This is a genomic window from Paenibacillus sp. XP01 (genome assembly GCF_057364885.1).
Map to the genome: position 1 here is coordinate 4138814 of NZ_CP139481.1, position 57671 is coordinate 4196484.

48 protein-coding genes and 1 riboswitch (2 of these 49 running past the window's edge) are annotated in these 57671 nt (G+C 48.9%); of the genes, 9 read left to right on the plus strand and 39 right to left on the minus strand.

Annotated features, from left to right (window positions below; all coding sequences use genetic code 11):
• Nucleotides 1-1128: the 5' portion of a glycoside hydrolase family 43 protein gene (locus SNR34_RS18585; protein ID WP_486179902.1), read on the minus strand. The gene continues 405 nt to the left of window position 1, outside the view; the window shows 1128 of its 1533 coding nt (coding positions 1-1128); it begins with the start codon at nucleotides 1126-1128; its stop codon lies beyond the left edge, outside the window.
• Nucleotides 1129-1410: 282 nt separating this feature from the next.
• On the opposite strand from SNR34_RS18585, the gene SNR34_RS18590 reads away from it, so the two are divergent.
• Entirely contained in the window at nucleotides 1411-2208 is a 798-nt protein-coding gene (locus SNR34_RS18590; RefSeq protein WP_486179903.1) for a helix-turn-helix transcriptional regulator, read from the plus strand.
• A 90-nt stretch (nucleotides 2209-2298) separates the two neighbouring features.
• On the opposite strand, the gene SNR34_RS18595 is transcribed toward SNR34_RS18590, so the two are convergent.
• Together SNR34_RS18595 and SNR34_RS18600 are read right to left on the minus strand one after the other, a co-directional pair.
• The gene (locus tag SNR34_RS18595; protein ID WP_236412300.1) at nucleotides 2299-2586 is read right to left on the minus strand and encodes a WGxxGxxG family protein; all 288 of its coding nucleotides are present in this window, start codon (nucleotides 2584-2586) and stop codon (nucleotides 2299-2301) included.
• 133 nt (nucleotides 2587-2719) lie between these two features.
• Entirely contained in the window at nucleotides 2720-3574 is an 855-nt protein-coding gene (locus SNR34_RS18600) for a manganese catalase family protein (RefSeq protein WP_236412297.1), read from the minus strand.
• Nucleotides 3575-3729: 155 nt separating this feature from the next.
• Here SNR34_RS18600 and SNR34_RS18605 point away from each other — a divergent pair, with 155 nt between their 5' ends.
• Nucleotides 3730-4248: a DUF3231 family protein gene (locus tag SNR34_RS18605; RefSeq protein WP_236412925.1), complete on the plus strand. Its 519-nt coding sequence runs from the start codon at nucleotides 3730-3732 to the stop codon at nucleotides 4246-4248.
• A gap of 209 nt (nucleotides 4249-4457) precedes the next feature.
• On the opposite strand, the gene SNR34_RS18610 is transcribed toward SNR34_RS18605, so the two are convergent.
• The 11 genes from SNR34_RS18610 to SNR34_RS18660 form a co-directional block, all read right to left on the minus strand.
• Nucleotides 4458-5420, minus strand: coding sequence for a glycosyl hydrolase (locus SNR34_RS18610; protein WP_236412296.1), 963 nt, complete (start codon nucleotides 5418-5420; stop codon nucleotides 4458-4460).
• A 36-nt stretch (nucleotides 5421-5456) separates the two neighbouring features.
• On the minus strand, nucleotides 5457-7139 hold the full coding sequence (locus SNR34_RS18615) for an ABC transporter substrate-binding protein (RefSeq protein ID WP_236412295.1): 1683 nt from the start codon (nucleotides 7137-7139) through the stop codon (nucleotides 5457-5459).
• A gap of 91 nt (nucleotides 7140-7230) precedes the next feature.
• Entirely contained in the window at nucleotides 7231-8169 is a 939-nt protein-coding gene (locus SNR34_RS18620) for a carbohydrate ABC transporter permease (RefSeq protein ID WP_236412294.1), read from the minus strand.
• A 15-nt stretch (nucleotides 8170-8184) separates the two neighbouring features.
• Nucleotides 8185-9144 carry an ABC transporter permease gene (locus SNR34_RS18625; RefSeq protein ID WP_339272828.1) on the minus strand — a complete coding sequence of 320 codons (960 nt, stop codon included), beginning with the start codon at nucleotides 9142-9144 and terminating at the stop codon, nucleotides 8185-8187.
• Nucleotides 9145-9358: 214 nt separating this feature from the next.
• Nucleotides 9359-11533, minus strand: a complete 2175-nt coding sequence (locus tag SNR34_RS18630; protein WP_486179904.1) for an alpha-galactosidase — start codon at nucleotides 11531-11533, stop codon at nucleotides 9359-9361.
• 82 nt (nucleotides 11534-11615) lie between these two features.
• Entirely contained in the window at nucleotides 11616-13166 is a 1551-nt protein-coding gene (locus tag SNR34_RS18635; protein WP_339272831.1) for a glycosyl hydrolase, read from the minus strand.
• A gap of 188 nt (nucleotides 13167-13354) precedes the next feature.
• On the minus strand, nucleotides 13355-14896 hold the full coding sequence (locus SNR34_RS18640) for a response regulator (RefSeq protein WP_486179905.1): 1542 nt from the start codon (nucleotides 14894-14896) through the stop codon (nucleotides 13355-13357).
• Nucleotides 14883-16685, minus strand: a complete 1803-nt coding sequence (locus SNR34_RS18645) for a sensor histidine kinase (protein WP_339272833.1) — start codon at nucleotides 16683-16685, stop codon at nucleotides 14883-14885. The genes SNR34_RS18640 and SNR34_RS18645 overlap by 14 nt, the downstream gene beginning before the upstream one ends.
• A gap of 285 nt (nucleotides 16686-16970) precedes the next feature.
• Nucleotides 16971-17996 carry a phosphotransferase enzyme family protein gene (locus SNR34_RS18650; protein ID WP_486179906.1) on the minus strand — a complete coding sequence of 342 codons (1026 nt, stop codon included), beginning with the start codon at nucleotides 17994-17996 and terminating at the stop codon, nucleotides 16971-16973.
• 512 nt (nucleotides 17997-18508) lie between these two features.
• Nucleotides 18509-19756 (minus strand): MDR family MFS transporter, encoded by a 1248-nt coding sequence (locus SNR34_RS18655; RefSeq protein WP_339272837.1) that lies wholly within the window; start codon nucleotides 19754-19756, stop codon nucleotides 18509-18511.
• 308 nt (nucleotides 19757-20064) lie between these two features.
• Complete coding sequence (locus tag SNR34_RS18660; protein ID WP_236412287.1) at nucleotides 20065-20550, minus strand: GNAT family N-acetyltransferase; 486 nt, start codon at nucleotides 20548-20550, stop codon at nucleotides 20065-20067.
• Between the two features lie 199 nt (nucleotides 20551-20749).
• Here SNR34_RS18660 and xerS point away from each other — a divergent pair, with 199 nt between their 5' ends.
• Nucleotides 20750-21838: a tyrosine recombinase XerS gene (gene xerS / locus SNR34_RS18665; RefSeq protein WP_236412285.1), complete on the plus strand. Its 1089-nt coding sequence runs from the start codon at nucleotides 20750-20752 to the stop codon at nucleotides 21836-21838.
• A 91-nt stretch (nucleotides 21839-21929) separates the two neighbouring features.
• Here the strand turns inward: xerS and mobB are convergent, their stop codons facing one another.
• From mobB to lpdD, 7 genes are all read right to left on the minus strand, one after another.
• On the minus strand, nucleotides 21930-22505 hold the full coding sequence (mobB, locus tag SNR34_RS18670; protein ID WP_486179907.1) for a molybdopterin-guanine dinucleotide biosynthesis protein B: 576 nt from the start codon (nucleotides 22503-22505) through the stop codon (nucleotides 21930-21932).
• Nucleotides 22506-22511: 6 nt separating this feature from the next.
• Nucleotides 22512-23789, minus strand: a complete 1278-nt coding sequence (locus tag SNR34_RS18675; RefSeq protein ID WP_445259802.1) for a molybdopterin molybdotransferase MoeA — start codon at nucleotides 23787-23789, stop codon at nucleotides 22512-22514.
• A gap of 207 nt (nucleotides 23790-23996) precedes the next feature.
• Nucleotides 23997-24734, minus strand: coding sequence for a DUF4247 domain-containing protein (locus SNR34_RS18680; protein WP_236412282.1), 738 nt, complete (start codon nucleotides 24732-24734; stop codon nucleotides 23997-23999).
• An 11-nt stretch (nucleotides 24735-24745) separates the two neighbouring features.
• A complete protein-coding gene (locus SNR34_RS18685; RefSeq protein ID WP_236412281.1) occupies nucleotides 24746-25252 on the minus strand; it encodes a DUF4178 domain-containing protein in 507 nt (168 codons plus the stop codon).
• Between the two features lie 24 nt (nucleotides 25253-25276).
• Entirely contained in the window at nucleotides 25277-25678 is a 402-nt protein-coding gene (locus SNR34_RS18690; protein ID WP_236412280.1) for a DUF350 domain-containing protein, read from the minus strand.
• Between the two features lie 103 nt (nucleotides 25679-25781).
• A complete protein-coding gene (locus tag SNR34_RS18695; RefSeq protein ID WP_236412279.1) occupies nucleotides 25782-26447 on the minus strand; it encodes a PspA/IM30 family protein in 666 nt (221 codons plus the stop codon).
• Between the two features lie 77 nt (nucleotides 26448-26524).
• The gene (gene lpdD, locus SNR34_RS18700) at nucleotides 26525-26941 is read right to left on the minus strand and encodes a prenylated flavin chaperone LpdD (RefSeq protein ID WP_486179908.1); all 417 of its coding nucleotides are present in this window, start codon (nucleotides 26939-26941) and stop codon (nucleotides 26525-26527) included.
• A gap of 130 nt (nucleotides 26942-27071) precedes the next feature.
• Here lpdD and SNR34_RS18705 point away from each other — a divergent pair, with 130 nt between their 5' ends.
• Nucleotides 27072-27887 (plus strand): polysaccharide deacetylase family protein, encoded by an 816-nt coding sequence (locus tag SNR34_RS18705; protein WP_486179909.1) that lies wholly within the window; start codon nucleotides 27072-27074, stop codon nucleotides 27885-27887.
• A 62-nt stretch (nucleotides 27888-27949) separates the two neighbouring features.
• Here the strand turns inward: SNR34_RS18705 and SNR34_RS18710 are convergent, their stop codons facing one another.
• The 3 genes from SNR34_RS18710 to SNR34_RS18720 form a co-directional block, all read right to left on the minus strand.
• Complete coding sequence (locus tag SNR34_RS18710) at nucleotides 27950-28612, minus strand: 3D domain-containing protein (protein WP_236412274.1); 663 nt, start codon at nucleotides 28610-28612, stop codon at nucleotides 27950-27952.
• Between the two features lie 9 nt (nucleotides 28613-28621).
• A riboswitch (cyclic di-AMP (ydaO/yuaA leader) is annotated at nucleotides 28622-28817 on the minus strand.
• Nucleotides 28818-29052: 235 nt separating this feature from the next.
• Nucleotides 29053-29775, minus strand: a complete 723-nt coding sequence (locus SNR34_RS18715) for an amino acid ABC transporter ATP-binding protein (RefSeq protein ID WP_486179910.1) — start codon at nucleotides 29773-29775, stop codon at nucleotides 29053-29055.
• Nucleotides 29762-31177 carry an ABC transporter substrate-binding protein/permease gene (locus SNR34_RS18720; RefSeq protein WP_438286791.1) on the minus strand — a complete coding sequence of 472 codons (1416 nt, stop codon included), beginning with the start codon at nucleotides 31175-31177 and terminating at the stop codon, nucleotides 29762-29764. Before SNR34_RS18720 ends, SNR34_RS18715 begins: the two co-directional genes overlap by 14 nt.
• A gap of 234 nt (nucleotides 31178-31411) precedes the next feature.
• On the opposite strand from SNR34_RS18720, the gene SNR34_RS18725 reads away from it, so the two are divergent.
• Nucleotides 31412-32587, plus strand: coding sequence for a M20 family metallopeptidase (locus tag SNR34_RS18725; protein WP_486179911.1), 1176 nt, complete (start codon nucleotides 31412-31414; stop codon nucleotides 32585-32587).
• Between the two features lie 202 nt (nucleotides 32588-32789).
• On the opposite strand, the gene glgA is transcribed toward SNR34_RS18725, so the two are convergent.
• Together glgA and glgB are read right to left on the minus strand one after the other, a co-directional pair.
• Nucleotides 32790-34223, minus strand: coding sequence for a glycogen synthase GlgA (gene glgA, locus SNR34_RS18730; protein ID WP_486179912.1), 1434 nt, complete (start codon nucleotides 34221-34223; stop codon nucleotides 32790-32792).
• Nucleotides 34220-36247 carry a 1,4-alpha-glucan branching protein GlgB gene (gene glgB, locus SNR34_RS18735; RefSeq protein WP_486179913.1) on the minus strand — a complete coding sequence of 676 codons (2028 nt, stop codon included), beginning with the start codon at nucleotides 36245-36247 and terminating at the stop codon, nucleotides 34220-34222. Before glgB ends, glgA begins: the two co-directional genes overlap by 4 nt.
• Before the next feature lie 196 nt (nucleotides 36248-36443).
• Here glgB and SNR34_RS18740 point away from each other — a divergent pair, with 196 nt between their 5' ends.
• The gene (locus tag SNR34_RS18740) at nucleotides 36444-37670 is read left to right on the plus strand and encodes a glucose-1-phosphate adenylyltransferase (RefSeq protein ID WP_486179914.1); all 1227 of its coding nucleotides are present in this window, start codon (nucleotides 36444-36446) and stop codon (nucleotides 37668-37670) included.
• A 224-nt stretch (nucleotides 37671-37894) separates the two neighbouring features.
• Here the strand turns inward: SNR34_RS18740 and SNR34_RS18745 are convergent, their stop codons facing one another.
• From SNR34_RS18745 to SNR34_RS18765, 5 genes are all read right to left on the minus strand, one after another.
• Nucleotides 37895-39355, minus strand: coding sequence for a sensor histidine kinase (locus SNR34_RS18745; RefSeq protein ID WP_486179915.1), 1461 nt, complete (start codon nucleotides 39353-39355; stop codon nucleotides 37895-37897).
• Nucleotides 39352-40050 carry a response regulator transcription factor gene (locus SNR34_RS18750; protein WP_339272859.1) on the minus strand — a complete coding sequence of 233 codons (699 nt, stop codon included), beginning with the start codon at nucleotides 40048-40050 and terminating at the stop codon, nucleotides 39352-39354. The genes SNR34_RS18745 and SNR34_RS18750 overlap by 4 nt, the downstream gene beginning before the upstream one ends.
• A complete protein-coding gene (locus SNR34_RS18755) occupies nucleotides 40043-41245 on the minus strand; it encodes a hypothetical protein (protein ID WP_339272861.1) in 1203 nt (400 codons plus the stop codon). Before SNR34_RS18755 ends, SNR34_RS18750 begins: the two co-directional genes overlap by 8 nt.
• 135 nt (nucleotides 41246-41380) lie before the next feature.
• Entirely contained in the window at nucleotides 41381-42106 is a 726-nt protein-coding gene (locus SNR34_RS18760) for a phosphonate ABC transporter ATP-binding protein (RefSeq protein WP_236412257.1), read from the minus strand.
• An 81-nt stretch (nucleotides 42107-42187) separates the two neighbouring features.
• Nucleotides 42188-43375, minus strand: coding sequence for an MFS transporter (locus SNR34_RS18765; RefSeq protein WP_486179916.1), 1188 nt, complete (start codon nucleotides 43373-43375; stop codon nucleotides 42188-42190).
• A gap of 214 nt (nucleotides 43376-43589) precedes the next feature.
• Between SNR34_RS18765 and SNR34_RS18770 the strand changes: the two genes are divergently transcribed.
• Together SNR34_RS18770 and SNR34_RS18775 are read left to right on the plus strand one after the other, a co-directional pair.
• Nucleotides 43590-44510: an ArsR/SmtB family transcription factor gene (locus tag SNR34_RS18770; protein WP_236412253.1), complete on the plus strand. Its 921-nt coding sequence runs from the start codon at nucleotides 43590-43592 to the stop codon at nucleotides 44508-44510.
• A 50-nt stretch (nucleotides 44511-44560) separates the two neighbouring features.
• On the plus strand, nucleotides 44561-45334 hold the full coding sequence (locus tag SNR34_RS18775) for an HAD family hydrolase (protein WP_236412920.1): 774 nt from the start codon (nucleotides 44561-44563) through the stop codon (nucleotides 45332-45334).
• A 166-nt stretch (nucleotides 45335-45500) separates the two neighbouring features.
• Here the strand turns inward: SNR34_RS18775 and SNR34_RS18780 are convergent, their stop codons facing one another.
• From SNR34_RS18780 to SNR34_RS18790, 3 genes are all read right to left on the minus strand, one after another.
• Nucleotides 45501-47813 carry a type IA DNA topoisomerase gene (locus SNR34_RS18780; protein ID WP_486179917.1) on the minus strand — a complete coding sequence of 771 codons (2313 nt, stop codon included), beginning with the start codon at nucleotides 47811-47813 and terminating at the stop codon, nucleotides 45501-45503.
• A 122-nt stretch (nucleotides 47814-47935) separates the two neighbouring features.
• Nucleotides 47936-48427: a ferric iron uptake transcriptional regulator gene (gene fur / locus SNR34_RS18785; RefSeq protein ID WP_290371401.1), complete on the minus strand. Its 492-nt coding sequence runs from the start codon at nucleotides 48425-48427 to the stop codon at nucleotides 47936-47938.
• Between the two features lie 290 nt (nucleotides 48428-48717).
• Complete coding sequence (locus SNR34_RS18790; protein WP_339272872.1) at nucleotides 48718-50205, minus strand: glutamate synthase subunit beta; 1488 nt, start codon at nucleotides 50203-50205, stop codon at nucleotides 48718-48720.
• Between the two features lie 653 nt (nucleotides 50206-50858).
• Here SNR34_RS18790 and SNR34_RS18795 point away from each other — a divergent pair.
• Nucleotides 50859-52187 carry an IS3 family transposase gene (locus SNR34_RS18795; protein ID WP_486179918.1) on the plus strand — a complete coding sequence of 443 codons (1329 nt, stop codon included), beginning with the start codon at nucleotides 50859-50861 and terminating at the stop codon, nucleotides 52185-52187.
• Between the two features lie 144 nt (nucleotides 52188-52331).
• Here the strand turns inward: SNR34_RS18795 and SNR34_RS18800 are convergent, their stop codons facing one another.
• The 5 genes from SNR34_RS18800 to SNR34_RS18820 all read right to left on the minus strand — a co-directional run.
• Nucleotides 52332-52820: a dihydrofolate reductase gene (locus SNR34_RS18800; protein ID WP_486179919.1), complete on the minus strand. Its 489-nt coding sequence runs from the start codon at nucleotides 52818-52820 to the stop codon at nucleotides 52332-52334.
• A gap of 28 nt (nucleotides 52821-52848) precedes the next feature.
• Nucleotides 52849-53643 (minus strand): thymidylate synthase, encoded by a 795-nt coding sequence (gene thyA / locus SNR34_RS18805; RefSeq protein ID WP_236412248.1) that lies wholly within the window; start codon nucleotides 53641-53643, stop codon nucleotides 52849-52851.
• 403 nt (nucleotides 53644-54046) lie between these two features.
• Nucleotides 54047-55462: a dihydrolipoyl dehydrogenase gene (lpdA, locus tag SNR34_RS18810; protein ID WP_236412247.1), complete on the minus strand. Its 1416-nt coding sequence runs from the start codon at nucleotides 55460-55462 to the stop codon at nucleotides 54047-54049.
• 3 nt (nucleotides 55463-55465) lie between these two features.
• Nucleotides 55466-56761: a dihydrolipoamide acetyltransferase family protein gene (locus SNR34_RS18815; protein ID WP_339272877.1), complete on the minus strand. Its 1296-nt coding sequence runs from the start codon at nucleotides 56759-56761 to the stop codon at nucleotides 55466-55468.
• Nucleotides 56762-56943: 182 nt separating this feature from the next.
• Nucleotides 56944-57671, minus strand: partial view of an alpha-ketoacid dehydrogenase subunit beta gene (locus SNR34_RS18820; protein WP_236412245.1) — the 3' portion only. The gene runs 250 nt beyond the window's last position; 728 of the gene's 978 nt are visible here — the last part of the coding sequence; the start codon falls outside the window, past its right edge; its stop codon occupies nucleotides 56944-56946.

A 57671-nucleotide genomic window follows, 5' to 3' on the forward strand; every position in this document is an offset into this window, starting at 1 on the left:
CAGGCCGCTTCCATCGAGCGTAACCGTTGCTTCGCACGCAGGCCCCATTGCACGCTGCGTCAGCGTATTCACCGCGAACGTCAGATTGGGGCGGATCTGCCCGGTCCGAATCCGGTACGCGCCCGGTTTCTCGGTTACGGACCAAAGTGCGTCGTCGGGAGTATGGTTCCATTGCCACACGTCCTTCAGCCGCACCCGGCCATCGTCCTGTTTTTCGTAGCGAAAATCGTCGCTATCCACCAAGGGTTTGTACACATACCCCGGACGGGTGCTCGGTATGTCGATTTCCTTCGGCGCTTCCGAGGCAAAGACCGGGGCGCCGTCTTCAAAGTGCAGCGGCACCAGAACGGGAATGCGGCCGACCGCGCCATGGTCCTGAAACAGCATCGCATACCAATCGCCGTCCGGGGTATCCACGATGCCTCCCTGCGCGATGCCTGAATTGAAATACCCCATGTCGTCGTTGAATACGTCCCCGCCGGCAAACTCTCCGTTCAGGTCATCGGCTATGTAACACGCCTGCGTCCTGCGTCCTGCCGCCTTGGTCAAATGAATGAGAAACACGTAATACCGGCCGCCGATTTTGTAAAAATGCGCTCCTTCATAGCCCAGATGATAAGGCTGACGGTCTTCGACGATGATGCGGTCCAATCCGCCGGGCTTCGGTCCGGACAAGTCCGCGTTCAGCTCGGTCAGGCGGATCTTGGCATTGCCGTACACCAGATAAGCCTTGTCGTCTTCATCAAAGAACAATGAACAGTCATGATAAAAACCGTCGATATGGCGTTTGCTCCAGGGTCCCGTCACCGACGCCGCCGTGTATAAATACGTTTTGCCCGTGTCGTTCGCCACGAAAACGACGTAAAACGTGCCTTTGTGGTAACGGAGCGAGGCAGCCCACATCCCTTTCCCGTAAATGTGCCTGCCGTCCTCCAGCCGCTGGGCAGGCGTATCGTCAAGCCTGTCGTACACATGGGTGGCCACTTCCCAGTTGATCAAGTCGTACGAACGAAGAATGACGCAGCCCGGCATCATGTGCATCGTCGTGCTGACCATATAATAGGTGTCCTCCACCCGGATCACGTCCAAGTCCGGATAGTCGGCCCATAGAATCGGATTTACATGCATATTACACTTTGCTCCCTTCCTTCGATGCTTCAATGTGATTTCAGCCGAAAGATGACGGCGCTTTCACTTCCGGCATTGTTTTCTGTTATGATGGATGCATGTCCAGTTTATTGATCAATTCACATACCGAATCAAGGATCGGGATGAATAACGAATTTAGGACTCCTTTGTCTCACTTGCTTTAATCCAAGCATATCCATTAAATAGTATAGAGCAGAATGCGCTTCCAAAGAATGATCTATGCTTACAAAAAATTGATCTATCCTGCGATAGGAGGAAACGATGACAACGATTTTCTACGCCGGCTATGATGCCGCCCATCCGTCCGATTTCGTCTACGACATTCCGAAAGGGCATGATTTCTGGCTGCTGATCCATGCGCACACGCCGGCCGAGTTCTGGGTGAACGGCGAAATCAAGGCCTATCCTGCCCACTGCGCCGTGCTCTATCCGCCCCACCGGAAAATTTTGTACCGCGCCAGTTCGGAACGATACGTCAATGATTGGGTTCGCTTTGATTCCCGCGAGCCTTATGTACTGGAAACGACGCTGCCGCTCGGCGTGCCGATTCCGCTGAAAGATCCGGCATACTGCCATCAGCTGTTCCAGCTGCTGGTGACCGAGCATTTCCTCAAAAGCGATTATCACGAATTGTCCATCGATTACCTGTTCCGGATTTTGTTCAACAAACTGCTCGAAGCCTCGCAGTCCAACGAATCTACGCCGCATTACCAGAACCTGCTGGACTTGCGGAAGGCGATTCATAACCAACCCGGCCGAGATTGGTCGGTAGCCGAAATGGCCAGACAGGTCCATCTTAGCCCAGGCTACCTGCAATCGTTATACAGGGCCACATTCGGCCTTTCCTGCATGGACGACGTCATTCAATCCCGAATTCGATTGGCGAAGGAACGGCTCGTTCACGGCCATTCCCGCATATCGGACATCAGCGAGCTCTGCGGTTACCGGAACGTCGAGCATTTCTCCAGGCAATTCAGGAAACTGGCGGGCTGCACGCCTCGCGCCTACCGCCGTTCCGCTCATGCCGGTTTGGCCGAGACGACAAGCAAATCATTCTGAATGCAAAAAAGTCGCTATAGTAGCGACTTAAATGACTTGAATATGGTAGTATCGTGTATCATCTTTGGCATTTAAAACACCACTTGCGGTTTATCGATTGGAACGGTCCGGATCCGATACTCTTTTTCTCATGCCTGCTAATCCAAACAATCCTAACAAGCCGAGCCAGCCCCAATCGATACCTCTGTTGTTGTCGGTGGTTGTAGCTGAGTTCGCTCTGACGTTGTTCGTATTATACCTTGCATCATGGGTATACACGGTATTTTGGTCATTCACTGTAGCCGTAGCAATTTGTGTTGCTTCTTGAGCAGATACCGGAAGTGCCAAAGCGAAAACAAAAAGAAATGTTGCAATAACAGCCGTTACTTTTTTCTTCAAGGTTAGCCCTCCTTATTGGTTATGGTTTTAGCATCTCCAACATGCCGATTCATATTCTTCATCATTTTTCCATCGTTTTATACATCGACGTTGCACGCATAAGGTGCATGATAAAGCAACATTTTTCAACGGTTTACGCGTTCAAATCATGCAAGCCGGGACTGTGCTCATTAGGAAGCTCCGGCATTTGTGGAAGCGGAAACCCCTGCGGAGGATCGGTCACACGAAGCTGTCCGCCATTTCGGCTTGGGGTTTGTCCATCGAATATTTCCGCAATGCGGGTCTGATCCAAGCGGAAGTTGAACTGGGCATTGTGAAAGCCGAGATCTACATACTTCCGGCATTCCGGATATTTGTTAATATCGTAATTGGGTACGGGGAACAGCTTGCCCCACTGAACGCCTAACGTCTCCAGCGCTTTTGCGAATGCATTCTGGTGCGCATTATCGCGAACGATGAGAAAAGCCAACGTTTCCCGGAACGCTTTATTGGTGCTCATTTCATAAATTCGCGATTTCTGAAGAACCCCCGTGGATTCCAACACCACGTTATCCAGCAGGTTGCTTACGAGGTTACCGTGATCATATACATAGTTCCCCAGCCAAGGATTGCCTGCAGCATCCACAGGCAGCGAGCTTTGGGCCCCCATAATGTAATGATGAGGATTGGCATGTTTAATCGCTTCGTCCAGCGGAGCGCCGTCAACGCCTGCATTGCCTGCACCCTCGGCACCTGCCCCGGTCAACAATTGATTGATCGTTTGTTGAACCAGTTCGACATGGCTTAGTTCCTCGAGAAAGATGCCGCGGATCAAATCCCGGAACTGCGTTGCTTTGCCCCGGAAATTGCTGCTTTGGAAGAAAAATTGCATCATGGTACGCATTTCCCCGAATTGCCCGCCAAGCGTTTCTTGCAGCACTTTCGCCGCTGCCGGATCAGGCTTGTCCGGGACAATCATGTTAATGAGATCTTCACGATAAAAAAACATGCTTTTCCTCCATTCAAGTGAATTACCGCTTTAGCTTCCGGCTGCATTTGTGATTTTATGTGAAATGGAGCCTAACCAATGTTTGGTTGTACGTGCATAGATCTCAAGATGATGGAAAGCATAAATCCGTAAAAAATCCGAGGAGGAATAATAAGATGGGTATTTTGAGCGGCAATCCGAAAAATGAACCGATGCATTACGGGGAGATTTTCAGCATATGGCAATGTTCCGTGGCAGCCAAGGGAGCGGTATCCTGTTATCAGGCCTATCTGAATCATGCCGGTGATCAGGATTTGAAAAAGATTTTGGATACTTTATTGGACCAAGCAAAACTGGAGATCAAAGAATGTGACACCTTGCTGACCGAAAACGGAATTGCTCCTGCTCCCGTTTTGCCGGAAAGGCCCCCTGTGAAATGGGAAGATATTCCGGTTGGAGCGAGATTCACGGATCCTGAAATAGCGGCAAAGATTGCAGCCGATAACGCATTAGGGTTGGTTGCGGCCAGCCAAGGCATGGGTCAATCCATCCGAGAGGACATCGGGGCATTGTTCGCCAAATATCATGTCACTAAAACGGCATTGGGCGTAAAGATTCTGCAAATGAATAAAGAAAAAGGGTGGCTTGTGCCACCACCTCTTCAAGTTAAACGACCTGATTCTGATGAAAAATAGGTTTCAATTCATGGTTCTCCAGCAGGATTTCGGTGGAACCGATGATATTCCGAAAGGCATTGTTTAAATGTCAGGAATAGGGGCCATACTTGTATGGACCCTCCCCCACAAGCATGGGCGATGAAGGCTCTACCGGCATGAAGCCAGTAGAGCCTTTTAGTTTGGTCACGACATCCGGGTCGGATTCCCTGCATATTGAAATCAACTCTTCAATAAAGCTGCGGCAGCTTGTCTAGCGTGATCGCATAGTCGCAGTGATACGCGCTGCGCAGCTCTTCATTGGTCGTGAACTTTTCCGTTCTGGCAAAATCCTGAGACCAAGTCATAAACCACAGCCACGGAATACGCGAGGCGGATAAGTCTCTGATACTCGGAATCGGACCGATCTCTCCGATCGCGGCAAGTTTTGGGGTTGGTGTAATGCCAACCAGTTCCTCGTATTCCTTGCGCAAATCGGTATGTTGGTGAGCCGGGGGATACATATCTCTCGAAATGATGTCAACCACGTCATCTCCAACATAACCTTCGGCCAACGGTGAGTTCCACACCCAAATCAAATTCGTCAGCGCATGATGATTCGTATACCTTTCATACATGATCCGGTATAACTGTTTCGCAATGGTTGGACCTTGGCTCCCCCACCAGAACCAGGTTCCTTCCGATTCATGAAAGGGTCTCCACAAGATCGGAATGCGTTTGTCGCAAAATTCCCGCAGAATTTCGGCCATGTGGTCCATATCGGACAGCAAGGCTTTGTATTCCGGCGTCCCTTCCACGATCGCTTTCTTCACGTTAAAGTCCGTATGTTCCGTATAGAAGCTTTTATCCCGCCCGCGAAGTGGAGAAAACCAATGCCATGTGAACGTAAGCAAGCCTTTGTTATTCTGCACCCATTCCCAAGCTTTTTGCAGCGTATCCTGATTTTCGGAAACTTCCAGCAAACAGTCTTCGCCACTGTCTTCATAATTGATGTTCGGAGAATAACCCAGAAGTTCGAATCCGCATAGCGCTGGCAGCTTTCCCGTTACTTGATGGATATAGTCCAATTCCTCTTGCGCCATCGTTTGTGTGTGCTGTCCAGTAATGATGCCTTTCCCCTGGATCTCGCTGAAATAGTTCAGTACGGACCTTACTTCATCCGAAGCTTTAGGATTGCAAGGTATCGATTTCATATTGTCCTGCCTTTCTGTCGATCATATATCGAGTGCTTATTGACCACTCCACAGCTTAACGCGGTCTTTGACGTATTGGCCAAAAGCCTCTTCCATTTCTTCTACACCTGCTTTGTCCAGCTCCGCCATGTACTCGTCCCAGACTTTATCGAAGTTTTCCGGTTTGGCCATAACGGCTTCCGGAATTCGTTTCCATGTGATATCCTTCATTTTGGCCATAAGAATGGTCGCCTTGCTATCGCTTGGCAGAGCAATATTGTACACTGCGCCGGCTTTTCTTTCAGGAAACTCTTCTTCTTTCGGGAAAAGATCTCTCCAGTGCTCGACGTTGTACGCAGCCAAGGCTTCTTTTTCGGGTGCGCTGTACGTAGCAGTCAGGAGATCACTGTTGGTTTTCGTAAAGTAATTTCCAGTAGAATCCTTGATTCCGTCGCCATAATGAACCGAAAGGTTCCAATACAGGCCGAGGCCCGATTCCTTCATGTAAGCACTGCCTTCTTGATCCATCTTTTCTTGCACGTCCTGCGGTACGACTCTTTTTCCATCCTGAACGATGTAATCTTGTCCTTCGATCCCCCAGTTCATAAGGATCTGTCCCTCTTCCGAAGCAAGATAGTCGAGAAATTTTATGGCGGCTACGGGATCCTTGCATTCGCTGGAAATCGCTATGCCGTATCCTCCGTCAAAACCGGCTGACCAAAAGTTGGTATCCTTATACTCCTTGGACAACGTTACCGGATAATGGCCGTAGGTTTGATCGAATTTACCGGCAGCCTTCAGAGCCTGCTGCGCATCACCATAGTCCCATGCGGGGTCGATCAGTCCAAGCACCCGCCCGGACGAAACTTTGGATTTGAACTGGTCCGTCTTTTGAACAAAGCTTTCTTTATCCAGCAAACCTATATCGTTCATGTGGTTCAGCCAACGGAAATATTCCCGTTCCTCCGGACGCCGGAAATGGTAGGTGACATCGAATGTTTCCTGATCCACATAGTACTCGCCGTCATCTGGCGCGCCTGTCGTGAAGAATCCCATGTTCGTTACTTGATACATATGCCAATCGTCCGCGTTAATGGTCAATCCGATATTTTTATTGCCGTTTTCATCGGTTGGATGTTTGGCCAAATAGTCCGTAATCACCTTTTCGTAGTCCTTCACCGTACGAATTTCGGGATAGCCTGCTTCTTTGACGACGCGATGCTGAAGCTGGAAGCCGCCGTCGGCTTTGAATTTTCGCTCATCGACCGCAGACCAGGTCGGAATGGCATAAATGGCCTGATCTTCCAAACTGTATTTGGCGCGAACAAGCTTGTCGCCCAGCATTTTTTTAATATTAGGAGCATGCTCCTCAATGAGGTCCGTCAGGTCAAGGACTGCACCGACATCCACCAGCTTGCCGAGGTCCGCTTTGGCGGCAATGAGATCAGGAACTTCACCGGTGGCAGCCATGATGGATACCTTTTGCACAGGGTCACCTACCGCGAATTCGGCATCCAGCACGACGCCGGTTTTCTCCGTGATGACCTTGCCTATACGGTCCTGCATATTATTCCAGTTCGGACTTCCGTCCTCGGAAAAATAAGTAAGGGTAATTGGCCCCGTGCCGTTTCCGCCCTTGGCGGATTCCCCATCCCCACTTCCTGAACAGGCTGCGAGCTGACTAAGCAAAAGACCAGCCGCCAGCAGTGAAACCGCTGTTTTTCGGGTACGCTTTTTCATAAAAACAAACACTCCCCATTTTAAATTAAACGAAGTTATACAGGTCAACAGGATACCGCGATGATCCAAGGGCATGCTCCCGCTCGCCCGATCAGCTCTTGACGGCACCCAGCGTCATGCCTTTCACGAAGTACTTCTGCAAGAAAGGATAAACGATGAGAATCGGAACCGTAGCTATGATGGTAATCGCCATTTTGACGGAGTCCGGAGATACTTGGGTTACCAGTTGAGACATGTTCTCCCCGCGGACGTCGTTAGCGTTGGTCGTCGTGCTCTGAAGCACTTTCATCAGCTCATACTGCAGCGTCGTCAGAGAGTCATTGGAACCATTATAAAGGTACGTATCGAACCATGAATTCCATTGTCCCACAGCGAGGAACAACGCCACCGTTGCGAGAGCAGGCTTGGTAAGCGGGAGAATGACACGCCAGTAAATGGTGAAATCGTTCGCCCCGTCAAGCTTGGCTGATTCTTGCAGAGCATAAGGAATGCCATCGATGAACGAACGGATGATAAAGATGTTGAAGGCGCTTACGAGTCCAGGCAAAATATAAACAGCGAACGTATTGATCAGATCCAGGTTTTTGATCAGAATAAAGCCCGGAATCAAGCCGCCGGATACATACATTGTGATCGCCAGAAATACGGATACAAAACGCCGTCCCTGAAATTCCTTGCGCGCCAGTGTATAAGCAACCATCGATCCGCTGACAAGACCTGCCAGCGTACCTATGACCGTTCGAAGCACCGAGATTTTAAATCCGGTGATCAACCCGTCGTAACTAAAGATGAGCTTATAATTTTCCAGAGTGAATTGTCTAGGGAAAATCGATATTCCACCCCGAACGGTATCTACGGAATCGTTAAAGGAAATAGCGAGCACGTTGAGAAACGGATATAGCGTCGCGATTGTAACGATTCCAATAAACACGTAGACAAAGGTATCAAAAATCCAGTCTTGGGGGGATTTGGCGGCAATCTTCGGTCGTTTGGGTTTGATGGAAGATGCTGTCGGCCCGGATGCGTCCATGTCTGTTCCTCCTCCTTACATAATGCTTTCGTTAGCGAATTTTTTGAAGATCCCATTCACGACGAACAGCAAAATCACGCTGATGACCGAATTGAAAATACTGATTGCGGTACCGAAAGAATATCTCCCCATGGATAAACCGTAATTCAAAGCATACAAATCCAATACTTCGGAATAGTCGCTGACCATATGGTTGCCGAGCAGGAACTGCTTTTCAAATCCGATACTCACAAGATGGCCGATCGACATAATAAAAAGCACGATGATCGTTGGCCTGATGCCCGGGAGCGTGATATGCCATATTTGTCTCAGACGGCTGGCACCGTCGACTTTCGCCGCCTCATACAGCTCAGGGCCGATTCCGGAAATGGCCGCCAAATAGATAATGGCATTCCAGCCTGTCTCCTTCCAAACGTCGGCTCCGGTCACGATTCCCCAAAACAGCTCTCCCTTCGCCATAAACTGAATCGGCTGGTCAATCAAATGCAGTCCAAGGAGCAAATCGTTGACCGCGCCTCCGTCGGTCGACAGCATTTTGATGACGATGCCTGCGGCGACGACCCAAGACACGAAGTGAGGCAGGTAAGATACGGTCTGCACAAAACGTTTCATCACCTGAGCACGTACCTCGTTTAGAAGCACTGCGAACAATACGGGAAACACGAAACCGGCCACAAGCCCCATCAAGCTCATGGCAAGCGTATTCCTTAACACCAGGTAGAAGTGCTCGTCTTGGAACAACGCTTGGAAATGTTCAAATCCGACCCATTTCTGATCGAAAAATCCTTTGCCGGGTCTGTAGTTTTGAAATGCCATCGTCCAGCCCCACAGGGGCAAGTACTGAAATATGAACACCCAAATTACAAACGGAAATGACATCAAATAGAGATACTTCTGGTTCTTAAACACTTTCCACTTTTGCGAATGCTTGTGTTTCCGTGTGCGGATGCTTTTCTTTTCTGTTATCGCTTTCATTTCATCCCCCCCTTTCCTCTCTCATCATAAAACAATGATGTTCATGGCGACATATCGGAGATTTATTATGAATTCATTCAAAAATCTTCGATCCTTTCAGAAAATTCAATCTTGTTTTCAATCGTTGTAAAATGAAATCCCCTGCGGTTAAAGAAGATTGCAGGGGACCCGATCCTTTAAATTTGAAATTCAACCATTGCAGAATAACGCTGAGCTATGCCCTTTCTTGCCGAGTAGCGCTTAATTTGAACCATACGCTATTAAAATCACCCGCAAGAGGCGGGATAATCAAGCCTGCTTGCATCAAGCGATCTCCGCCGTATGTTCCAACGTCCCCATCCGCCCCTTGAACGGTATAAACAAGCGAATGATCCAATCCCTTGAGCTGCAGCATATCCGTTGCAGGATTGGGCTTGGCCAGTACGCGAAAGAAAAATACGATCGCTTCGGATCGATCTTCCGACACGAACATCCAGGATGTTTCATTCCCTGTAAATGGACTGCGAAGCCGATACAGATTGCCTTGTTGAACGAGAGACCGGAGTTCCTTGTACATCGCGATCTGTTCTTTTGCCTGAGATTGTTCAGCATCGCTAAATTTCGTCAAATCAAGCTCATAGCCAAAATTCCCCGACATCGCAACGTCACCCCTGAATTTGAGCGAAGTTTCGCGGTGCACTTGATGATTCGGCACAGCGGACACATGAGCTCCGATCGTGCTTACCGGATACACCAGACTGGTGCCATACTGGATTTTCAGTCGTTCCACGGCGTCCGTATTGTCACTTGTCCAGGTTTGGGGCATGTAATATAACATCCCTGGATCAAACCGGCCGCCACCGCTGGAACAGCTTTCAAACAGAATTTCGGGAAAGGCTGTAGTCAGCTTGTCCAACAATTCATAGAGACCCAGCACGTAACGATGCGCTATCTCCTGCTGATGCTCCGGCAAAGCCGCTGCAGAGCAAATTTCGGTCAATGCGCGATTCATGTCCCATTTCACGTAAGAAACGGGCACGCCGGTGAAGATGTCAGCCAGTGCGTCATACAAATAATCCCGGACTTCCGGCCGCGAAAGATCCAACACCAGCTGCCACCGTGCTTCCGTCCGACGACGGCCCGCAACGTGCAGGCACCAGTCCGGATGCTTGCGGTACAGGTCGCTGTCCGGCGAAATCATTTCCGGCTCAAACCACAGCCCGAACTGCAATCCGTGACGTTCAATGCGCTCCGCCAAATCGCGCAGGCCATTCGGAAGCTTTCGGCGATCTTCGACCCAATCCCCAAGGGAGCTGTTGTCGCTGTCCCGCTTGCCGAACCAGCCGTCATCAAGCACCAGTAGCTCAATGCCTAGCTCAGATCCTGTTTTGGCGATCGCTTCAATCTTTTCGGCAGTAAAATTAAAATACGTTGCCTCCCAGTTATTCACGAGAATCGGGCGTTCTTTGTCCCGGTGCACCCCACGGCATAAGCGATTCCGATATAGTCGATGATAGATTCTGGACATGCCTCCAAGTCCTTCGTTGGAATAAACAAGCACTGCCTCGGGGGTTTGAAAGGATTCCCCAGGATGAAGCACCCAGGAAAAATCGAATGGATTCAGTCCAATGCCCAACCGGACGATTCCAAAAGCATCGACTTCCGCTTCAGCGTGAAAATTGCCGCTGTACACCAGATTTGCCGCAAACACCTCGCCATGATCCTCGTCTGTCCCCGGACTGACTACGGCCGCGAACGGATTGTGCTGGTGGCTGCTCATTCCCCGACGACTGCCGAGGCTGGTCCCTCCAGGACCAAGCGGCCTGCGTTGAATATGCGCCTCCCGTGCCCAATGACCAGCAAGGTACACCAAATCATAATGGCTCTTCCCGTACAAATCCACATTTGCACTTAGCGCGCGCAGCAGTTTAAGCGTTCCTTGACCATTATTCTTAAAATGAACTGATCTGGTAATAGCCCCATCGCCGAAAATGCTATATCGCAGACAAACAGTCATGCCTGTGTACGCATCCTCCAGTTTCAGTTCCAACGTATCGGCTTCATGATCCGATTCCGTATAAACATACGGCAAACCTTCAAGAGGGGGTTTGCCAACAGTGGTCCTATACCCTTTGTAGCGAAGCTCTGTAATCCGGCTCCCGTCTTCAAGCTGAACTTGATATGCAGGCGACCGGAAATCGCCTGTTCCGTATTGCGGATATTCTTGGGGCATGGAATCCAGGGCAGGCTTCTCCAAACCCGGGACTAGATTTTCCAAGTTTCCATCATGGGACAACGGTTGTCCCCAATATACCAGTAAAGGAAAGCCTTCTACGATTTGAACAACATAGCTGGTCACCCGGGATTGCAGATGAAATATTTGCCGTAACTCGTCAACGTATACTGCCACTACATCATTCACTCCTGTTCATCTAGATTTATGTTTAAGTTCCTGCAACCATAAACGAATTAAACGATCTGGCGTTCCAGAGCTAAGGATTGCCGTACAATCCTTCGGGAAGTTCGTCCAGGGTAATCACGGCGTCGTGATCATACACCTTTTTCAAATGGGCCTTTGTATTCGTTTTGCCGTCTCGAATATATTCACCGGTCCATGTATTGAAAAAGCTCCAATATGCGCCATAAGTCCGCAGCAAATCCGGATCCGGGATCGGCCCGTTTTCGGCCAGCGCGACAAGCTTCCTATGGTTGGACAGAAACAAAAGTTCATCATACTTGGCAATGTTCGGGCTGTAGTCACCTGACGGGTTGTAAACGTCAACGCTTACAATGTCGACCACATCATCTCCGGGGTACCATTCCTCCTTAACGGAGTTCCAAACCCAGATGAGATTGTTCAAATGATGGTGATCGGTCAAACGCTCATACATGAGCCTATATAGCTTTTTGGCAGGTTCGGGGCCTTTGGCTCCCCACCAAAACCAGCCGCCCTCCGCTTCGTGCAGCGGTCTCCAAAGTACGGGAACGTTATGCTCCTGCAATCGCTTCAATTGAACGGCAATGGCATCGATGTCCCGAATTAAAAGCTTGTAGTCTTCCGATTGCGGATGGCTAAGGGCATATTCTACATCGAAGGTCGTGAACTCGGTATTAAAACCTCGCCACCATTCGTGCCCGGGTTCATTGCCTCCGATCCCTTTCGGCGCATTCCAATGCCAACTCAGTGATACGATGCCTCCACGTTTATGCCACTCCATCATCTCCTCAACCTCATTCGAGGTGGCTCCGTTTTCGACACGGGATGGAGAATAGTCCATCAAATCACCGGAAACAAGCGCAGGGTACTTGCCCGTCTGCCGATTGACCCACTCCGCATCCTCCAGCGTTTGCTGTCCCGAAATGATCTTCTTTCCATACTGGCTGACCATGAAATCGAAGAGTGCTCTGGTTTGCGGCATCGCTTCGGAGTTGCTTAAGGCGTCGATCTGTACCTTGCTTTTGATTGCGGGGGAATGTATACGTTCAAGCTTTATATACTCGATACCATAGTAACCCCAGCCTCGAAAAATGTTGATGGAGTTGCTGCCGGCGTTAAGAAGCACTTTCGTCATCTTTTTTTCAGCCCGGACCGTTCCCGCTTTTGGAGCATCGAGCGTCAATTCACCAGCCCCTGAACCATTAACTTGAATAGACGTGGCCTTATCTCCATTGCCTTCAGGAATGTAGTATCCCAAGCTTAACTCATAAAGCCCGCCTTCCGGCACGTTAACGCTGAATGCAGCGCTTCCGTTCTTCACCGCAGCATCCGGATCCTCCTCGAAAAAAAATGAAAGATAGCCTTCGCCATCGTATGACTTGTCTTCTGCTTTGGCGATGGTCCCATACCGCTTCTTGATGCAGTACCCTTCTATGGAAGCATCTTCAAAGGTTACTTTCAGCACCTGGGTTGGATGGGGAAGCACCGCTTCAGCCCGATCAACGACAAATCCTGGTACCGTTATGGCTGCGTCCGCCCTGCAGCAGGCAAAACCCGACATGACGATGCATGAAAAGAGTATGGCTGGTCCTGTTATCGCTTTCATTTTGTGAATTTCCCTCCTTTCGTTTCAACTATATTGGTAAAGGGGACTTGCGGACATATCACAAATTTCAAATCATTTCATACGGATATTCACTGTTTTTTCAGAAAAACAGTTCGGTTTTCATTTAGAAATCAAAAAACTCCCCTACAATGTCGTTTACTGACTTTGCAGAGGAGTGATGCTGCAGATCATTCTTTTTTCTGATAAAAGGAAGGAGACTTCCCTTCCAGCTTCTTGAATTTCGTGTGGAAATAATTCACGTTGGAGTACCCTACCTTTTCAGCGACTTCGTACACCTTCATGTCCTGTGCCAGCATTTCTTTCGCTTTTTGGATCCGGATCCGATCAAGGTATGCGTTAAAATATTCCCCCGTGTAACTTTTGAAGAGCTGGCCCAGATAGGAACTGCTGTAATTGAACAACACGGCGAGCATTTCCAGTCTTAGATTATCCCCATAGTGCCGATCTATATAATCAAGCAATCGCTTCATCTCGTTGTCTTTGCTGTTATAATCGGAGCAGCGTGCCAGCTTTTCCATCACTACAGAAACGTGGCCGACGAGCTCCCGGATATAACGGGAATTATATATTTCGGCTAGAAATCGCGCCGGTTCTCCTGGATAACCTGATAAAGACCAAATACGGGGATGAATTTTTCGAACCGTTTCATTGGCGAGGTAAAAGAAATGGTCGCGAATGTCCTTTTCCTGCGCGTGATGAACCACCTGCTGCAATGCTATTTCATCCAGAAAGGAGGAGATCGTTTCCGCATGGCCAACATCTACCAAATAATGCAGCCTGAACGCCTCTTCCTCCTTGCTCGATCGAGATAAAGCTGGAGATGGGACGGTTTCTTTTGGATAGCTTTCCGGCGTTTCTTCAGTCAGAAGCCTCCCCTTATCGTAAAAAAAACTACGCTCCAACAGGGAGCGGGCCGTTCGAAAAGAATGAAGGATCTCATCCAACGATCGAACGGGTTGTCCAACCGCAACATCCATTTCAAAGCGAAGCTCTCCCGACAAGAGTTGGAGATTCTTATGCAGCTCTGCCCAACCATAGTCCCCGACAGGCGGGTCCCCGAGCAATAGGACGATATACGGAGCAAAATATAAAACGATTCCTTGACGCTCGAAAGTATACGTTCTGCTCAATACATCCTTGAAGCTATGAATCCGTTCGCTTTCTTCCGGATGCGAACCCGGGAAGCCGATTAGAAGGATTTGATATTTGGTCCACTTTGCCTGAAATGAGCCAGACCATTCCTCTAATAGGGAATCTTCTGAATCGTGTCTGCCGGACAGTAAAGAATAAAGGATCCATTCCGGCGAATTGGTCTTTTGTACCATGCTTTTTTCCTGCTTTTTTGCAGAAAGCTGGCCATGAATCTTTTGAAGCAATGCTGACAGCTCTTCCTTGTTTACAGGTTTAAGCAGGTATGCTTCAACGCCGAATTGAAGGGCTTGGCGCGCATACTCAAAATCCGCATAACCACTGAGTATAATGACGTGAATGTGCCAGCCGCGGAGGCGGATCTCCTGAAGGAGTTCCAGCCCGTCCATGCCGGGCATGCGGATATCGACTAACAAAACATCCGGAATCTTTTCTTCAAACATGCGGAGCGCCTCATTCCCGCCAGCTGCCGTCCCCATGACTTCGAACCCGAGATCTTTCCACGGGATTAACGTTTGCAATCCCAGACGCAGCTTCGGCTCATCATCAACGATTGTCACTGAAAACAACAGGTTCCACTCCCTTCTTCGGTATGCAAAATGTAATGCAGGTTCCTCGGCCCTCTTCGCTTTCGATGGAAAGCCTTGCACCTTGACCATAGGTAAGCTGCAGTCGATCGTTCACGTTGCGAAGGCCAATACGATTTCCAGGTTCCTCGGAGTCCATTAAACGCATCGTTAAATCCTTCATTTTCTTTGGAGGAATACCCGCACCATCATCCTGGATCTCGACGAATAACTCTCCGTGATCGTTCAGCCTGGTCCGAACGGTGATCAGTGTCGGTTCCTCTTTGCGATCTAACCCATGAAGAATCGAATTTTCAACCAAAGGTTGGATGATCAGCGGCGGAATCTCGATGCCTTCGGTTGCCGGATCGATATCCATTTTGTATTGCAGCCGATCCTCAAATCGGAATTTATGAAGTTCCAAGTAGCAGCGGACCATATTCAACTCTTCCGATAGCGGAATTTGGCGGCTCCCCACCTCCAGGCTGTTGCGAATCAAAATGCTAAGCTGCCATACGGCTTGGGCCAAGTCCTCTTCCCCTCGAAGGTGCGCTTCCATCCTAATCGACTCAAGGGTGTTGAACAGAAAGTGGGGATTCACCTGACTTGCTAACATTTTGAATTTGATGTCGTTTTGTTTTTGCAGAAGTAACTGTTTCTGCTGGTTACTCTCTTCCACCTCGAACATCAGCTGGCTTATTCGATGAACAAGGGCATTAAATTGTCTGGAAAGTTGTCCGATCTCATCCTTTCCGTCCAGGTCGAGATAAGAATCCCAAGACAATGTACCTACTTGGGACATATGTTTGCTAAGCCGGAGCAGCCTACCCGTAATTAATGATGCCGATGCATAAACGAGCAGGACGGCAATGACCAAACATCCGCCTACAACGAATGCAGATATACGGATGACAGCGTTTGCATCATGAACAATATCGGATATCGTAAAAATCGAAATGATCCGCAGCCCGTTCCAGCTATTCTGCGGGTTCAGGTTGGCAATAACCACCTTGGAATTTTTACCGTTCATGACCGCATCGAAACTGCCTTCGCTTTGCCATAACATATTGCTCTCCGCATGTACTGCCGAAAGGTTTTTGCCATAAAGATCCGGCCGGTTGGCTGCTACGATGTTATTGCTGTCATCGACGATCATGGTAGCAAACGACTCTTGGGAAAGAATCGAGTTCAGCAAATCAGAATTGACGTTGATCACCAGAACGCTTTCATTTTTCAAATCATCCAGATTAATTTTCCGAACCAGACTTAGGTAATGCTTCTGATCCCTCTCATCCTGAATATAACCCCAACCTGCCAGTCCTTTTTTATTCAGGGCAGACACATACCACGCTTCCTTCGTCGTTTGTTCATCTGGCTGCATAAATTCCCAGTTATTCAGCATCGTTGGGTTCGACGCATACAACCGAATTGCTTTTATTTCTTTATAGAGCCGCACATAATCCCGGATATCCGTATATTGGCGATAGGTTTGGATGACTTCGTTGTAGCTGTCATAACTGCGGCTTGCTATGGATTTCATGCGGTTATCGTTAGAGAGCTGATAGGAAATATCCAGCGCTACATTAATAACCTCCGCAGTCCTTTTCTGAACGCGCTCCACGTTATCGCTGGCCTGTTCGAAGGCATTCGAGACCATGACTTCGCGCAGCTTGTTCGTTAAGTAAATACCGCTTATTAAAAGCGGGAGCACGGCCACAGTGATAAAGATCAGGGAGAGCTTTCTTTTCAGCCTGATATCGTTGATGATTTGGATCAAACGCATCGCACAGTCCTCTTTCCTTCCATTCGTTCAGTCCTCATGAGAGTTATCACGTTGTCATAGATTGGTTTCTCCGTGGTTCCTTTTGACACCAAACAATGTACTCTACTCATTTGGGTTAGTCAATGAAATGTTAAAGTAGGATTCATGTTATCATTGAATATCAAAACGCTCAACATGATCTTTTCTGATGCTCCTGATTGCAAATGAACGAAAAGACTGCCGGTCAATGCCGGCAGCCTCGTTTATTAATCATTGGAATTTACTTTTTCGCACCCGTCCGTTAGCTCATCCCTCGTACTCAAAGGGCTCATCACTAGAATAAATATCATGGAAAAATCCCTTATACGGTATATCGTCTTCCAGACATTTGATGAGATACGACAGTTCCTCGTCACACTTCGGTTCCTCGCCGCTACGCTGCACTTCCTCAAATTCGTCTAGAATATTTTCCAGGAGGGTGACTTGAATAAATAAGGGCAGCTTCTCTAACATCGAATCATCGATTGCGGTCTCGGATCGGTATCCCGCGAGGACGATTTCAAAATAATCGTCCATAAACTGTTTACGTTTAGTCGCGTCTGGTTCAAATTGTATCCAGCCTACTCCATGGGTCCAGAGATCAGCCAGATCGTACATATACCAGCCGAAACATGAATTATCGAAATCATATACGGTGATTTGCCCGGTATCAAAATCGATCAAATAATTCCCGTCATTAAAATCAAAATGGATCATACCAAAAGTCTCCCGGTTCGTATCCAATTCATTTAAAGAGGCAAGGAGTTCAACCATCTTTTCCTTCAACAGAGTGAAGGATTCGGGTACTCGTTTATCGATATACGCGGCATTGTATTTGTCAAAAAAATGATGCCGGCGATGGACCGGAGCATACCCTTTCGATATGTGGTGCAGTTTTCCCAGGACTTTACCGCAATTATAGTAGTATTCGGTAATCGGGGCTCCTTCACGGTACTGATAATGATTCTCCACGAGCATTTTACCTTTGGCCTTCATGAACAGGCAAATAAAAAAGGTATGGTCATCATAAGTGACCTCTTCCAGCAAATTCCCCTTCTTGGAGCTGACTACATTCGAGACACTGCCTCCATGCTCGAATAAATACCTGATATACTCCACTTCTCCCAGAAAATCTTCCCGGCTCCGGTCCGGCAAGAAAGCGATTCGAAGTATTCGAGGGTCGAAACCCTCTTTCTCACAGGTATAAACAACATTCCGCCCTCCTTGATGCCCCTGAATAAGCAGGAATTCATAACCTTCCAGTCCGAACAACTGGGATCCTAAAGCAAGCAAATGCTCACCACAATTTTGAACGACCTCGTTATAATTTATACGATCTCCTCCAGTCTACAATCTTGCCAACGACTTCCTGCAATTGAAATGCTGCAGAAAAAAACTGAACATGTGAAAATCCTTCTGCGGCCTTAAATGATACCTTGTTTAACATTGAAATCCGCTCCTTTTCGTTTCATGGGTATATTTTACCGAATAATTCCAACGGTTTCTAGGCATAGTTTTTTTACGATAAAATTGATGTTGCAATATGGTTTGGAAGATGGCACGCTTTTTTATACGTCAAAGGAAGGATGGTAGAATCTTATTCGATGAGAGGAACTAAGGAGCGGCTTTGTTTGTTCTATTATGAATTTTTCATATGTTGAAATTTTGATGGTTATCGACCTGAAAAACCCTTGTTCCATCGACTTTTGGAACAAGGGTTTCGTTCGTTTGTACGTTTGTATTGCGGGCTCCATCTTTACGTTTCTATCTCAACCCTGGCAATCGCCCATTTCATTGCCGCCCAACTAAGACGCTGCCGTGACCCCGCCAACGGATTGCTGCTCCTCTCGCATACGAAGCCGTTTGTGCGCTGCCCACAAAAACGGAACGCCGCATACCGCGGTCACCGCGATGGGGATAAATACGAGCAAAGGATGCTCTGCTCCGAATGTATCCAACAAAACACCTCCGAAAATCGGGGCACTGACGTTGCCCAAGTTGTTAAAACCGATCATGCCAAAATACGTGCCGCGCAGCTCCGGCTTCGCAATCCGGTCGACCAGGACGTCCATAAGTGTAAACATCAGCACTTCGCCTACCGTAAAGATGATTACCGCAAGCACGAGCATCCACGGACTTTGCGCCAGGCCGAACATCAGCAAGCTGACGGACACCATGGCATTCCCGACGATCAGCGGTACGACAGGCGGAAATTTGCTTGCAACGCGCACGACCGGAAATTGCACGGCAAGCACAACGACGGCATTGAGCGAGAGCATGTATCCAAACCATTTCGCACCGTCGTGCATATGGGGATTCAATGACATGAACTGCGGCAATGTGGAACTGAAGTGTCCGTACCCCAGCACGCAGAAGATCGAACCGATCAATATATACATAAAAATCGGGTCCTTCCCCGTCGTGCGAAATGCCTCACGGATGCGGATCGGCTCTGTATGCGCTGCGGCTTGTCCGTCGGATGGCAATGGATGAATCATAAACTGCACGATCAACAAAGCTCCGTAGGCCACATATACGCCTCCAGCCACGAGAAAGGACAGATTCGAATCCGACAAACCAAGATACAGCCCAAGCAGCGGCCCAAAAACCACCCCAAGATTGATAGCTGCATATCTCAGATTAAAAACCAGCAATTTGTTGGAAGCGGATGTGATATCGGATAATAACGCCCTCGACGTGGGCTCGAAAGTGGCTCTGCATATGCCGTTCAATGCATTCATGACAAAAAACATCCAGATTCTGTCGGCCACCGCAAAGCCGATGAATACGATGGCCCAACCAAACACGGATATGAACAGCACTTTTTTTCGGCCGATCCGGTCTGATACATAACCGCCATAAAAGCTTGCAAATACGCCGACGAGTGCGCTGACCGCCACGATCACGCCCGTCTGCGACGGCGATGCTCCCATCGTCTGCGTCAGGTAGATCGACAAAAACGGTATGCTCATCGACGTTGCCATCCGGCCGAAAATCGTGCCCACAATGATGGTCCACGCAAGCGGATGAATCTGTTTCAACTGCGAATTCATGCTGCTGCCTCCTTGCTGCCTTACAATATTCTATGCCTATGTAAACATATGTTCTCCATTATACGATGAAGGCCTGTTTTTGGAAATTAATATTTTTGATCATTCGGCCTTGAATGTTGTAAACAAAGGGGCTTTCAGTGGATGAAAATTGGCAGGAATAGTATTATTAACTATTATGAATTTTTCATATAATGAAATTTTAATGCAAATCATCATCTAATCATTCGATCTTCTTCCCCCAACGTTATGTTCTTTTCACGAAAAAAGTCGCCTATTTGGCGACTTCGATCCGATCAATCGTATATCACTCACGTCACGAAGTACTGGCTTGGATTTCCGAGCTCGGGATGGAACTTCTCGCGAAAGCGGCCCCCCGTATACGCTCCGATCACCTTGCGCCAGAATGCCTGGGCAATAACATTCGACCGAACCTGCGTCACCTTCCAGCGCCCCGAAAAACGATTGAACAATTCATGGGCAGCCCATGTTCCCACGCCGCTGCGCCGATATTTCTGCATGACGAAAAACTCGGTCAGATAATAGTCGTTTTCCTTGTTCCCCGGCTGTTTCTCTACAAGCGCAAACCCGGCCGGCACGCCGCCGCTGGTAATTAAAAAAGCAAACTTGCGGCCTTCCTCCGTCCAAAAGGATTCCAGGCCCGGATATTCTGGAAAAATGCCGTTCACGTCCACGTCAATATTCAAATATTTCGTAAAATCATACAAATAAAATTGCATCAAATGCCGAATCACCTGACTGCGTTCTTGGGGAACCAGCTCGATCTGCACCCTCATCCGGTCCACTCCTCTTTTCTATGGATATGCCTGCCGTTTATACTAATTACTTTACTGGTTTATAAGTCATGGGGCAAGAAAGCAATCTCATTGCTCTCTGTTCGTTGAACAGGCTGTGACCAAGCAAAATATGGTACACTGGTGTTACTATGCCATGCGATCGTTCGCAATGATAAACACATTTATGGAGGTGCCGAACATGACCAATGTGCAAAAAGAGATTGACCGACGCAAGCTGGATGAAAAACTGCCTTCCATGCCTTGGTTCGTTCAGCAATTCATTGACTATAAGCTGCCTGACCTGTCTCCTTCCACGTTATTGGAATACTTGCGGGATTACGACGCATTTTTCAGCTGGCTTCGCGCCGAAGGGCTGTCCCAAGCTGTGACGAACAAAGATGTTCAACTCACCGAGCTGGAAGTGCTGCGAATGGAGTCCATCACGTCGTTTCGACTGTTTCTGGGCACCAAACGCGAAGGAGCCAACTCACGCATTACCGTTTCCCGCAAGCTCTCCTCCCTGCGCTCCCTGTTCCACTATTTGAGCCAAATTGCTGAAGATGAGGATTTCTACCCCCTGCTGAAACGAAACATTATGGCCAAAATCGAAATCAAGCGCACGCACAAACCCAAAGACACGGCAGCCAAGTTGAAGGGTAAAATTTTGGAAGAAGACGAATTGCTGGAGTTCATTGGTTATATTCTGGAGGGTTACGCAGTGGATATGCAAAAAAACAAGCAAGCCCTCTATGCCCATGAACTAAACAAAGAACGGGATGCCTGCATCGCCAGCCTTATCCTCAATTCCGGTCTTCGCGTGTCAGAGGTCGTCAACTTGAACGTCGACGATCTGGATCTGAACAACAAGATGCTGCATGTATACCGAAAAGGAAACAACGACGAAACGTTCAAAACCCCCGTTTATTTCAGGGAACAAGCGAGAGACGAGCTCGCCAACTATATGCAGCTGCGTCAGTCCCGCTACCGCACTCCGAAACGCGAAAAAGCGCTGTTCATCGCGCTTCGCAACGGGGAATCCGAAGGCAGCCGTATGACGAAAAGAGCCATTCAGGCCATGATCATCAAATATGCGAAGAAATTCGGCAAACCGTACCTGACCGTGCATAAATTGCGCCATTCCTTTGCGACAGACTATTATTTGCAAAATGATATCTATAAAACCAAGGAACAGCTGGGTCACGCTTCCACCGAGACCACTGAAATTTATGCCCATCTTACCGATAAAACGATGTCCGAAGCGATTGAGCGCCGATTGGAGGAAAACTAGCTCTCCGTTTCGTCATCATAAAAAACAAATGATAATCAAACCCCAAAAGCCGCCCCAATGGCGGCTTTTGAACGATCAGTGATGCACAGTGTCAACCCTTATCGAGAATAGACAGCAGGACGCTCACAACCTGTCCGGGCTCATGCACGGAATGCCAAGCGATTCCTTTGTTGTCAATCTCAATAACATGCTGGCCATCGAAATCCGCCTCGTTTTGTACCTCTTCCTTCGGGAACCACGAAACAACTCCGATGACCCTCTCCAGCTGCTGCACTAGGAGCAGGTCTTCGCCGCTCCTCGCCATCACCAGTTTAGGGTAAGGCGCTTGCTTGTGGCCTTCGATCAACACCCAATCATAATCCTTGAAATAATGGAGCATATCCTCCAACCTGGCCGCCCGCTTCTCAAGAATGGCCGTCCGTGTATCGGACATGACGGCCACAGCCCCTGCCCCCGCTTCGGCAAAACGATGCGAATCGGTGCCTTCCCGATCCATTTGAAAGTGGTCATGCCCATCATGTTTGATCACCGCGACCCTCAGTCCGCGGTTGGAAAATTCACGCGTAAGAGCTGCCGTAAGCGTGCTTTTGCCGGTGTTTTTGTACCCGACCACCTGCACTACTTTTGGCCCCGGTCCCGGAGTGTTGGCATAGCTGGTTATCGACATCCTGCCTCACCTGCCTTGAGGGAGTTTGATAATGCGGACCTTCTCCCCGGCCGCGATGCCCTTCCTTTCCGGCGGCACCACGATCAGGCAATCGCTGTCCTTGATCGTAATCATCACGCTGGATTCATCCACCCGCGATGGAGCCGGTGCAGCGTAAACGGTGCCCTCCCTAATCTGGATGCGTCCGCGGACAAAACGGGTAAAGTTGTTTACCTTCGTATACTCCGTATCCATAATCGCCGTCCACTCCTCCAAATAAGGGTGCGGATCGCTCTGCATCATCCGGATGGTAGGCCAAACAAACAGCGAGAAACCGACAAAACAGGCCCCTGGATTGCCTGACAAAGCAAACAACAGCTTTCCGTTCACCACCGCCGCCGTCGTTACGCTGCCCGGGCGCATCGTTACCTTGTTGAACAGCATGTCCACATCGCTTTCGCGCACGAGATCTCCCATAATATCGTAATCTCCTACGGAAACGCCACCTGTCGTGACCACGATATCGTTGTCGCGCACAGCCTCTTCCACCTTGGCGCGGGCAGCAGCAACGTCATCTGCGATCGAACCGTACATGACCGGTTCTCCCCCGGCCTCAACGACCAGGGAACGAAGCATGTAGCTGTTGCTGTTTCGAATCCGTCCAGGCTGCAAAGGCTCGTCCACGTCAAGCAGTTCGGTCCCCGTCGCAAAAATCGCGACCTTGGGTCGACGATAGACACGTACATGAGCCACGCCGAATGTCGCAAGGACCGACTGTTCCCCTGCCCGAATGGTCGTGCCTGACTCCAGCAGCAAGTCGCCTTCCTGAACCTCCAGCCCAATGGGCGTAATATTGGCGTTAGGCTGAATGCTTCGTTTCAAACCGATCCAATGCTGCCCATCCTGTTCCCTGCTCTCGGTCATCTCCAACATGACGACAGCGTCGGCGCCTTCGGGAACCTGTGCACCCGTCATGATTCTCGCAGCAGTGCCTTCCACAACAATCTGATCCGAAGTGTAACCACACGGTATTTCATCGATCACGCGCAGCCAGATCTGTTCATCGCTGGAAGCATGCAAGGTGTCGCCGCTTACAATGGCATAACCGTCCATGCCTGAACGGCGGAAAAACGGATACGGATGCGGTGCATGAACGGTTTCGGCCAACGTTCTCCCATGCGCGAGTTCAAGCCTGACCAGCTCGGTCGAGCCAGAGCTTGCACGCGCCGCAATCTTGGCCTGAGCATCGGGCACCTGAACGGCGGTCCGCATAAATTTGGAACTTTTCATGTCAGCATGAGGCATGTTTGATTTCATGTTCGTCGCTCCTTCTTGGAGAAAATCTCCCTATGTAAAAAAGTGTAGCCCGAAACAGGCAACGATGACAAGTGACAATGTCACGTCAAAGCAGGTTCGCAATTCCTGATCTAAAAAAACAGCCAGCGTGCAAAAGGGAGACGACTCCTTTTACTCGCTGGCTGTTCAATTGGGGGCGGCTCAGCATCGCAAAAGCTATCGTCGCCTTTTGATTTTTCCTCCGCCAACCCTTGTTTTCGGTTTTTTGTATGAGCTTTTCGGTGAGTCAAACCATCCTCCGCTCTTGTTGCGTTCAACGGTGCCTGTGCTCGGTTCTTTTTTCCGGCTGAACAAACCGCCGCCTGAACCTACGCTCGTGTCCGTATCGCCCCCGCGTCTCGTAATGGAGCCTTTTCGCTCAACGGTAATCGGAGGCGCTGCTTTTTTATCGTTGCTGGTTGGCGTTCGGTAGGAACCGGCATTGGGCTTATACGTATCCTTGCTTGTATAGCCCCGGTATTTCCCCGAAGATCCGCTGCCCCCAAGAGCATCGAACAAATTGCCGAGCAGCGTGGCGGTCAGATAACCCTGCAAAAAGGAGGAATCGTAATTTTGACGGACATATTCCTTTGAATCGACCTCGATCAGCGTATCTTCCTTTTTGTTCGGGTCCTGCTGCAGGTGGTAATATTGGTCCGAATATACCAGGAACATCCGCTCGTCGTTTACCGCCGAGATCTGGTCCGGCTTGCGTTGATCGGACAGTTCTTCAGCCACTTCAGGCACGGTGCGGTCAGCAGCCCGATATACATAGGATGTCGAATTCCCGCTCCCGCTAACAGACTCGAGTGGATAGGTATCCTGAACGGAAGGTGCTCCGCACGCGGACAGCAAAGACATCAGAAGGCTGAGCACAAGCATTAATTTCAATCCATACGCCGTGCGCTTTTTCATTTGCACCTCTCCTAGCTCGAACGAATCACTTTAATGTCTGCGGGAATGACGGACTCGCCCTCGTACAGAGCAAACCTTCTGTCTTGCCACTCCACGCGTAGAAGCAGATGATCATCCGACTGATACTGCCATACAAGCTGCTCGCCTGCTTGCCCGTATGGCGTTTTGCCCGCTGTCGTAACCATTCCTCCGTATTCATCTTCCAAGTGGTAGGCACGGCCATCCAAATCCAGCAGCGTCGGCACCTCATCCGGTGCATCAAGTCGGCCATCAATCGGTTGATACAAAGCATAGCGTGTCGTTTCGCGCTCTTCGATATGCAAATAGCGAACGGACGTGCCGTCCTTCAAGGTTAGCACAACCGCATTTCGGGACCGATGATGCACTCTACCCACCACTTCATACGTGACTAGCGACACTTCGCAAATATCGCCTGGCGCAAGCTGAAGCATCGTTTTCTCTGCCTTGGGTGGTTCCGGTTTGGCCATAATTCCTTTAATTCGTTTCCATACGCTCATGCGAATTACTCCCGTTCTTCAATCTTATAGGCAAGCCGCAATAATCAGTGCGCCCACGATATGCAGGGCACCTGAAAACAGGCCGTACCCTGTTTTTCCTTGCTGGATGCCTGTATCCAAGTCAAGTGCTGCCCATTTTCGAATAATGAAATGAACCACACTTTCCAATATAAGTAAAATAACAAACGAAACAACCGATACAAGCAAGGCTTCACCCAGATGTCCTGCCGTCGAAATCGAAGTGGCAAGCACGTAGCCCTGCGCAAACAGCTTCATGACCATTCGCGTCGTCACAGCCATGTTTCCGGCCTTCACTTCGGCAAAATCCTTATATTTTGTAAACAAGGAATCCACGAACATCAATATAAAGAGCAGCACTGAGCCTGAAAGCGTCCAGACCAACATCGCCAAAATGTTCAAATCCATTTACACAGCCTCCAAAGTTCAACATAACCCACATTTAAAAGCGAAGAAGAAACCATGTTTCTTCTCCGCCAGATGGGTACACACACTCTCGCTCGTTCGAATCTTATTTTTCGTACTGTTTCAATAAAGCGGCAAGTTCATCTTCAACCGCTTGATCTTTGCCCAGTTTTTCGAACTCCTCATCGAGCGATTTGCCTTTGGATGACATTTCATTGCTGGCTTCGGCTTGAGCTTCCATTTGCAGCATTTTTTCTTCCATGCGCTTCATGCCGGCGCTCGCCGTATCGGAACTGAACCCGTTAAGAGCCTTGTTGATTTCGGTTTGCGCCTTGGCTGCGTTGTAACGAGCAACGAGGGTTTCGCGTTTGTTTTTCATCTGTGTCAGCTGTTTGCGCATCTCATCCAGTTTGCCGCGCAGATTGTCGGCTGCCGCCTTGTTCTGGTCGTAGCTGACTTTGTATTCGGCCATTTTTTCTTCAGCGGCTTTTTTCTCTTCAAGCGCCCGCCGGGCCAGGTCTACGTTCTGGGCGCGTGCAGCGGTATGAGCTTGTTCCTCGCGTTTTTTTACGAGCGCTTCCTGTTCTTCATAAAGCTGTTTGAATTTTTTCTCGATGGCGATCTGGGCTGCAACGGCTTTCTCCGCATCCTCCAGATCCTCTTGCATGTCCCGGATATATTGGTCCGTCATTTTGATTGGATCTTCTGCCTTGTCGATAATAGCGTTAATGTTTGACATCGTTAAATCACGCAATCGTTTGAAAATGGACATTTAATTTTCCTCCTAGTCGATAATACAACCCTGTATATAATTATACATACGTCGCAATCGTCTGTCCGTTTCAATTTTCAATCAAAAATTTGTGAACCCCCGTTATAGGAATGAACGGCATCGTTCACCAAACCATTCGTATGTTCGGACGGGTTTAAATGTTCATCAAGCAGCCTTTCCGCAGTCTGCACAATTTCGTCGATTTGCATGCGCGTAATGCCATTGTAATGAATGCCCATAATGACGGTTACGGTCGTTCTGAGATGCTGCGCCGCTTTACGGGCAAGACGCTCGCACAGTTCCTGTTCCTTATGCCCCGGAATGTGCATGACCGAACCGTTAATGCGTTCCCCATCCGGATAATATGTGGCGACTGCACCGATATGCGCTTTTCCTCCTGTCACCAATAATACGCGGTCATCCCCGGTTTGAATTGCTTGAAGCTTCATCGTTTTCAAATCGAACTCATTCATCTGCGTCCACCCAACCTTCATGTTTTATGTATTTTCTGGAATTATGAGCCTCATTCGTCGCAAAGACAATGAAACACTTCACATCCCGCATAAACCATTGCGATCCCGGGAATACCAAAAAAGAACGCATTCTTGAAAGGAGGCTGCTGTCATGCGTGTTCGCCTCAACGTGGCCATTGGGATCGTCTGCATGCTGCTTTGCGTTAGTTTCTCTCCCTTACGACCTGCTGAGGCAATGGGAAATCATTCGGTTCCTGAAAGGGAGTCCAAGGAAACCATCCATTCATCGGAGGAAGAACAGCTGACTCTGGGACAGCTTCGGCGAAAATATGCAGATACTTTCAAGACCAACGGTCCGTCGACCAAACGGGTCGCTTTAACTTTTGACGATGTGCCTGATCCTCGATTCACGCCTCAAGTGTTGGATGTTTTAAAAGAACATCATGTACGGGCTACTTTTTTCATCGTAGGCAACCGTGCTGAGAAACATCCTGACCTGGTTAAACGCATCGTGAAAGAAGGGCATGTCGTCGGCAATCACAGTTACAATCACCCCCAATTCAGCAAATTGTCCATGAGCGCATTCCGCAAACAGATTTTGCGAACCGGGGAAATCATACAGAGACTGACAGGATATACTCCAAAAATGATTCGTCCTCCGTACGGGGATATTAATGAAGAGCAGCTCAAATGGGCAGCCAGGAACCACTACAGCATCGTAAACTGGAACGTGGATTCATTGGATTGGAAGGGCATCCCCAAAGAAAAGGTCAAAGAAAACATATTATCTGCCGTCAAACCCGGCTCCATTATTCTTCAACATGCCGGTGGCGGCGTCGGGGCCAATCTCAGCGGGTCGGTAGAGGCATTGCCGGAGGTGATCACGGAGCTGCAAAAAAGAGGATACAAATTGGTCACTTTAGATGAAATGCTGCAAATGCCCAAAAACAGAAAAACCGTAAAATGACCGGATGCAAAAAGGTGTTCGCTTCACTCACGCTTCGTGATTGAACGAACACCATCGTCGATTTATTTCAAAATAAAGAGTTTCACGTCCTGAAACCCGAATGAACTTACGGATTGTTTGCTTCCGGGGATGAAAATATCAATGCGGTTTCCTTTGATGGCAGAACCCGTATCACGCGCCGTAGCCACAAAAGCCTGTTTAGGCAATCCCGGATGGCTGTGTCCAGTCACCAACACTTTGGTTCCGAGCGGGATGATCTTAGGATCTACCGCGATGGTACCGAGCTCAAGGTCGTTGCCGAAATAATCAACAGATCCCCACTTCCCGTTCTCGGAAGGGTCCGCCGAATACCCTGTAGCGACAACGTTCAATGTCTTGCTGTAATCAAACGTCTTGCCCCACGCCTCTACGACTTTGTCTTCATTGTTTACGTCCAGACTGGCAGCAGTTACTGCATTGGCCTGAACTTTCGATGCTGAAGCTGCAGCGGATGCGGTGCTTGTTTTGCCCGGAATGTTGATTTTCACCCCGTCATAGATATTGTACGCGGAGATGCCCGTATTGGCCTTCATCAACGTGTCGAGAGCAATGTTGTATTTCTTGGAAAGCGTATAAAAGGTATCTCCTTCTTTGGCCACATGGACGGAATCTGCGTGAGCCGGGACAGCCTGGATCAATACGGCTGCTGCTAACATGGCTGTTGCGGTTTTGACGATGCGTTTCATCGAATTAAGTCTACCTCCCTTATTATGCCTGCGAAGTTAGTTGTCGGATTCGGATGGAGGAGACCACCCTATAGGTATAGATTTACACGTATTGCTTATGTACGCCCTAATTCACCCCAAGCAGCTGCAAGGATGCGACTGCCCCTCTACTGCATCATTACTTCCCCCGCACCTTCCGTTAAGAAAGTTTCGGCACGACTAATATATCACAATATTGTAACCATGGTGCCTAGTAATTGTTACCAATCTGCGATCGCTTCCCCTTGTAATTCAGCGTATGTCCATTGTTTCATGGGAATCCGGGGTTTCGAATGGTCGCTCGTTCCCGCATAGATGGTAACAGAAAAGTTACTTTTTCAATCCATAGCGCACCAATCCAAGCAAAAAACCATGCCTCCTTAAACAGCAGGCATGGTTTATCTTGATACTCCAATGATCGGCTAAAGCACCTTTGCCAAAAAATCGCGGGTACGTGCATGTTTGGGTGCACCGAACACTTCTGAAGGCGTTCCGTCTTCTACGATCACTCCGCCGTCCATGAACAAAATGCGATCCCCAACTTCGCGGGCAAAGCCCATCTCATGGGTTACGATGACCATGGTCATGCCGCCTTCGGCAAGTCGTTTCATGACATCCAGCACCTCGCCGACCATTTCCGGATCAAGCGCGGAGGTCGGCTCATCGAACAGCATAACGTGCGGCTGCATGGCGAGCGCCCGGGCAATGGCGATACGCTGCTTCTGTCCGCCTGACAATTGGCTTGGATAAGCATTCTTTTTGTCGTAAAGGCCCACCGTTCTCAGCAAATCCTCCGCGATCTTGTTTGCTTCCTGAACGGATTGTTTCTTCACCTTGATCGGGGCGATTGTCACGTTCTGCAGCACCGTTTTGTGCGGAAACAGATTAAAATGCTGGAAGACCATGCCCATTTTTTCACGGGTTGCGTTAATGTTGTGTTTAGGGTCGGTGATGGATACCCCTTCAAAATTGATTTCGCCTGAAGTCGGTTGCTCCAGCAGGTTCAAGCAGCGCAAAAACGTACTTTTCCCCGAGCCCGAAGGTCCGATGACCACCACGACTTCTCCTTTTCCGATCGTTACATCAATGCCTTTCAGCACTTCGTTTTTTCCGTAAGATTTATGCAGTTGTTTAACGTCGATCACTTGCACTCAACTTCCTTTCCAGTCGTCCCAACAGCTTGGACAAAATGAATGTCAGCACGAAGTATATGGCTGCGGCGATCAGGAATGGATTCAAGCCCTGATACGTAATGTTTTTGACCACGCTGGCCTGATACATGATATCGACCATACCGATCACCGAAATGATGGACGATTCCTTGATAATGGTAACGAACTCGTTACCGATCGCCGGAAGGACCGCTTTGAAGGCCTGCGGCAGGACAATAAAGCGCATCGCTGCAGCTTTGCCCATCCCCAAAGACCGAGCCGCTTCCATCTGTCCGCGGTCCACGCCTTGAATACCTGCGCGGAAGATTTCCGCCAAGTAAGCACCGCTGTTGATGGACAACGTAATAATCCCTGCCTGAAGCGGCGAGAAGTTAATGCTAAAGGTCAAAGCCAGGCCGTAATAAATGATCATCAACTGGACCAGCATCGGGGTTCCACGGATCAATTCGACGTATGCCGTACCGATCCAGCGCAGGATGGCTGCGTCATGGAGACGGAACCAACAGATGATCAGACCGATGATGACACCGAAAATGACGCCAAGCGCAGACAACAGCAAGGTATAGCCCACACCTGTTGCATAAAAGCTTTTGTATTGCCAGAACACTTCCAGAATATTCGGTGTTTTGGTTTCTTTTCCCGCCATCATTTGGCTCGCTTCGGTAACCATCTGAGGGATTTTGTTTTCGCTTTTCAGTCGGGCAAGCGTTGCGTTTACGGCGTTCAGCAGTTCCGTGTTTCCTTTGCGGATACCGATGGCGGCCTCTGCTTCTTCTTCGTCCGGCACTGCAGGCGCAAGCACGATGTTGTCATCCAGGTATCCGACGGCAACGGTGTCCTCCAGAATGGCTGCGTCGATACGATTGGTCTCCAATTGCAGCACAATATCGGAAATCTTGTCCAATGCAGTCAGCTTAGCACCGGCAATCTTCTGACCGATCTCTTCTTGAATAGAGCCTTTCTGCACGCCGATCTTCTGGTTCTCCAGCTCGGCCATCGTCGGGAACTTGTCCTTGTCCTCAGCGCGTACGACGATGACTTGCTTCGATTTGTAGTAGGTTTCCGAGAAGTCGATGCTTCTTCTGCGTTCATCGGTCGGGGTCATGCCCGAGATGACCATGTCGACGCGACCGCTCTGCAATGCGGGCAGAAGCCCGTCAAAGCCCATATCCTCTATGACAAGTTCTGCACCCATGTCGGCTGCAATCGCTTTGGCGATCGCGATATCGAAACCGACAATTTGGTCCTTGCCGTCAATCACTTTATGAAATTCGTACGGCGCGAAATCGGCACTTGTGCCGAGCACCAGCTTTTTGCCCTCTGAAATGCCCGTCGTGCCCGCGGCCATGGCCGTTGGAACAGCCATTGTCAGCATGACCACAAAGGCCATAAGCATCATGGTGTAACGACTTATTAATTTCAAACCTGTTCTCCCCTTACTTTATTCACATGCTTATTTCTCATAGGATGCCTGAGTCATTATAAAGGACAATGTATGAATATGCAATGCATTTTCATATTTACAACGCATGACAACGCCCTGAAAAAAATGGAGAAGCATGCTATAATCAAGAAATCGTTTTTATTTTTGCAGAAGGAGTACACCACCATGACACCCATCCAAACACAAATTTTAGCGGTTATTGATCAATATGCTTCCCGTTTCAAGGACATTTCATCATATATCGGGGCCAATCCGGAATTAGGAAATGAGGAATATCTCGCATCCGCACGTTTGAAGGAGGAGCTAACATATCACGGCTTTGCCGTTGAAGCTCCCGTTCTCGGTCTGGAGACGGCATTTATCGGCACGTACTCGGCAGCCAAATCCGGTCCGACCATTGCCCTGCTGTGCGAATATGATGCTTTGCCCGAGATCGGTCACGCATGCGGCCATCACTTGATCTGCATGATGAGCTTGGGTGCTGCCGTTGGGCTCAAGTCCTTATTAGATGAAGTGGGAGGAACGCTTAAAGTTTTCGGCACACCTGCGGAGGAAACGCGGGGAGCCAAAGTTCCGATGGCGGAAGCCGGCCTGTTCGATGATTGCGATGTGGCTCTTATGGCCCATCCGTTTTACGCTTACGAAAAGTCGGGAAGCTCGCTGGCCATCGATGCCGTTCAGTTTGAGTTTCACGGCAAAGCTTCGCATGCCGCAGCTACGCCTCATGAAGGCATTAATGCGCTGGATGCGGTCATTCAGACCTTTAACGGCATCAATGCATTCCGGCAACAAGTCAAAAGCAGCGTTCGGATTCACGGCATCATTAACAGCGGCGGACAAGCGGCCAATATCATTCCCGATTATGCTTCCGCCCAGTTCTATGTCCGCGCGGCGACACGCAAAGAGCTGAACGTGCTTACGCAGCGGGTCATTCAGATCGCGGAAGGAGCTGCCCTGCAAACCGGGTGCAAACTGGTGACTTCAAATTACGAAACTTCTTATGATGAAATGGTCACCAACGAGACGTTGTCCGGCGCATTCAGCGACAATTTGCTGAAGCTCGGTATTCCTGCCCGCGAAATCGTTACTGGCAATGACCACGGCTCCATGGACATCGGAAATGTATCGTTGCGTTGTCCCGCGATTCACCCCTATATTCGCGTTGTGGACGAGGTACACACGCTTCATTCCATCGAATTCCGTGATCTGGCCTTGCAGGAACGGGCTTTGGATGGCATGATTCTGGGGGCAAAAGCCATTGCCTTAACGGCCGGCGACGTGCTGACCAACCCGCAGCTGCTTCAATCCATTCGTAAGGAGTTTGAACAATCGACTCGGTAATACCATGTTATCGGCTTCGACGTGTCTGTCTGGTCATGTTATCTGTGACTGGACAGACACTTTTTTATGTATAAGGCAAAGCGCTCAGGATCGGCCAGTGGATCCCAATCCCCCTTCATGAATATTTCCTATAAAAAAAGCCACAGTATCGATATACTGAGGCCATTATAGATTGCTTTATAAAGCATCTTGTAAACTGGGTTCACCCCAGCGTAATTCGACGGTAGATATCCATATATTGTTCCGCGGAAGCATCCCAACTGTAATCCCCGCCCATCGCGTTTTTTACGATTTTCTTCCAGCTTGCTTTATCCCGATAAAACGCCTCTGCCCGACGGATCGTATGCAGCATATCATGGGCATTGAAGTGGGTGAACGAAAAACCATTCCCCTCTCCACTGTGTTCATTGTATGCCTGCACAGTGTCGTTCAGACCACCCGTTTCGCGTACGATCGGCACGCTGCCATAACGCAGCGCCAGCAATTGGCTAATTCCGCAAGGTTCAAAACGCGACGGCATCAGAAAAAGATCGCTTCCGGCATAAAAACGCCGGGACAGCCCGTCGTTAAACAAAATCTGCGCAGACATTTTAAGCGGGTGGCGGTGGGCTGCCTCGCGGAACCAGTGCTCGTAAAACTCGTCTCCCGTGCCCAAAACGGCAAATTGAAGATCATCGTAGTGCAGCAATTCATCCAAAACTCGACAGACGAGATCAAGTCCCTTTGAATCCACCAGACGCGTAACCATCACCATAAGAGGCGCATCCGGACGCACAGGCAGTCCCAGCTCCTTCTGAAGCTCTATTTTATTCTCTGTTTTTTTGGAGAGGCTTGATCTGAATTTCACCGCAATTTTCTTGTCGGTAGCCGGATTGTAGCTCATCGTATCGATGCCATTCACAATTCCGCTGAACCGATCGCCAAGCGAAGACAGCAACCCGTCCAACCCATAACCGTAATAGGCCGTCTGTACTTCCTGCGCATAAGTCGGGCTTACTGTCGTGACGTGGTCGGCATAAACGACCCCTGCTTTCAGGAAATTGACGTTACCATAATATTCTGCGCCTTCCATCGTAAAGTAACGACTATGCAGCTGAAGCAATTCACCGAACACTTCATAGGGAAAAATGCCTTGGTACAGCAGGTTATGTATGGTAAACACCGTACGGATCTCCGTATAAAACGGATGGTGGGCGTAATGTGCCTGAAGCAGCAACGGGATCATTCCCGCGTGCCAATCGTGAGTATGCAAAACGTCTGGCTTGAAATCGATCTTAGGCAGCACTTCGAGCACCGCCCGATTGAAAAAGGAAAACCGTTCTCCGTCATCCATGTAACCGTACACGCCATCCCGCGCAAAATAGTACTCATTATCGACAAAGTAAACGGGAATGCCTTCATGGACTAACATCTCGACTCCGCAATATTGCCTTCGCCAACCGACCGGCACTTCCGTAACCGCGACCGTTTCCATGGCCTGTTTGAATTCGTCCGGAATGCTTTTGTATTTGGGCAATATCACCCGAACGTCGACTCCAGCCTTCTTCAAGGCGAGCGGCAAAGCCCCGATGACATCGGCCAAACCACCCGTTTTGACAAAAGGATGTGCTTCAGCTGCTGCAAACAATAGTTTCATGCCTTTTTCCTCCTCTTTGGTTGCGTCTGAACTTCGTCTTTGGAAGCTTTACCCGATGGGGCCTTCTTTGAAGCTTTCACTTTGCCTTCGGCTGCATCCAAAGCGGATTTCGCGGCTCTCTGGCGACCCGCTTTCTTCAAAATGACAATGCTGAGCGGAGGCAGCACCACTTCAAGGCTATAGGGCCGCCCATGAAATGGAATCTTTTCCGTAGGCAGCTGCATATGATTGAGAGTACCTGATCCTCCATAATCGGAATGATCGCTGTTCAGCACTTCGGTATACATACCGGGACGCATGACTCCGATTCGGTAACGCTTCCGTTCGATCGGCTGAAAGTTAATAATGACCAGGAGTGTATCCGATGGTTTTTTTCCTTTGCGCACATATGAAATGACACTTTGACCATGGTCATCCGGAGTGATCCATTCATATCCTTCAAAGGAATGATCAAGCTCCCACAAGGCTTTTTCGTTAAGGTAGAACTTCGACAAGTCGCGTACGAAACGATGCAGTTTGCGGTGGCTCTCATAATCGAGCAAAAACCAGTCCAGTTGGTCTTCGTCCTTCCATTCGATAAATTGGCCGAATTCGCCGCCCATGAACAACAGCTTTTTGCCTGGGAATGTCATAAAGTAACCCAAAAACGCCCGCATACCGTCAAACTTCTGCTCATATGTTCCCGGCATCTTGTCGAGCAATGATTTTTTGCCATGAACCACCTCGTCATGGGACAGAGGCAGCACGTAATTTTCACTAAAGGAGTACATGATCGGAAAGGTTAGCAAATGGTGTTTGGCTGGGCGCTCATGAAACGGGCTCTTGATGTAATCGAGCGTGTCGTTCATCCATCCCATATTCCATTTGTAATTAAAACCCAGTCCTCCTGCATCCGTAGGGGACGTCACCATGGGCCATGCACTGGACTCTTCGGCCATGACTAACGCGTATGGGAAATAGCGGAATATCGTCTCGTTCAATTCCTGTAAAAAAGATACGGCTTCCTTGTTTTCCAATCCGCCGTCCGGATTCGGACGAAACTGGCCCGGAGATTTTTCAAAATCCAGCCGCAGCATGCTTGTTACCGCATCAACGCGCAGCCCATCAAAATGATACATTTCCAACCAATAAACGGCATTGGAGATGAGGAAGGAGCGGACTTCTGGTTTCGAATAGTCAAAACTGAGCGTGCCCCACCCCGGTCTCTCGGCTAACATCGGGTCAGCATACTCGTATAATGGCGTACCGTCGAACAATCTGAGGCCATGGGCATCTTTGGCAAAGTGGGCAGGAACCCAATCCAACAGAACGCCGATTCCTGCCTGATGAAGCTTGTCTACAAAGTACATCAGATCTTTTGGTTTTCCGTAGCGGCTCGTTGGCGCAAAAAAACCGGTATTTTGATATCCCCATGAAAGGTCATAAGGATGCTCCGTCAAGGGCATAATCTCTACATGGGTGTAGTTCATCTCCAACAGGTACGGAATCAACAGGTCAGCCATTTCACGATAATTATAAAGCGAGCCGTCTGGACGGCGTTTCCAGGTTCCCAGGTGCATCTCGTAAATGTGCACGGGTTTGTTGTATACGCCTCTTTGCTTGCGCCTCCATGCCCCGTCGTTCCACTTGTAACCGTCGATGGAACTGGTTATGGATGCCGTACGCGGTCTGACTTCGGCGTGAAATGCATAAGGGTCGGCTTTGAGCAATTCTTCTCCGTCTTTGGTCAATAAGTGAAATTTGTATAGGGTCCCTTCCTGAATGTCAGGAAAGAAACGAGTCCAAAATCCGGAATTGGGCACTTTATGTAATGGATCCTTTTTTCCGTTCCAATGGTTGCGGTCAAGGGCCAGACCCACTTCCTTCGCATGGGGCGCCCATACCGTAAACCGGTACCCTTGTTGTTGATTTTCGACGACAGGCTGCGCACCCAACATACGATAACTGTGATGAAGGCTTCCTTCATGAAACAAATAAATAAGTTCCGGTGAAATGACCGGATCTGTGAATGGTTCAATCGCCATAAAATCACCTGCTTTTCCCAGAAAATAATAATAACGTTAACCATTACCCCATTCTAGCCAAATTGAAAAGAAAAATGACCGATTTCGAAAATGTTGTAATTTTACAGATTTTTAACCGTATATATCGTTTCATCAGCTCCAAATCGCGTTAATGTATGTACAACTTTCAACAAAAATTTCCGGGAGGGAAACGATTATGTTTAATAAAGATTGCATCGCTATGCTGTTGGCGGGAGGAGAGGGTAAACGTTTGGCACCCCTGACTTCAAGTATCGCTAAACCCGCTGTGCCGTTTGGCGGGCATTACCGGATCATCGATTTTCCTCTCAGCAACTGCGTAAACTCGGGAATCGATACTGTTGGCGTGCTCACGCAATATCAAGCAGGATCATTGCATGAACATATTGGAAGCGGAAAGCCTTGGAGAAAAGAGAACTCGTCTGAATCTGGAATATCGTTGCTTCCATCTTACCATACAGGAAATGACGAATACTTGGGAACTGCGGATGCCATTTATAAAAATATCGACTTTATTGATAAACAAAACCCCGAAAATGTGCTGATTTTGTCGGGAGACCACATTTATCATATGGATTATCGCGAGATGCTGAACGCTCACAAATCCAACAAAGCAGCCGCCACCATTTCGGTGATGGAAGTCCCTTGGAATGAGGCTCACCGTTTTGGCATCATGGCCGCAGACCATGAATTGCGCGTAACCGAGTTCACCGAAAAACCGGCCAAACCAAAAAGCAATTTGGCCTCAATGGGCATTTACGTGTTCAACTGGGAATATCTGAAGCGCCATCTCCTCGAGGATGCTCAAAATCCCGATTCCAGCCATGACTTCGGCAAAGACGTCATCCCGCAAATGCTGAATGAAAGCAATTCGCTTTATGTTTATAATTTTAACGGGTACTGGAAAGATGTCGGCACAGTAAAAAGCCTATGGGATGCCCATATGGATCTTCTGCACAATGATCAGGACTGGAGTCTTCACAAAGAACATTGGCCCATGTTCACGCGTGGCTGGAGAAGCAAAACGAGTACGTATCGAATCCCCGCTTCCCGTACCGAGCATGCCATGTCCATGATCCATGAATCCTGTGCCATTGATGGGCGTGCCGAACGTTCTGTCATTTTCTGCGGGGCCGAAGTCGGCAAAGGTTCGGAAATCAAGGAGAGCGTAATTATGCCTAATGCTCGCATCGGCCGCGGCGTCCACATTGAGCATGCCATTATCGGCGAAGGAGCCATTATCAAGGACGGTGCCATCGTCAAAGGCAGCGCAGACGAAATTGCCGTGATTGGCCCAGGAGAAGTCGTTTCTGCCAAACCGGCATTGCGTACTCAATCCGCGCGAATTTTGAAGGAAGTCTATGAGAAAACCGGTCGACTGCGTGCAGGCGAACTTTCATCATAAGTTTCACTTGGGAATATATAACGAAGGATTTGTATGAGGTTAATTATTCCTGATTTTATAAACAAAAAAGGCGAGCCGTTGAACGGTTCGCCCTTTTTGTTGCTTCATCCTATATCCTTTATTATACATCTTATTTCATTTGAACCGGGACGGATGTAACGCAGCCCTGTGTTTCAATTTCCTAACCATTCTGCCCGGTTCAAACAAGGGATATGCTTTGTTCCTTACGTTGTTCCGATATCCGGTCCTGACTGTTGATCCTCATGTCCCCTTAAATCTTCCTCTTCAGCCAAAGCCGGCAACATCACCGTAACCGTCGTTCCCGAACCCAGCTCGCTTTGCATCGAAACCGTTCCTTCATGCAGTTCGACCAGCTGCTGGGTGATGGCAAGCCCCAACCCTGTGCCTCCGTTTTGATGATTAACCTGAAAGAAGCGGTCTCTGACCTTGCTCAAATGTTCTTCGCTAATCCCGATGCCCGTATCCTGGACAGCAGCAATCACCTTGCCGTCTTCTTCTTTCACGGACAAGTATATCCACGAATTTTCATGCGAAAATTTGATGGCATTATCGACGATATTAAGGAACACCTGCTTAAGCCGATTACCGTCTCCGAACACATTATAGGCCTTCGTTTCATCGGCATCCAGCTTGAGATGGATCTGTTTCTGTTCGGCTTTGGCCCAGACGTTCAACATCGTTTCCTGCACGATTTCCCGAATGCTAACTGTTCCTTTGACCAGTTTCATCTGATTTTGCTGCAATTTCGAGAAATCCAACATCTCTTCAACCAAACCGATCAACCGTTCCGTTTCCTTGGAGATGATGCTCATGCCGATACGCGTCTCATCCGGATCATAGCCGCCTGAATCCAGCGTCTCGCTCCAACCCTTGATACTGGTCAGCGGGGTACGCAGTTCATGAGATATCGAGGAAATGAAATCATCCTTGATCTGATTGCTGCGCACGATTTCCTGAGCCATGAAATTCAGCGTTGAAGCCAGTTCCCCCAGCTCATGCTTATAGTTTCCTTTGACCCTCACATCCAAACGGCCTCGGGCCATCTGTTCCGACACTGCGGTGATGTTGTTGATCGGTTTGACGATGGAATTCGCCATACCGATGCTAATAATGAGCACAACCGCAAGGACGGCCGCACCTACCAGAATGGCTAGTGAACCCATTACAAGCAACCTCGAGTTCACATCCTCAAGTGACGTCAAGTAACGTATAATGTATGTGTTCTCCCCACCTAAATCCATCTTGTGGGATACTGCCATGATCTGCTCACCCGTGTTAGGTTGCCTTCCGACCCAGCGTCCAATGCTGCCATTCATGGCCTGAGTGATGTCACTTGTCTGTATGACGGCTCGCTCCGATTCAAATTCCGTTGAACTTGCGAGCACGCGTCCGCTCATGTCCAGAATCTGCAGCTCCGTGTTATCCAGATGCAAATTTACAAGCAGATAAGACAAATTGTTGCCATCCTCAGCTCCACTTACGAGAGAAAGTGGTTCTTTGAAGTCATTTGTCGCCGTAATCCTTTGGTTAATCGTATTATAGATGCTCTCATAGTAGTATCTCTGCACTGCAAGCATGAAGATGAATTCAACCAGCAGGAGTGCCAGGAACACCACGAAAAAATAATGCAGAACAATCTGCCGGGTAATGCCCTTTTTGATCATTGATCCCTGCCCTTCCACTTATACCCGTGTCCCCATACGGTTTGCAGGTATTCTGGTTCGGAAGGATTGTTTTCGATTTTTTGGCGCAACCGGCGGATGTTCACATCGACGATTTTGGGATCTCCCATATACTCTTTGCCCCATACGTGATCCAGCAGCAGATCGCGGCTCAGCGGCGTGTTTTCTTTTTCGAGGAAGAACTGGATCAACGAAAATTCGGTCGGCGTCAGTTCGATCAGCTCGTTGTTTTTCTTGAACTGTTTGGAGATCAAGTCCAGCGAAAACGGTCCTGACTGGAACGTCACCTTGGCAGCCGTCTCACGATGCACGTTGACCCTGCGGAGCAAAGACTGGATGCGGGCAATCAGTTCCGTCGGACTGAACGGTTTGCTCACATGGTCATCGGCTCCTACAGAGAGCGCATAAACCTTATCCTGTTCTTGGACTTTTGCAGTTAAAAAGATAATACCCATGCGTTCATTCGTTTCCCGAATGCGTCTGCACACTTCAAAACCGTCTATGCCCGGCACCATGACATCAAGCAATGCCAGGTCGATATCCGGCACGGATTGCAAAATGCGGAGCGCCTCATTTCCGTCTCCTGCTTCCAGCACTTCAAATCCGTTTCGTTTCAGGTTGATGACGATAAAACTGCGGATCGATTCTTCATCTTCAAGAATAAGCACTTTACTCATTTAGTTCTCCCTTTCTGTTCAGCTGCGATATATTGTCCAGTAATCCATCATTACCATCCAATTGCGAGCCGCGCGAGGCAATTACATGATCACTCGTTCGAGTGATTTCTTTCCACTTCTTCCCCTTCTCCTGTTCCCATTGGGACATAGTGAAGTAACTGATCTCTCCAACCGTTTCATCGGAATCAATCATTTTGAAGCGAATGTATTTTTCCTTCTCCGATTTGGTATCAATGGTGATTTTGCCATACCACTCGGGTTTTAGATTCAAATGGAACAAATTCGCGTCATCTCGGTATTGGAAGGAAACGAATTTCTTGCCTTCATTTCCATCCCATTGATAAAACGTGTAAAACCACATCCGGTCGTTGAACACATAGTGATCCCAACCCTTTGGCGTCTCTTTCAGTCCAAATTCAATAATACCATCATTGTTGACGTCACCGCTTAAAATTTTGTCATCTCTGTACGTTTGGTCTGGAGATTGGAATGCATTCACCAGTTTGTTGTCTTTTACGTAAACAATCTGGGTAAACGTGCTCCGGTCATCCAACTCGACATCCAGCACGATGCCTGTCCGGTTTTTCGCAACATGGCCGCCAAGAGCGTTATAAATGTCTTTGACAGTATAATCTGACTGTATTCTGTCTACTTCCTTAAAACTTTCTTCATTATATTGGTATAAAGCAACCGATTCGAACCCGCTCGTATTGACCGATACGTTAATAAAGTCGTTCTCCCCATCCCCATTCAAATCCAGTGGATTACCCTGACCGTCATCGATAACCAACTGGTTGTAAGGAACACCGCCCATTACCTGTTCGAGGGCCCCGCCTTTATAGGAGTACACCATCAACGCTTTCTGGGCTTCAAGGCTCACTCCCAGAACGATATCGGGATGGCCATCATTCGTAATATCAAGCAGCTTGAAAGACTCCAGACTGTTACCTGGAACATCGAATGTCAACTTTTTAACCCATGTATCTCCTTGCTCTTCGAGCAGCATGCCATGGATTCGCACATTTTCATTTGGCGTGTCGTAGAAAACGATAGCCTCCCGCGTGCCGTCCCCATCCAGATCAGCTACACGGATCATGCTTGTATTGTTCAGGTCCTTGGGTCGGATCAGTTTACTCTCCGGAGGCTTTTCCTTCTGCACGATATTCAACAGTTTCTCCTTATCCGTCGACATCATCGGCGGCCTCATTAAAGTCAGGGGATCCTTAATAACCGTACACCCACTCAGTAGCGAAACAAGCATCATGGAGACGGCTCCGCCAGCGAATGCTCGCCTCCAGCGCGAATTAAGCAATTTCATCACTCATTTCAATCAAATCAGATTTTTTTCTTGCTGCGTCAGTCTCCGTCCGCGGATATCGAAAACGATGCGGCCTTCTGCAAGCCCCCAGATCCGGGTCGCATGCTTCTCGGCCAGTTCGATCGGCAGCACGGCAATAACGGTTGCTCGTTCCTGTTCGCACAATTTGCGCAGCGTTTCCAGCACGGAATCCGCCGTATGCGGATCAAGCCCCACCACAGGTTCATCGGCCAGAATGACCTTTGCGCCATGAGCAAGGGCCCTTGCCGTAGCGACACGCTGCCTCTCGCCACCGCTCAACTTTTCGGCGGTTTGGTGCGCTTTATCCAACAGCCCCAGCCCTTCCAGCACGTCCATGGCTCCCATGTAATCGTCGGATCTTACCATACCGGTGAGCATCCTCCACCACGGTGTTTGTCCGGCCCGGCCGATCAGCACATTTTTCAGGGCCGTGCGCCTCGGATACAATTGCGGGTTTTGCTCCAAGTATGCCCATTCGCGCTTGATTTTCGTTTTTCCGGACCAGCCTTGGCTCAAAATGTCGACTCCGTCGACGGTAAACTTGCCGCTATCCCATTTTTCCATGAGGGCAAGGCATTTCAAAAGCATGCTTTTGCCGCTCCCGCTGGCGCCTACAACGGCGATCATTTCCCCCTGTTGCATATCGAATCGGATATCGCGCAGCACCGGAATCCGGTCCGCTCCTACGAATTTATTCAAATTCTCTACTCTGATCATCGCGACGTCTCCTCTTGTCCATGTTTTCCTACTACTAGTGTACTCGGAAAAGGACATACATTTCCATGCGAACACCCGCTTCTATTCTACCACAAATTCCTTGGAAGGTTTACGCTTGAATAACAGTCCTCCGATGCCAAAAAGCATGTATAACACCCCGAGCAAAACAAACATGCTTCCCGGCGAGAACCAATGAATGAATTGACCGCCCAGATTGGGACCGATCATGCTGCCGATCGTAAAGTAAAACGAAGCGACCACATTCGCCGCAGGCAAAAACGCCTTAGGCAAAATATCAGCAGCGTACGCCAAGCCAAGCGAAAAAAAGGAGCCGACCAGGCCGCCAGCCACGGTCAAGAGAACCAAGGCCCACCAGAAATGCGTCCCGGCCAGCGGGAAAACCAAAAACGTCGCTCCTCCCATGATCCCGGCAAACATCAATACCGCTTTGCGCCCAAAGCGGTCGCTGAGCATGCCCAGCGGCAGTTGCAAAAGAAGTCCCCCGATCCCGATAAATGGCAGCAGGGACGAAATCTGATTGGCATCCAAGCCGATCCGCAAACCGTATACCGGGAAATTGCTGTTCATTCCGGCTTCCATGTAACCGTATAAAAACGCGGGCAGCAAGGCATACCATGCCCATGCAAAGCTGCGGCGAAAACGTCTCTCCGGCCGTTCGCCCTGCTCTGTCTTTTCCGGTCTTGCATCCGGAAGTTTGATCAAAACCAGCATGAACACGGCCGCCAGGCAAACAAACAACACCCAGAACGGAACCGCTTCTCCATAACCAAGCAGCTTGATTCCCAGCGGCCCGATGCTAAAGCCAAGTCCGTAAGACATGCCATACAAAGAGATGTAGCGCCCCCTCTTTTCGGGCGTTGTTACCAGCAGCACCCAGAGTTGGGCTGCATAATGCAAAGCGCTGTCCCCCAAACCTACGATCAGCCGCAAAATAAACCATACCCTGATATCAGGGATATAAGGAAAAAGGACAAGCGCGAACATGACCAAAACCAGTCCGCTCACGATTAACCGCTTGAACCCGATGGCACCAAGCAATCGTTCCGCAATAAGTGTCATCGCAAAGGAGCCAATATACAGCGCTGCGGCGTTTAAGCCGTTTAGGCCGGGTGAAACGCCTCGCTCCTCCAAAAAGATCGACAGCACCGGCAATAATAACCCCTGGCTTATTCCGGCAACGACAATGACGGTAATCAAGATGAAATAATTCGATAATGAATGTGTGGCGATGCTGCTGTTTTTTGACATAAAATGATTCCCCCTGCGTGCATACAAAGAAAAATCGCCATCGCTGACGACTTTTTACATTAAATAGATATCTAGTTATTCGCCCGGACCCTGCCAGTGGTAAGGCCGTTTGTCCCGGACTTGAACATTATAGTGGACAACGCCCTCTAAAACAAGCCATAATAGTACATAAGTCGCTGCGTATAAATGATGTGACGGGAGGATTCCGCATCGTATGTCTTATCAAGTTAAAATTGATGTTTCACCGATATATGAGATGCTCAACAGCTTCATGGTTTATGTGACGAAGAAATGGATCCAGCATCTGGATATTGGTCCTGAATGGATTCTGGACGTCGAAGGCAAACTAAGTTCCAACGTAAAGGCTGCATTGGCTCCGGCAGCCGCCTGGCCTTTCGACGATTTTGACGTTCTGTTCGCTTGGGCAGCCTATCGCGATTGCGGCCAAGAAAACGAGGATTTCCTTGGCATGCTGGCCGATTCGACCCCCGAGCAATCGCTCGCGAGGATCTCTGCCCTTATGCCGCATATTACAATAGAAGAAACGACGCGCATTTGCAACAGTTATCTTCCTTTGCTTCGTCTTTGGAATGAGCACTATTGCCAGGATATCAGCCAGGATTACCGGTGCTGGATTGAAGAAGACGCCGAAGAGAAACGGATACTGCTTGACAAGATGGGTCCTGAGCTGCTCGTGGAATACGCCACCGCAGGCGTAATCGTCGAACCGACCCCTGGTGTCAAAGAGGTCATTTTGTTCCCGACCGTCCATAATCGGCCTATTAATATGTATAATTTCTATGAAGGCGCGATGATCATGCAGTATCCGATTGATGTTCCGGAAGAGGACGAGGATCAGCCGCCTACCTGCTTATTGCGTTTTACCCATGCCCTTTCCGATCCGGAAAGGCTTCGCCTGCTCCGCTACGTCTCCGGGGAACCCCGATCACTCGCCGAAATGTGCGAAATGCTTGGCAAGGATGAGGATACGGTCAAGGATCAGGTTATGGCGCTTCGCATTGCCGGACTGCTGCGCACCCATTTGCTCGGCAGCAATCGCAAAGAAAAATACAGCATCCGTCCCGATGGCGTTTCCGAATTGAACATGTTTTTGGAATCCTACATACGTATTTGATCCGTATCGGAATGAAATGCGTAGCCGTCGGCTGCAAGGAGTGATTAATGATGAACACCTGGAAACAGCACATATTATTCGATCTCGACGATACGCTCGTCTATTGCAACAAATACTTCAACCTCGTGCTTGGCGAGTTTTTCGAAAATATGCAGGAATGGTTTAAAGGCGATGCCTTGTCCGTTCAGCAGGTTCGGGACAAACAGCTGGAGATCGATGTTACGGGAGTAAACAAAGTCGGCTTCGCGAGCCATCACTTCCCTCAATCGCTGATTGACACGTATCGCTACTTTTCGCAAAAGTATAAACGACCGACGGCTGCTTCCGAAGAGGCTTACCTGCACAAGCTGGGAATGAGCGTATACGAACAGGAAGTCGAGCCTTACCCGCACATGGTCGAAACGTTGGAGAAGCTGAAATCGGAAGGACATTCCCTTTATCTGTATACCGGCGGGGAAAAAGTCATTCAACAGCGCAAAATCGATCAGATGAAGTTATCTCTTTACTTCGATGACCGGATCTATATCCGGCAGCATAAAAACATCGAAGCATTGGAAGGTATTCTGTCAAACGGACCGTTCGACCGCACTGCAACCTGGATGGTGGGCAACTCGCTTCGCACGGATATTATGCCGGCAGTAACGGCGGGCATCCACAGCATTTATATCAAACAGCCGAACGAGTGGCAGTATAACATCGTGGAGCTTCAGCCCAACCCCGATGTGTCCATGTACACGATCACTGCCTTGAAAGAAGTGCCAGAGATTATTCATGAAAATCTGCAGCACCATGCAAAACGAATCTATCGGCATCAGTCGAAATGAGATAGGACTCGTTGCTTCTATGATCCGTCTTCCGAATTAGTCATAGGGCACTGAAGCCAAAATGAAGAACCCAACCACAAAAAAGGACCCGTCTCTACTCTCTCGGGTCCTTTTTTGTCATTCCAGTTTTGGCTCGTACCGTTATCGATCGGCGCCAACCATACGCCTAAACACGTTCTGCAGACAACTTACCGGTGGAGCGGTCCTCAAGGATAATCCTCGCCTTAACGGTGCTCCCGTCTTTCCGTTTAAAGGATAGCACCTGAGTGCTTCCTTTCTCAATCAGCGACTTCAGCATCGTGCCCGTAATTTTTTTGCCCGCATATTCTTTCCAAATGACGAATCGACAGCCTTCCTTATAGCGGGTGCATCCGAAACCTTTATTGCCCTCGATAATATGTCCCGTACACCCCTGCGAAGGACATGAACCTAAAGCTTCCCTGCTTCCTGCGTTTGCCTTGTCCGGGGCTTTGATCGTGCCGGTAGGGGCTGCTGCAGCTGTTCTGCTTCGCGTCGCAACCGACTCCGCCTGCCGAGAACCTGTTGAAGACGAGCTGCTTTTGCGTGCACGGTTTCCTTTCCCTTTGCCGCGGCCGCCACGCGCTTCGTCACCAAACGCGTCCGCCGGAGCCGGTGTCTGGACACGCACTTTATCGATGATGGATAACGTAAACTTTTTCACGTTTTCCATAAATTTGTCCTGCCCTGCTTCGCCTTTGGAAATTTGGTACAACCTTCGCTCCCACTGGCCGGTCATTTCGGGCGAAGTCAACAGGTCGACCCCCGCACGCCGAATCAACTCGATGGCCGTTCGCCCTTTCAGCGTCAATTGCATCTTTTTCCCCTGCATGGTGATATAACCGACGTTTTTAAGCCGTTCGATCGTAGCTGCCCGCGTTGCAGGGGTGCCAAGGCCGCTATCTTTCATCGCGTCGCGAAGCTCCTCGTTCTCGATCTGTTTGCCCGCACTTTCCATCGCACGCAACAACGTGCCTTCGGTATAGCTTTTCGGCGGCTGGGTCGCCTTCTCCTTGCATTCGCTTTTGTGGCACTGCACCGGGAGCTCAGGCCGCACCGAGAACGCCTTGTCCGTCCATTCTTCGGGTTCCTCCTCCTCCTGAGCGCCGGCTTTGCCCCTCTTTTTGCCCGACGTCTTGCCCTTTTCCTGATCCGCTGCGGGAAGAACCGCTTTCCACCCCAACGAAATGAGTTCTTTTACGGATGTTTTGAAGGTGTGTTTCTCCACCTCGGTCAGAACGGTATGCTGCTTATACTCTGCCGGAGGATAAAAATGGGACAAAAATCGCCGGACGATCAAATCGTAAATGTTCTGCTCGTCCTTCGACAACGTCCCCGGCCGCTTCAGCGTAGGCAGGATGGCATGGTGATCCTCCACCTTGGATGGATTGCAGACACCCTTGTTGTTTTTATGCACCAATTCAGGCTTCGCGCCTTGGGCAAGCTCACTGTATGCTCCTGTTTTGAGCATGTTCAGCGTTTTATGCATGCCGTCCAAATTTTGTTCGGTCACGTAATTGGAATTGGTCCGCGGATACGAAATGACCTTGTGCTTTTCATAAAGGGCTTGTGCAATATCTAACGTTTTTTTCGCGCCGTAACCGAATTTCGCATTGGCCTCCCGCTGTAAAAGGGTCAAGTCGTATAACCGGTACGGATACTCCTTTGTCGGTTTCGCCTCGTATTTGGCAATGCGGCCCGTCTTCCCCTTTACGCTCGCTGCAATGCCCTCCGCCGCCTCAAGATCAGTCAGCTTGTCTCCTTGAACCTGCAGCACTCCGCGGTACTCCACATCCTCCTGGCGGAACCAAGCAGCAACCTCGTAGTAAGTCTGGGACTGAAAAGCTTCGATCTCCGTTTCACGGTCATAGATCAGCGCCAAAACAGGGGTCTGCACACGCCCCACGGACAAAAGCGCATTGTGGCGGGTCGTGAACGCTCTCGACGCATTCATGCCGATTAACCAATCGGCCTCGCTTCGCGCCCGCGCAGCATGCGTCAGATTTTCGAATTCGGAAGCATCCTTTAGCCCTGCGAATCCCTTCCGAATGCTTTCGGCCGTCAGGTCCGAGATCCACAGTCGTTTGACCGGTTGACGAAGCTTTAGCTGCTGCTGGATCAATGCAAAAATGTATTGTCCTTCACGCCCCGCATCACAAGCATTAACGATCATGGAGCATTTTTTGGCCAGTTCACCGATCGTTTTCAGTTGATCCTTCGTTTTCGGGTTAGGGACAATTTTGAACTGGTCCGGAATGATCGGCAAATCCGCGAGGTTCCAACGCTTATATTTGCTATCATAAGCATCCGGTTCTGCAAGTCCGAGCAAGTGTCCGATCGCCCACGTAATGATATAGCTTTCGCCTTCCAGATACGTGCGATTGTTCTTGGCCCCGGGTTCCATAACGGCGGCAATGGTTCTCCCCATGTCCGGTTTCTCCGCGATAACCAGTGTCTTCATCCGTCTCAATCTCCTCCTATACCGTCACATGACGGCAAAAAGGGCCTTCCGCCCACGGAAGCCCCTGCTTCTATAATCCATTATATCAGATTTTGATCGCGGGAGCATCCTCCCTCATTGAATTAACCCACTGCCGGTTCATTCACGGCTTGCTTCTGTCTGCATTCGCGGCACACGCCTTGGAAATCCAGACGATGATCCATCACTTTGAAACCGTACTGTCGTTCCACCATTTGCTCCAGTTTCAACAATCCATCCTCCATAATCTCCTCCACGCTGCCGCAGTGCATGCATATCAGATGATGATGATGGTGCGACCCGTCCGTGCTGCGGAGATCAAAGCGGGCAGCCCCGTCGCCGAAGTTTATTTTTTCCACGACCTGCAGATCGCTAAGCAGCTCCAGCGTGCGATAAACGGTAGCCAGACCGATTTCGGGAAACTGCTCCTTCACCAGCAAAAAAACTTCTTCTGCGCTAAAATGGTCCTTTTCATGCTCCAGAAGCACTCGGACCGTGACTTCCCGCTGCTGCGTCAGTTTGTACCCTTTCTCGACCAGCTGCTTCTTTATATATTGAATTTGCTCTTGAATGGATTTGCCCTGGTTATTTGTCATAGCAGGCCGCACCTCCGAAATGTGTTTTCGTGTAAATGACTAGTTCAACCTAAATATTGCTTTGGTTAGTCGTTGTCAGAATATCTTATTTATAATAATTATAATCTAATAATAAGTCTTTCTGGTCAAAAAAGCAATGCCGCTGATCACACTTTCGATCACACTTTCAATGAAGAAACCGCGCTTTCGCATTCATGGCAAAAACCCCCCGCATTTCTGCGGAGGGTTTGTTTGCAGCCAAGTTATAATCATGCTGGCAAAACATGCAAAACTGTTATTTTATAAACGTATTATACGAGAACGGTTGAACCCATCAAATATTTATCCACTTCGCGAGCTGCTTCGCGTCCCTCATTGATCGCCCATACCACCAAGCTTTGGCCACGACGCATGTCGCCTGCGGCAAAGACTTTATCCACATTGGTGTTGTATTTGCCATAACGTGCTTTCACGTTGGTGCGGCGGTCCGTCGCCAGGCCAAGCTGTTCCACCAACGTTTGCTCCGGTCCGTCAAAACCGATGGCGATCAACGCCATTTGCGCAGGGAATACGCGCTCTGTGCCAGGAATCGGCTGATAGATTTTGCGGCCCGTTTCGTCCACGATCCGTTCAATTTGAACCGTGTGCAATTCTTTAAGGTTGCCTTCATCGTCACCCACAAACTTGGTTGTCATGATCGAAAACTCGCGCGGATCTTGACCAAAGATGGCTTTGGCTTCTTGTTGCGCGTAATCCAGTGTATATACGTTAGGGAATTGCGGCCAAGGGTTATTGATTTGATCGCGCTCCAGCGGAGCTTTGGCATGGGTACCGAATTGGGTTACGGTACGGCAGCCATGACGGAGGGATGTCGCCACGCAGTCCGAACCGGTGTCTCCGCCACCGATGACAATAACGTCTTTTTGTGCTGCAGACAGGTAATTTCCGTCTTCGAGTTTGGAATCCAAATAACTTTTGATGCTTCCGTTCAAAAAGTCCATCGCATAATGCACGCCGTTCAATTCGCTGCCTTCGATGTTGAATTCACGCGGTTTGGTTGCGCCGCCGCACAACACAACAGCATCATATTCGTCAACCAATTGCTGTGCAGGTATGTCCTTGCCGATCTCCGTATTGGTCACAAACTGGATGCCTTCAGCCTCAAGCAGGTCGACACGACGTTGTACGACTCTTTTATCCAGTTTCATGGTCGGGATTCCGTACGTCAGCAAACCGCCAACGCGGTCAGCACGCTCGTACACCGTAACGAGATGGCCGGCTTTGTTCAACTGCGCTGCTGCGGCAAGTCCTGCAGGACCGGAGCCAACGACGGCTACGCGTTTGCCTGTACGCTTTTCAGGCGGTTGGGGTACAACCCAGCCTTCTTCAAATCCTTTTTCGATAATCGCTTCTTCAATCGTTTTGATGGTAACCGGCTGCCCGATCAACCCGACCGTACAGGAGCCTTCACACGGAGCAGGACATACACGTCCTGTAAATTCAGGGAAATTGTTGGTTTTGTGCAGGCGATCGAGTGCCTCTCTCCACAAACCGCGATACACCAAGTTGTTCCACTCCGGAATCAAGTTATGCACGGGACAGCCCGACGTACCGCCGATCATATCTATACCTGTATGGCAGTAAGGAGTTCCGCAATCCATGCAGCGCGCCCCTTGCGTTCTCAGCTCTTCTTCCGCCATATGTTTATGAAACTCTTCCCAATCCTTGATACGCTCTGCAGGCTCCCGATCCGCGGGCAGTTGGCGTTTGTATTCCATAAATCCAGTAGGTGTAGACATCTTACATTTCCCCCATCCGTTCTTTTATCTTAATCCCTTCATAACCGAGGCCCTATATGAATGAATTATGCAAACTTCTCATTTTTTGAATATTGTATCACAAAATCTTGTCGAAGATATTTCAATAATAGTAGCATTTCAACATTTGAATATTAAATGGATTATCCGCATAATAATTTGTATTTTATACATCATAGAGGGCCAAAGGACCGCAGGTCAACAACCGGATTTTGGTTATCCAGATACGGGTATTTCGTCTTGCACATTACTTGATCATAAAGAAAAATGAATGCACGTTACGTAAATGTGAGATAATTTGCCATCAAAATCAACGTTTTAAGTAATAAAAGCTAGACAAGTTGAACGAATTGTTCGGATTTAAAGCTTTACAACGGTAAAAAGGCACATCGTTTATACTTTTTCACCAAAATATATAAACCCAATTCACATTTCATTCCTGATGTTGGCACTTTTTATGTTAGTTTTATGTAAAATCTTCGGTCAGACCTTCATATCCGTTTTTTTTCGCTCGAGAATAAAAAAAGAGGGCTACTGTCACTAAACTGGTCCCCATAGACTAGACACTTTGAAAAAAGGGGTTTAGGCTGTGGGGGCCTTTTTGTATACTGGTACTAGTATCAAGGGAGGGTATTATGAGTAAAAAACTTTTTTCTAAGACAGAACAAGACCAACTCTCAACGAACAAGTATGTCACGAAAGTAAGTGACAAATCCATTACTTACTCCGATGAGTTCAAGCGGTTATTTATTAACCAATATTTAGAGGGCAAGACGCCAAGAGAGATCTTCGAAGCCCATGGGTTTAGTGTGGAAGTTTTAGGTATGAAGCGTGTAGAGCAAAGCGCGGACCGTTGGAAGAAATCTTATGAGCAGGGCGGAATCATTGGGCTCATGGATTCCCGTAAAGAATTCTCAGGACGAACGCTTAGACGGGAACAGACGCCAGACGAGATCATCGCCAAGCAGGATGCACGGATCAAACTTCTGGAGTCTCAACTTGAACTGCTAAAAAAAGCAGACACGACAGAAAGGTGGCTGGTAGCCAAGGGAAGAAGCCTGAGCAAGAATAAGCTGTTTGAACTTATTCATGAAACCGTAGGACAGGGATTCAAACGAATGACGCGCTATCTATGCGAACTGCTTAATGTCTCGCGATCAGGATACTACAGTTATCTTAAGGCTGCAGATTCCCGCTTAGAGCGAGCCCGACGGGACGCAGAGGATGGCGCGCTAGTCAAGAAGGCGTTCTCTAGAAGAGGCTTTAAAAAGGGCGCTCGCTCGATCAAAATGGTTCTGGAAAACGAGTTCGATGTCATCTTTAACCGAAAGCGAATTCGCAGGCATATGCGGGATCTAGAACTCGTTTGTCCCCATCGAAAGCCAAATCCTTACCGCCGAATGGCTAAAGCCACCCAAGAACATCGAGTTGTCCCCAATAAGCTACAACGGGATTTCAAGAAGGAGATCCCGGGTCTTGTGCTGCTTACCGACATTACGTACCTTCCATTTGGCCGGTCGGAGATGGCGTACCTATCCACCATTTTGGACGGCTCCACTGGAGAGCTGCTTGCTTACAACCTCTCCGAAAGCCTCACTCTGCCATTAGCAACGAATACGGTTAAGAATCTCATGAAGCAACGACGCTTGAAATTACATAAGAATGCTTTTATCCATTCCGATCAAGGTTGTCACTACACAAGCCCTCAGTATCAGAAACTACTGAAGAAGAAAGGGCTTGGCCAGTCTATGTCAAGGCGTGGAAACTGTTGGGACAATGCCCCTCAGGAGTCCTTCTACGGCCACATGAAAGACCACGTCATTAGTCGAAACTTCTCTACTTTAGAAGAACTTAAACATGAAATCGATCGCTACATCCGCTACTACAACCATCACAGATATCAATGGGGATTAAAAAAGATGACTCCTGTACAATACAGGAATCATCTTTTGTCGGTAGCTTAACTCTCTTTTTCAAAGTGTCCTTGACGAGGGGACCAGTTTACACGAACCATTCGTAACGAGCGCCCTTTTTCTGCGTGCATCATTTTTTGGGATCTTGACCTTTGATGTCATATCTGGGCTCTTTGATCTCAACGTATGCTTTATTTACTTTTTTCGTTCATAAAATTCAAACGTGTAGGGGTAAATATTTTTTTCGTCCTGTTCGCCTTCGATCTGCTCAACGAGCTCCCACTCCGACCAATCGATGTTGGGAAAAAAGGTGTCCGCTTCAAAATGTTCGTGAATTTTGGTCACAACCAACCGATCGGCAAACGGAAGGAATTCACGATAGATCTCGGAACCCCCGATCACGCACAATTCTTCACCTTGGGTTGCACTCAGACCTTCTTCAATCGTATGGACCACTTCTGCCTGTTCAACCTTATAGTCCAGGTCCCGCGTAATCACAATGTTTCGGCGTTGCGGCAGCGGTTTGCCACCGAAAGATTCCCACGTTCTGCGCCCCATGATGATGGTTTTGTTCAACGTACGCTGTTTAAAAAAAGCCATGTCTTTTGGCAATCGCCAAGGGATCGCATTATCAAGGCCGATCGCTCCGTTCTCTCCCATGGCCCATACCAGTTCAATACTCATGTGTATGCACTCCTTTCACCGGATGCAATCAGATGGCAACCGGGGCTTTGATTCCAGGATGATGCTGGTAGTTCTCGAATTCGAAATCTTCAAACTTGTAGTCGAAAATCGAATCCGGCTTGCGTTTGATCACCAGCTTCGGCAATGCAAACGGCTCACGTTCCAATTGGGTTTTGACTTGCTCCAAATGGTTCGAATAGATGTGCACATCTCCTCCGGACCAAATGAACTCGCCCACTTCCAGGTCGCACTGTTGAGCGATCATATGGGTTAATAACGCATAGCTGGCGATGTTAAACGGCAGTCCAAGGAACGTGTCCACCGAGCGCATGGTCAACATACAGGATAATTTACCCTCAGCTACGTAAAACTGAAACGCAAAATGGCATGGCGGAAGCTTCATGCGATTGATTTCGGCCACGTTCCATGCGCTAACCAGATGGCGCCGGGAATCGGGATTGTTTTTGATCGCGTCCACCACGGCAGCGATTTGGTCGATTTTTTCGCCACTCGGAGCTTCCCAGGTCCGCCATTGCGACCCATATACCGGGCCAAGATCGCCGTTCTCATCCGCCCATTCATCCCAGATGCTCACGCCGTTATCCTTCAGGTAGCGAATGTTGGTATCTCCGCTCAGAAACCATAACAACTCGTGAACGACCGATTTCAGATGGATGCGCTTGGTCGTAACCAGCGGAAAACCTTCGTTCAGATCAAAGCGCAATTGGCGCCCAAAGACGGACAATGTGCCCGTGCCCGTGCGGTCTTCTTTGTGAACCCCGTTGTGCAGCACGTCCTGCAGCAATTCCAGATAATTTTTCATGTATTCATCGCCTCACAGTCGTTTCTATATAAGTTTGAACGAATGGTTTTACATCGAGCCACTATGTAGTCAGAACCATATTCCGATTGCTGTTATCCCAGATTTTTTGACTCCTTTTTCAAGGAGGACATCTGTCGATAAGTCTCAACCTCTTGGAGAAGCTCATTGTAACAGTTTATCATATATCATTCTTTCACGGAAAGGCATCATTATTCGGTGACTTCACACTTCACATATTTCATAACCCAGTCAACGAAAAGTTTTCCGTTTTTCATCCTCACTGTGTTCGAAGGTTGTCGTTTCGTGCAAGTCAAAAAAAAGGACAGGTAACGCTGTGGCGTTACCCATCCCTTGTACGTTCATCTATAAGGCCGGACGAATCCAAGGCCATTGCTGTTCTGAATTAACGGGAAATGATGTGGATCGGATGACCCATAACCAGTTCCGCTGCTTCCATCACGATTTCGCCCAATGTTGGGTGAGCGTGAATAGTCAGAGCCAAGTCTTCCAGAGTTGCACCCATTTCGATAGCGAGACCCAGCTCAGCAATCAAGTTGGAAGCTTCCAGACCTACGATTTGGCAGCCCAGAACAAGGCCGTTCTCTTCGTCAGCAACGATTTTTACGAAACCTTCGGCATGGTTCAAAGATACGGCACGGCCGTTACCCGCATAAGGGAATTTGCCTGCTTTTACTTTGTAGCCTTTTTCTTTGGCTTCTTTTTCAGTCAGACCTACGCTGGAGCACTCAGGATCTGTGAACACAACAGCCGGCATACATTTGTAGTCAACCACGGACGGTTGTCCTGCAATGGCTTCTGCAGCCACTTTACCTTCGTAAGAAGCTTTGTGAGCCAATGCCAGACCAGCCACGATATCACCGATTGCGAAGATATGAGGAATGCTAGTGCGTCCTTGGTGGTCAACTTTAACGAAGCCGCGCTCATCAGTTTCAACACCGATCAAGTCCAGACCCAGTTCTCCGTCTGTGTTTGGACGACGTCCAACCGTTACGAGCAGATAGTCTGCAGTAATTTCTTTGGACTCGCCGTTTACGGAATATTTAACCGTTACGTCTTTGTCCGTTTGCTCAGCGCTTTCCGCTTTTGCACCCGTTACGATTTCGATGCCGGTTTTCTTCATGTTTTTAGCCACAAGGCTCGTCATGTCTTTATCGAAACCTGGCAATACCGTGTCCATACCTTCGATGATCGTTACTTTCGCACCGAATTTGGAGTACATTTGACCAAGCTCGGCACCGATATATCCGCCACCGATCACGATCAGGCTTTTCGGTACTTCAGGCAGGTTCAACGCTTCTGTCGAGGACAGAATGCGACCGCCGAACGGGAAAGGTTTCAGTTCGATTGGACGGGAACCTGTTGCAATGATTGCATTTTTGAATTTGTAACGCGGAGATTCGTGATCATTGAATACACGCGCTTCGTTTTCGTTGATGAACATGCATTCACCGTTGAAAACTTCAACTTTGTTGCCTTTGAGCAAGCCAGTCACGCCGCTAGTCATTTTCTTAACAACGCCGTTTTTGAATTCTTGCGTTTTGGCAAAGTCCACTTTTACGTTCTCCGCAGAGATACCAAAAGCGTCGCCATGCAATGCACTTTCATATTGATGCGCAGCCGAGATCAAAGCTTTGGATGGAATACATCCACGGTTCAAACATACGCCGCCCAGTTCGGATTTGTCTACGATCAATACGCTTTGGCCCAGTTGTGCAGCACGGATGGCAGCTACATAGCCGCCAGGTCCTGCACCAATTACCAATGTGTCGATATTGAGAGAAGCGTCGCCTACTACCATATCTTACACCTCCATAACAAGCAGCTCAGGGTTAGCGAGCAGCTGTTTAATGTAGTTCATAAAGTTTTGTGCTGTTGCGCCATCGATGATACGGTGGTCAAAGCTCAAGGACAGAGCCATTACAGGTGCTGCAACGATTTCGCCGTTTTTCACAACCGCTTTTTCGCTGATGCGTCCAGTTCCGAGAATAGCAACTTCAGGGAAGTTGATGATCGGAGTGAAGAACATGCCGCCAGCGGAACCGATGTTCGTGATGGAGATCGTGCTGCCTTTCATTTCGTTAGGGCTCAGTTTGCCGTCGCGACCACGAGCTGCCAGGTCACGGATGGAATCAGCGATCATCCAGATGGATTTACGATCAGCATCTTTGATAACAGGAACGATCAAGCCGTTGTCTGTATCTGTAGCGATACCGATGTTGTAGTATTTTTTGTATACAATTTCGTTAGCTTCTTCATCAATCATCGCGTTAAGAGCCGGGAATTGACGGGAAGCCGCAACCAGAGCTTTAACGATGAATGGCAGATAAGTCACTTTTGTGCCTTTTTTCTCTGCAATTGGTTTCATGCGAGTGCGGAACGCTACCAGTTCAGTGACGTCCACTTCATCCATGATTGTAACGTGTGGAGCTGTGTAAGCAGATTTAACCATGGCATTGGAAATCGCTTTGCGGATTCCTTTGAATGGTACGCGTTCTTCTTCCAGACGCGCATCTGCTGCTGCGGCTGCCGGAGCTGCGGATTTTTTCTCTTCTTGAGCTGCTGGAGCTGCAGAAGAAGCTGCTGCTTGGCCGCCACCGTTTTTGAAAGCTTCAACGTCTTCTTTGGTTACCTTGCCGTTGTTGCCGGTGCCGTTCACTTGAGCAATGTCAACGCCTTGCTCACGAGCAAACTTGCGAACGCTTGGCGTAGCCAAAACGTCTTTGGCCGGAGCTGCTGGAGCAACGTTGTTGCTTGCTTGAGCAGGGGAAGAAGCGTTAGTGTCTGCTCCGCCTTGAGCCGCATCTTTTTCTTGTTCAGCTTGATCGCCAGCGTCGTCGCCTTGATCCGGAATGTCACCTTCTGCATCGATGATCGCAACAACTTCGCCAACGTGGCAAACTTGACCATCTTTTGCAAATACTTCAGTTACTGTTCCGTTAACCGGACAAGGAACTTCAACGACCGCTTTATCGTTCTGTACTTCCATGATGATGTCGTCGTCTGTTACCTTGTCACCGGGTTTGATGTGCATCTTGATGATTTCGCCTTCGTGCAGGCCTTCACCCAGTTCAGGGAATTTGTATTCAAATTTAGCCAACTGAAAAACCTCCTTGATTATGTGCTCAATCCTGAAAACAACCCTTAGCTCCAAGTCTATTACCGTTACTGCGAGAGCAAATAACTGTGACTACTCAAGGGGCTAATGGCTGTTTTCAGTGCAGCTTTGCAGCTGCGATGTGAATCACCATACTGCGCCTTGCGGCATGTCAGATGATTGAATTAAAACTCAACTACTTTGTTCACTGCATCGATGATCCGAGCAGGAGTAGGCAGCCAAGCATCTTCGATTTGCGCGAAAGGATATACCGTGTCAGGACCTGCTACGCGCAGAACCGGCGCTTCCAGGTGCAGGATAGCTTTTTCATTGATTTGGGCAATGACTTCAGCCGCAACGCCTGCGCTCTTTTGAGCTTCTTGAACCACGATAGCGCGGTTGGTTTTTTTGATGGAAGCAACGATGGTATCGATATCGATCGGGCTAACCGTACGCAAGTCGATAATTTCAACCTTGATTCCTTTTTTCTCCAACTCTTCAGCAGCTTTGATGGACGTGTGCACCATCATGCCGTAAGTAACGATCGTTACGTCCGAACCTTCGCGAACCACGTTCGCTTTACCCAGTTCAACCACGTAGTCTTCTTCAGGAACCTCTGCACGGAAAGCATGGTACAGGTTCAAATGCTCCATGAAGAATACAGGGTCATTGTCGCGGATGGAAGCGATCATCAAACCTTTTGCATCGTAAGGGTTCGAAGGGATTACTACCTTAATACCCGGAGTTTGCGCAAGCAAACCTTCCAAAGCGTCTGTATGCAATTCGGCTGCTTTTACGCCGCCGCCGTAAGGTGTACGGAAAACGATTGGGGAGTTGTATTTGCCGCCGGAACGGTAACGCATGCGCGCAGCTTGCACAACCATTTGGTCAAGGGCTTCGAAAATGAAACCTA

Coding starts and splice junctions, on each gene's coding strand:
- SNR34_RS18590 (WP_486179903.1), top strand. CDS start 1,411: ATGACAACGATTTTCTACGCCGGCTATGATGCCGCCCATCCGTCCGAT.
- SNR34_RS18600 (WP_236412297.1), bottom strand. CDS start 3,574: ATGTTTTTTTATCGTGAAGATCTCATTAACATGATTGTCCCGGACAAG.
- SNR34_RS18605 (WP_236412925.1), top strand. CDS start 3,730: ATGGGTATTTTGAGCGGCAATCCGAAAAATGAACCGATGCATTACGGG.
- SNR34_RS18610 (WP_236412296.1), bottom strand. CDS start 5,420: ATGAAATCGATACCTTGCAATCCTAAAGCTTCGGATGAAGTAAGGTCC.
- SNR34_RS18615 (WP_236412295.1), bottom strand. CDS start 7,139: ATGAAAAAGCGTACCCGAAAAACAGCGGTTTCACTGCTGGCGGCTGGT.
- SNR34_RS18620 (WP_236412294.1), bottom strand. CDS start 8,169: ATGGACGCATCCGGGCCGACAGCATCTTCCATCAAACCCAAACGACCG.
- SNR34_RS18625 (WP_339272828.1), bottom strand. CDS start 9,144: ATGAAAGCGATAACAGAAAAGAAAAGCATCCGCACACGGAAACACAAG.
- SNR34_RS18635 (WP_339272831.1), bottom strand. CDS start 13,166: ATGAAAGCGATAACAGGACCAGCCATACTCTTTTCATGCATCGTCATG.
- SNR34_RS18645 (WP_339272833.1), bottom strand. CDS start 16,685: ATGCGTTTGATCCAAATCATCAACGATATCAGGCTGAAAAGAAAGCTC.
- SNR34_RS18655 (WP_339272837.1), bottom strand. CDS start 19,756: ATGAATTCGCAGTTGAAACAGATTCATCCGCTTGCGTGGACCATCATT.
- SNR34_RS18660 (WP_236412287.1), bottom strand. CDS start 20,550: ATGAGGGTGCAGATCGAGCTGGTTCCCCAAGAACGCAGTCAGGTGATT.
- xerS (WP_236412285.1), top strand. CDS start 20,750: ATGACCAATGTGCAAAAAGAGATTGACCGACGCAAGCTGGATGAAAAA.
- mobB (WP_486179907.1), bottom strand. CDS start 22,505: ATGTCGATAACCAGCTATGCCAACACTCCGGGACCGGGGCCAAAAGTA.
- SNR34_RS18675 (WP_445259802.1), bottom strand. CDS start 23,789: ATGCCTCATGCTGACATGAAAAGTTCCAAATTTATGCGGACCGCCGTT.
- SNR34_RS18680 (WP_236412282.1), bottom strand. CDS start 24,734: ATGAAAAAGCGCACGGCGTATGGATTGAAATTAATGCTTGTGCTCAGC.
- SNR34_RS18685 (WP_236412281.1), bottom strand. CDS start 25,252: ATGAGCGTATGGAAACGAATTAAAGGAATTATGGCCAAACCGGAACCA.
- SNR34_RS18690 (WP_236412280.1), bottom strand. CDS start 25,678: ATGGATTTGAACATTTTGGCGATGTTGGTCTGGACGCTTTCAGGCTCA.
- SNR34_RS18695 (WP_236412279.1), bottom strand. CDS start 26,447: ATGTCCATTTTCAAACGATTGCGTGATTTAACGATGTCAAACATTAAC.
- lpdD (WP_486179908.1), bottom strand. CDS start 26,941: ATGAAGGTTGGGTGGACGCAGATGAATGAGTTCGATTTGAAAACGATG.
- SNR34_RS18705 (WP_486179909.1), top strand. CDS start 27,072: ATGCGTGTTCGCCTCAACGTGGCCATTGGGATCGTCTGCATGCTGCTT.
- SNR34_RS18710 (WP_236412274.1), bottom strand. CDS start 28,612: ATGAAACGCATCGTCAAAACCGCAACAGCCATGTTAGCAGCAGCCGTA.
- SNR34_RS18720 (WP_438286791.1), bottom strand. CDS start 31,177: ATGCTGACAATGGCTGTTCCAACGGCCATGGCCGCGGGCACGACGGGC.
- SNR34_RS18725 (WP_486179911.1), top strand. CDS start 31,412: ATGACACCCATCCAAACACAAATTTTAGCGGTTATTGATCAATATGCT.
- glgA (WP_486179912.1), bottom strand. CDS start 34,223: ATGAAACTATTGTTTGCAGCAGCTGAAGCACATCCTTTTGTCAAAACG.
- glgB (WP_486179913.1), bottom strand. CDS start 36,247: ATGGCGATTGAACCATTCACAGATCCGGTCATTTCACCGGAACTTATT.
- SNR34_RS18740 (WP_486179914.1), top strand. CDS start 36,444: ATGTTTAATAAAGATTGCATCGCTATGCTGTTGGCGGGAGGAGAGGGT.
- SNR34_RS18745 (WP_486179915.1), bottom strand. CDS start 39,355: ATGATCAAAAAGGGCATTACCCGGCAGATTGTTCTGCATTATTTTTTC.
- SNR34_RS18750 (WP_339272859.1), bottom strand. CDS start 40,050: ATGAGTAAAGTGCTTATTCTTGAAGATGAAGAATCGATCCGCAGTTTT.
- SNR34_RS18755 (WP_339272861.1), bottom strand. CDS start 41,245: ATGATGTCGACGGATAAGGAGAAACTGTTGAATATCGTGCAGAAGGAA.
- SNR34_RS18760 (WP_236412257.1), bottom strand. CDS start 42,106: ATGATCAGAGTAGAGAATTTGAATAAATTCGTAGGAGCGGACCGGATT.
- SNR34_RS18765 (WP_486179916.1), bottom strand. CDS start 43,375: ATGTCAAAAAACAGCAGCATCGCCACACATTCATTATCGAATTATTTC.
- SNR34_RS18770 (WP_236412253.1), top strand. CDS start 43,590: ATGTCTTATCAAGTTAAAATTGATGTTTCACCGATATATGAGATGCTC.
- SNR34_RS18775 (WP_236412920.1), top strand. CDS start 44,561: ATGAACACCTGGAAACAGCACATATTATTCGATCTCGACGATACGCTC.
- SNR34_RS18780 (WP_486179917.1), bottom strand. CDS start 47,813: ATGAAGACACTGGTTATCGCGGAGAAACCGGACATGGGGAGAACCATT.
- fur (WP_290371401.1), bottom strand. CDS start 48,427: ATGACAAATAACCAGGGCAAATCCATTCAAGAGCAAATTCAATATATA.
- SNR34_RS18790 (WP_339272872.1), bottom strand. CDS start 50,205: ATGTCTACACCTACTGGATTTATGGAATACAAACGCCAACTGCCCGCG.
- SNR34_RS18795 (WP_486179918.1), top strand. CDS start 50,859: ATGAGTAAAAAACTTTTTTCTAAGACAGAACAAGACCAACTCTCAACG.
- SNR34_RS18800 (WP_486179919.1), bottom strand. CDS start 52,820: ATGAGTATTGAACTGGTATGGGCCATGGGAGAGAACGGAGCGATCGGC.
- thyA (WP_236412248.1), bottom strand. CDS start 53,643: ATGAAAAATTATCTGGAATTGCTGCAGGACGTGCTGCACAACGGGGTT.
- lpdA (WP_236412247.1), bottom strand. CDS start 55,462: ATGGTAGTAGGCGACGCTTCTCTCAATATCGACACATTGGTAATTGGT.